We start from the raw sequence: 55,792 nt of genomic DNA on the forward strand, positions 1-55,792 counted from the left end.
GCCACCGCCGACCTGCGCCTGGCGATCCTGCAGCTGCTCATGGTGGAGGACACCGTCGCCGCCCGACGCGTCGCCGCCGGCCTGTGGCCGGGACTGCTCGACGCCGACACGGCGTGCGTCTACGTCGTGGAGTCCGCGCCCTGCGCGCGCGACCGGATCGCCCGGGAATGCCTGGACCGCACCCGGGACGACGCCCTCGTCGTGCGCTGCCCCGCCATGTCCGGCCACGTCATCGTCGTCAGCCCGAGGGACGCCACCGCCGGCGCGTTGCGGTCCCTGGTCGCCGGGCACCGGGACCTCTTCCTCGGCTCCAGCGTCCGCCAGAGCCTGGCCCGGACCGCCACCGCCTACGGCCAGGCCGTCAGCGCCCTGGCCGTGGCGCACTTCCGGCCGGACAGGACGGCCGTCTACGCCGAGCGCACCCATCCCGAACGCCTGATGGACCCCGCACTGCTGCGCGGCTGGACGGCCCGGGCGTTGCGCCCGCTGGACACCCTGCCGCACCACACCCGAGCCGAGCTGCTGGCCACCACCCGGCTGGGCCTGGAGTTCACCGCCGTCAACGCGGCCAAGGTCCTCGGCGTCAGCCGCAACACGGTCCGCGCCCGCATGGAACGGGTCGAGACCCTGCTCGGCGCGGACCTCACCGGCCTCGTGGCCCGGGCAGTCGTCCACCTGGCGGTCAACACGCAGATCGGCCTGCCCGGCAGCCGCCCGGCCGGCGGCACCCGGGACGGCGGAACGCTGCTCGCCGAGCTGCTGGCCGGTTCGGCCCTGCGCACCTGGGCGCAGGACCTGCTCGGACGCCTGGACGCCGACGCCCGCAACCCGCGCCGCACGCTGCGCACCTGGATCGCCGCGGGCGGCAACGCCGAGCGGGCCGCCCAGGCGCTCGGCATGCACGCGCAGACCGTGCGCGAGCACGTCCGCAGCGCGGAACCGGTCCTGGAGCGCCGGCTGCTCGCGGCGGGCACCGATCTGTACGAGGTGGTCCTCGCCCACCTGGCCGTGGGCGATCTGGACCTGCCTGTCTTCGGGGCGCCCGCCTGAGCGGCTTGCCGGCCGGACGGCGAACGTGCCGGGGCGGTGCGGGACGAACCCGGGTGAACCGGGCGCCGCTGTGCACAGGTGAGTCCGACGGAGCGCGCAATGAGCACCGGCACGATTCACAAGGCCGTCGTCCGGCACGTAGGTTCGGGACACCGCGGGGGCACGACCGGAACGGGGGACCGGTCGCGCTCCCGCGAGGCGCGCACGCGCTCGGGCCGAGGCGGGGACCTCGGTCCGCCGGCCGCACCGGTATCTCCTGCCGGCCGAAGGCGATGAACGACGGCACCCGCCGCGGTTCCCCGGCGCCCCGGCGAGCCGCAGGCCGGGAAGCGGCCGGACGGAGCGGGCGGCGCGGACCCTGCCTCCATCCGGGGCCGGCGGGGCGCCGGTGCAGCGATGCACCCGATCCCGAACGGCACGTGGCCGTCGGCGGCCCGCGTGGCGTCGAAGACACGGGTGTTCCACCTCGGTGGTGAAGGTCCCCGCGGTGCCGTGCGGTTGGGCGCGCAACGCGGGCGTTGTCGCGCGCAGTGCGGCCGGTTGCCGCCGGGAGCGCAACGCCCCGTCGCCCAAGGCGAACGCGCGCAGCGTGCCGGGGGCGGGGCCGCCCACGGCCGGGTCCGGGTGTGCCGATCATGAAGTCGAGTCCAGGGAAGCCGGGCGGGGCGGAGGCGGCGATGCGCGGGCGGTGATGCGTGGATCAGCCGTCCGCCGCGCAGTACCCAACGTCATCGACCGGTCTCACACGGTGGGGTCCCGGTTTCGTTCCGGAAGCGATCGACGAGTGGACGCTTCCGTGACCGACGTCGCAAGCGCCGTGCGGAGAACGGGGGTTGATGTTCCGTGCCGGTCCGGCCCGGGTCGCGGCGGTCCGGCGGGGGAGATGACCGAAACATCACCCGAAGTCATGGCCGCGGGCTGTGTGCACCCCCGGCGGCCGGGTACCCGTCCGGCCTCGAAGAGTCCGCTCCAAGGAGAAGGAGGTCCGCATGACCAGCGAGTCGGAGACCGGCGGTGCGACCGGTACGCAGGACAAGGACTACAACCTGATCTGGTACGTCGAGGCGTGCCTGAGCAACGCCCTGCGGCTGGAGAGCTACATCCAGGACGCGGAGCGCGCCAAGGACACCGAGGTCGCGGATCTGTTCCGCAAGGCGCAGGCGGACAGCCGCAAGGGTGCCGAACTGGGCAAGCAGCTCCTGCGCAGCCGCCTGGCCGAAGGCTGAGCCGCGGCGCACGCGCAAGGCCCGGACCCCCCGACGGGTCCGGGCCTTCCCGCGCGCGGACGCGCCTAGTCCGCGTACACCCGGCCGTCCTTCACGACGTAGTGCGCGGGCTCGGAGCAGCCGAGGGACGGGGTGAGCAGCAGGCTGACCGACAGCGGCGCAGGCTCCGTGCCGGCGGTGGAGAACGCGCACACCGCGCCCTTGCCCGTCAGCGGGTACCAGAACCAGCCGTCGGCCTCGCCGACGGTCACGCGGTCCGACTCCTTCCAGGCGCCCCCGGACTGCCGGTAGACCTGCAGCCGCACGGACGCGGCGTACTCGTCCTGCGCCGAACGCAGTGCCGTCAGTGTGATCTTGTAGTCGGATCCGATGACGGACGAGGCGATCTGCTTCTGCTGTGCCTGTGCCTGCGCCTGTGCCTGTGCTTGTGGGGCGGCGGCGCCGGCGGTGGAGGCACCGGCACCGGCTGCGCCGAGAGCGGCGGCCATCAGGACGGTGAGGCCGACGGCGGTGCCGCGGCGTGGACGAATGCGGTCCGAGCTCATGTGTTCCCCCGTTGGAACGATTCCGGGCGGATGGGTCGTTCGGTGAGGAAGACACCGCCCACCGGCCGAAGGTTGTACGGGCTCAGAGTCCGAACACCCGGCTCACCCGCCCGGTGAGTTCGTCCTCCGTGGCCGTGAGGCCGACGGTGATCGCGGGCAGCCCCAGACGTGCGGTCTCCTTCCGCAGCCGGTCGGTGAACAGCGCGTCCCGCACGGCGAGGTTGTGTCTCGCCCGCTCCGGATCCCCGGTCCGCCCCGCGAAGTCACCGGCGGCGGCCCGCCTGCGGAACACCGCCCGGCGGAACTCCGGCGTCGGCAGCAGCCAGACGGCGTGCCCGGGCCCGGGGAGCAGCGGCTGCACCAGGTGCGGCAGCAGCCGGAAGCCCTCGACCAGGACGCCCCTGCCCGGAGGCAGGCGCAGCAGGTCCTCGACGATCAGGCCGAACGCCTCCCCCCGGAACCAGTGGAATGTCTCCAGCATGGTCTCCGGCGAGCGGTTCACCCACCGTTCGTCCATGTCCATGGCCATGAACCGGTGCAGCTCGGGTGCTTGTCCGGGAGCGCTGCGACGGGCGTGGTCCGTCATCACGTCGTCGGTGGCGTACAGGTGCCAGCCGTGGCGGGCGGCGAGCCGGCGGGCGATCGTGGACTTGCCCGCGCCGCTGCCGCCGCCGATCCAGTACACGTTCCGCATGCCGGGACCTCTCTCCCGTGGCCGCCGTCGGTCGTCCGCAGCCGGTGCCACGGCGGGCGCCGGCAGCCCACCCTCGCATCCACGGGTGCGGAACCACCGGGGCCACCGGGCTCCGATCCCGGTGCCCGCCCCGCCGACGGAGGCCCGCGAGCTGATCGATTCACTCGAAAAGAGGACGTGAGTGACCCGGGAGGTGCGGGTACCCGGCCCGTCCCGCCATGACCGGAGCCGGCGGCCGCCCCCGAGCGCGACCCGGCCGCCCCCGGTCACCAGCCGAAGGAGCCCACGCACATGACGGACGTATCCGGGACCGGCCCCGCACCGGGCGACGACCGCAAGGTACTGACCAACCGGCAGGGCCATCCGGTCTACGACAACCAGAACCAGCGCACCGTCGGCGCCCGCGGCCCGGCCACGCTGGAGAACTACCAGTTCCTCGAGAAGATCAGCCACTTCGACCGCGAGCGCATCCCCGAGCGGGTCGTCCACGCGCGTGGTGTCACCGCCTACGGCTACTTCGAGGCCTACGGCACGTGGGGCGACGAGCCGATCTCCCGCTACACCCGTGCCAAGCTCTTCCAGGAGCAGGGCAAGCGCACCGACCTCGCCGTCCGCTTCTCCACCGTCATCGGCGGACGCGACTCCTCCGAGGCCGCCCGCGACCCGCGTGGATTCGCGGTGAAGTTCTACACCGAGGACGGCAACTGGGACCTGGTCGGCAACAACCTCGGCGTCTTCTTCATCCGCGACGCCATCAAGTTCCCGGACGTCATCCACGCCCTCAAGCCCGACCCGGTGACCTTCGAGCAGCAGCCCCGGCGCATCTTCGATTTCATGTCGCAGACGCCCGAGTCCATGCACATGCTGGTCAACCTGTTCAGCCCGCGGGGCATCCCGGCCGACTACCGGCACATGCAGGGCTTCGGCGTCAACACCTACAAGTGGGTCAACGCCGAGGGCGAGACCAAGCTCGTCAAGTACCACTGGATGCCCAAGCAGGGTGTGCGCAGCATGACCGAGGAGGACGCGGCCAACGTCCAGGCGGAGTCCCTCGGCCACGCCACCAAGGACCTGTACGAGGCCGTCGAGCGCGGTGAGTACCCCGAGTGGGAACTGCTCGTCCAGATGATGGACGACCACGACCACCCCGAGCTCGACTTCGACCCGCTGGACGACACCAAGACCTGGCCCGAGCAGGAGTTCCCGCCCAAGGCGGTGGGCCGGATGGTGCTCGACCGCATGCCGAAGGACTTCTTCGCCGAGAACGAGCAGATCTCCTTCGGCACCGGAGTCCTCGTCGACGGGCTGGACTTCTCCGACGACAAGATGCTCGTCGGCCGGACCTTCTCCTACAGCGACACCCAGCGCTACCGGGTCGGCCCGAACTACCTCCAGCTGCCCGTCAACCAGGCCAAGAACGCCGAGGTGCGCACCAACCAGCGCGACGGGCAGATGGCCTACCACCAGGACGGCGGCGGTGAGAACCCGCACGTCAACTACGAGCCGTCGATCACCGGCGGCCTGCGCGAGGCGCAGTACCCGACCCACGACGAGCAGGGCCCCGAGATCGTCGGCCGGCTCACCCGCAAGCGCATCCCGCGCACCAACGACTACATGCAGGCCGGCCAGCGCTACCTGCTCATGGAGGACTGGGAGCGCGACGACCTGGTGAAGAACTTCGTCAACCTGCTGTCCCAGTGCGACCGCCCGGTGCAGGAGCGCATGGTCTGGCACTTCCTGCTGGTCGAGAACGACCTGGGCCTGCGGGTCGGCGAGGGACTGGGCATCGGCCCGGAGGACGTGGCGAACCTGGAGCCGCTGGCGAGCCAGGACCTCACCGACGAGGACCGCGAGCGCCTGTCCAACCTCGGCAAGAACCGGCCGCGTGACGTCGAGGGGCTGACGATGACCCACTGCGTGCCCGACGAGCGGCATGTCGTGACGCGCTGACCGGTCAGCCCGACAGGGCCGCACGGGCCGCGGACACGGCCCGCTCCGCGTAGCCCCGGCCGAACAGCACGGCGTGCACCAGCAGCGGGAACAGCTGGTGCACGCCGACGCGTCCGGCCCAGCCGTCGGCGAGCGGCGCCGCCTGCTGGTAGCCGGCCAGCACCGCTTCCCGATACGGGCAGCCGAACAGCCGCAGCATCGCCAGGTCGGTCTCACGGTGCCCGCCGTGCGCGGCCGGGTCGATCAGCCGGACGTGCCCGTCGGCCCCCCACAGCACGTTGCCGTTCCACAGGTCGCCGTGCAGCCGCGCGGGCGGCTCGGCGGGGCCCGCCAGCCCGGGCAGCCGCTCACACACCCGCTCCACGACGGCCGCCTCCCCGGGCCGGAGCGTGCCCTCGTCGACCGCCCGGCGCAGATAGGGCAGCACACGCCGCTCGGCGTACCAGCGGGGCCAGTCGGCGCCCGGCTCGTTGCGCATCGGGGCGAGCCCGATGAACGCCTCCGCGGGACCGCCCGGGGGCGGCGCGCCGAACGCCGGTGCCCCGGCGGCGTGCAGTGCGGCCAGCTCGCGTCCGAAGCGCACCGCCGCCTCCCGGGTCGGCGGCCCCTGTGCGACCAGGTCGACGACCAGCCACTCCGCCTCGTGCCCGTGCACCACCGGCACGCGCACGCCGCCCGCGTCGGCGAGCCAACGCAGCCCCGCCGCTTCGGCCCGGGCCGCGCGGGGGCTCGGCGCACGCTTCACGACGACCACGCGCCCGTCGTCGAGGGTGACCTCGGTGAGGTCCCCGGAAAGGGGCCGCTGCGCGCCGACGGCCCGGCCGGTGAGCCGGGCCACGACATCCGTCGGGGTGGTCATCCGTCTCCTCACCTGCTCTCTCGCGCTGCGTCCGGTGCGGCCCGAGGGCGCAACCCGGCGTACGGTCCCGCTTGCACCGCCGCAGACGGCCGCCGCAGCATCCGACTCGGCGGTCGTCGCGCAGCGCGGGACATTCGCCACGCACCGTCACGCGGGACGGTGAAAAGGCGCCCGGTGCCGACAGAGCCGGCCGCCGCCGGGGGAGCAGTGGCGTCATGACGAGTTCACCGTTCCAGCGCACCATCGCCCTGCCCGCCCCCGTGTGCGAACAGGCCGCCCAGTACCTGGAGCAGGCCGCTCAGCGGACCATCGACGGGGCCGCGGTCCCGCTGAAGGCGTTCCGCTCGGCGGCCGACAGCGACTTCATCCTGCCGCTGTCCGTGGTCGAGCAGGCGGCCGCCTGCCTGCTGGTCCTGGCGACCGAGACCGCCCAGAACGTCCCGTCCTCCGCGCTGCGCGCCACCATCAGCGTCGCCCTGCGGTTGCGCGACGCCGTCGAGCTGGCCCATCAGCCCGCGCTGAGCAGCCGCTACTGGTGATCCGGACACCGCCCGGGGTGTTCACGGGGCCGCTGCCGCCGCCCTCCCGCCGTCCGCCACGGCCACCCGCGTGGTGACCCGCACGAGGCAGGGACCCCGCGGCGTCGACCCCGGGCCGAACCGTACGGGCGGCTCCACGGGGGCGAGCGGGCCGAGGCTCGCCCCGTCGTAGACGGCGGTCGCCGAGGTGACCCGGTGCAGGTCCCGGGCGCCGTACCACTGGTGCCGCCCGGGCCGGACGCTGCCGTGGGTGCCGGCCCCCAGGAGCAGCCGGGCCGGCCGGTCCCACAGGGCGATCCACCCCGGGTGCGTGGCGAGCCCGGCGGGCACCGCGCGCAGCGCGAGGCCGGGCAGGCCCCGGCGGCCGGTGCTGAACCGCAGGTCGAGCGGCGGGGCGGTCACGCGCCAGTGCCGGTGACCGGTGATCCGTACGTCGACCGGCACCACCCGCACCTCGTCGAAGACGTACAGCCCGGCGATGAAGTCCGCCGTCTCCCGCGTGGGCGCCAGCAGCAGCCGCCGGCCGTCGGCCCGCTCGAACATCACGTCGCTGAACGGCCCGAACGGCGATCTCGCCCAGTGGCCGAGCACCGCCCGCGCCCCCGACGCCGTACCGATCCCCGCGATCCAGCCGTCGAAGCGCAGCATGCGCGGCGACGGCCGGTCGCGGCCCGCGGTTCCTCGACTGGACACGGCGGCCGGGTGCCCGCGCTCCGCCGCGCCGAAACGGGCCGCCCACCCGGTCGGCGGGGCGCCCGCACGGAGCGGGTTCCGTACGGCCCCCCCGGCTGTGGCCGAGGCCACACCCCCGACGAGGTCCGCGTCACGTCACGACGGGCGAGGCGGCCGCTACGGTCTACGACCAGTTCCCGCCCCCCTCGTTCGGACGGCCCGGCAGTGCACGCAGATCTCTCCCCCGTCATAGCGGCGACCACGCAGTGGCTGAGCCGCGCCTTCCCCGCCTGCGGCGGGGCTCTGGCCTCCGCGCTGTGCGAGGTGCAGGCCCGCCAGGCCGTCACGGTCGCGGCCTGGCTGAGGTACCCGACCGATACGGACGTCGCCCTGGTCGGCATCGCCGGCCCCGGCGGCTCCGCGCGGCTGGACTGGATCACCGGTGTCCACGCGGTCCCGGACGCCGAGGAGGACGCGCACGCCTGGCGGACCTGGGTGGACGAGGTCGTCGCCAGCTGGGCGGCCTGCCTGCTCGCCGACCCGGAGCTGGCGGGCCGGGCGGTCGCCGCGCTCGCCGACGGCATCCACACCGACGGCTCACCGGCGGAGTTCCGGCGGCTCGTCGCCCCCGACGCCGGCGACCGCGACGCCGCCGCGCTGCTGCGCCACCCGGACCTGGTCGCACCCGTGGCCGAACTGCACCGGGCGCAGCTGACCGACCGTCTCGCCCCGGGCCGCACCCTGATCGGCTGAGCCGTGCGCCGCCCGGCGCCGGCCGTGCCCCCGCCCGCCGCGTCCGCGAGGACATCGGCCCGCGGCGTGCCGAACCGGTGCTCCCGACTGGACCGCCACTCGCACCCGGCCACCCTGCGCCACCTGCGCCGACAGGGGAACCGCACCCCTGCTCACTCCGCGTGATTCACCGGTTTGCCGTAAGCGACCGTGCCGGACACGGACCGCCGACGGACGCTGGTCGCAGGCTCGACGGCCCGGGACCCCGCGGTTCCGGACGAGCGTCGCGCCGGGCAGTGCCGCCGCCGACGGAGGGAACCGACCCATGACGACCGCCTTCTCACGGAGCTGGAAGCACGCCGTCGTGACCGGCGGCGCCGGGTTCGTCGGCTCCCACCTGTGCACCGCCCTGCTGGACGCGGGTGCGGAGGTCACCTGCGTGGACGACTTCAGCACCGGCCGCCCCGAGAACATCACGCCGCTGCTCGAACGACCGGGCTTCACGCTCGTGCAGGCGAACGTCGCCGAGGGCCTGCGCATCAAGCGCCCGCCGGACCTCGTGCTGCACTTCGCCTCCCCGGCGTCCCCGGCGGACTACCTGCGGCTGCCGCTGCACACCATGGAGACCGGCAGCCTCGGCACCCGCAACGCCCTGGAGCTCGCGCACTCCTGCGAAGCCCGCTTCGTCCTCGCCTCGACCTCCGAGGTGTACGGCGACCCCCAGCAGAACCCGCAGGACGAGCGCTACTGGGGCAACGTCAACCCCGTGGGCCCGCGCAGCGTCTACGACGAGGCCAAGCGCTTCGGCGAGGCGCTGACCACCGCCCACGCCGAGACCCACGGCACCGACACCTGCATCGTGCGGCTGTTCAACACCTACGGCCCCCGGATGCGCGGTCACGACGGACGCGCCGTGCCGACGTTCGTGCGGCAGGCCCTGGCCGGCGAGCCCCTCACCGTGACCGGCGACGGCCGGCAGACCCGGTCGCTGTGCTTCGTCGACGACACCGTGCGCGGCATCCTCGCCGCGGCCGCCCACGGCATGCGGGGCCCGGTCAACATCGGCAACCCCGGCGAGATCACCATGCTCGACCTGGCGCGGCTGGTCGTCGAACTCGCCGGGTCCTCCTCGGAGATCCGTTACATCGAACGCCCGGTGGACGACCCGGCCGTGCGCTGCCCGGACATCACCCTGGCCCGCGACAAGCTGGGCTGGGAGCCGAAGGTACGCGCCGAGGAAGGACTGCGGCGCACCATCGCCTGGTTCCGCGAGCACGAAGCGGACGCCTGAGCCCGCCCGGGCGGCCCCTGCGGGCCCGCAGCCTCCGAGCCCGGGCAGCGCGCCGCCCCGCCGCCTCCGGATCCGTCCCGACCGCCGAAAGGCCGCCTGTCATGCGCATCCTCGGAATCAACGCCCTCTTCCACGACCCCGCCGCCGCCCTGGTGATCGACGGGCGGACCGTCGCCGCCGCGGAGGAGGAGCGGTTCTCCCGCCGCAAGCACGGCAAGCGACCCCTGCCGTTCTCCGCGTGGGAACTGCCCGAGAAGGCCGCCGCCTGGTGTCTGAAACGGGCCGGGCTGCGCCCGCAGGACCTCGACGCGGTCGCCTACTCCTTCGACCCCGAACTCGCCCGGCCGGCCGGAGAGATGGGCCTGGACGACCCCTGGGACCACCTGCGGCTGACCTACGCCCGCGAAGCCCCCGGCTTCCTGAGCACCGCGCTGCCCGGCCTCGACGCCGGCCGGGTCCGCTTCGTGCCGCACCACATGGCCCACGCCGCCTCCGGCGCCTTCGCCGCCCCCGACGCCGGCGACTCCTCCGTGCTGGTCCTCGACGGCCGCGGCGAGCGCGCCTCCCACCTGGCCGCACGCCGTGTGGGCGACCGGCTCGAAGCCCTGTACGCGCAGGACCTGCCGCACTCGCTCGGCCTGGTCTACGAGGAACTGACCGAACACCTCGGCTTCCTGCGCTCCTCCGACGAGTTCAAGGTGATGGCCCTGGCCTCGCACGGCAGGCCCCGCATGCTCGCCGAACTGCGCCGCCACGTCCATCCGACCGGAGACGGCGGCTTCCGCGCCACCGGCGTGCCCTGGCACGAGCTGTGCGCGCCCCGCGGCGCCGACGAGCCGTGGACTCAGGACCACGCCGACGTCGCCGCCAGCGCCCAGGCCGTCCTGGAGGAGACCCTGCTCGACCTGGTGCGCTGGCTGCACGGCCGGACCCACGACCGGGTGCTCACCCTGGCCGGCGGAGTCGCCCTGAACTGCGTCGCCAACTCCCGCATCGCCCGCGAGGGCCCCTTCTCCCGCGTGTGGGTGCAGCCCGCCGCCGGTGACGCCGGCACCGCCCTGGGCGGCGCCCTGCTGCTGTCCGCGCGCGAGGGGGACATGCCGGAGGCCATGACCGGCGCCGACCTCGGCCGGGACTGGTCCGACGCGGAACTCGGCGCCTGGCTGAAGACCGCGGCCGTCCCCTTCGAGCGCCCGGCGGACATCGCCGCCACCGTCGCCCGGGCCCTCGCCGACAACGGGATCGTCGCCTGGTTCCAGGGCCGCTCCGAGTACGGCCCGCGCGCCCTCGGCCACCGATCCCTGCTGGCCCACCCGGGGCACGCCGGGAACCTGGAACGGCTCAACGACGTGAAGGGACGCGAGCAGTTCCGGCCCGTCGCCCCGATGGTGCTGGCCGAGCGTGCCGCCGACATCTTCGACGGACCGCTGCCCAGCCCGTACATGCTGTTCGTGCACGACGTGGACCCGGCGTGGCGCGAGCGCATCCCGGCCGTCGTCCACGTCGACGGAACCGCCCGGATCCAGACCGTCGACCGGGAGCGCGAACCGCTCGTCGCCCGCATGCTCGAGGAGTTCGAGCGGCTCACCGGGCTGCCGGTCGTCGTCAACACCAGCCTGAACACGGCGGGCCGGCCCATGGTGGACGACCCGCGCGACGCGCTGGAGTGCTTCGGCTCCTCGCCCGTCGACCTGCTGGCGATCGGCCCGTACGCGATCCGCCGCGGCGACCTGTTCCGCACCGACTCCCGCAGTGACGACGCCGGAGGCCCGCGATGACCGACTCCGGCGCGCCGGCCCACGACGCCGCCTACGCCGTCGTGATCCCGACCCTGGGCAGGCCCAGCCTGGGCACGTGCCTGCACGCCCTCGCCGAGGCGACCGGGCCGGGGCCGGTACGGGTCGTCCTCGTCGACGACCGGCCCGACGCCTCCCGGGTGCCCCTCACCGCCGACGTCCCGCCGGCTCTGCGCTCGCGCACGATCGTCGTGCCCGGCGGGGCGCGCGGACCCGCCGCCGCACGCAACCTCGGCTGGCGCGCGGCGGGCGACGTGCCCTGGATCGTGTTCCTCGACGACGACGTCGTCCCGGGCCCCACCTGGGGCGACGACCTCACCCTCGACCTGGCCGCCGCCACCGGGCGGACCGCCGCGATCACCGCCCGCATCGAGGTGCCCCTGCCCCGCGACCGCCGTCCCACCGACTGGGAGCGCAACACCGCCGGCCTCGCCGGGGCCCGCTGGATCACCGCCGACATGGCCTACCGCCGGGAGGCCCTGGTCGCCGTCGGCGGCTTCGACGAGCGCTTCCGGCGCGCCTTCCGCGAGGACGCCGACCTGGCCCTGCGGGTGCTGGACGCGGGCTGGACCCTCACCACGGGCCGGCGCACCACCACCCATCCGGTGCGGCCCGCCGGGCGCTGGGTCTCCGTCCGCCTCCAGGCCGGCAACGCCGACGACGTGCTGATGACCCGGCTGCACGGCCGCCACTGGTGGCGCCGGGCCGGAGCGCCCCGCGGACGGCTGCCGCTGCACCTGGCCGTGACGGGGGCCGCCGTGACCGCACTCGGCTGCGCCCTGCTGGGCAGACACCGCGCGGCCGCGGTGTGCGCCGGGGCATGGCTGGCGGGCACCGCCGAGTTCACCCTCGCCCGCGTCCTGCCCGGCCCGGGCACCCGCGACGAGGTCCTCACCATGGCCGCGACCAGCGCGCTCGTGCCGCCCGCCGCGACCTGGCACTGGCTGCGCGGCCGGATCGAGCACCGCGACGCCGGTCCGCTCGTCCCGCCCGGCACCGGGGAGCCCGCGCCCGCGTCCCGCCCCGCGGCCAGGGAACGGCAGCGGTCGTGACCCGCACCGCCCGCCCCTGGCTGCTCACCTCCCCGCACGAGCCCCCCGTGCGGCGGCCCCGGCACGGCCCGGGCCTCCTCCCGGCGGCCGTCCTCTTCGACCGGGACGGCACGCTCGTCGCCGACGTCCCCTACAACGGCGACCCGGCCCGCGTCGCGCCGCTGCCGGGGGCACGGGAGGCCGTGGACGCCGTGCGGGCCGCCGGAGTGCCCGTCGGCGTCGTCACCAACCAGTCGGGAGTGGCCCGGGGGCTGCTGACCCGGCGTCAGGTGGAGGACGTGCGACGGCGCGTGGAGCAGGTGCTGGGGCCGTTCGCCGTCTGGGCCGTGTGCCCGCACGGCCCGGGGGAGGGCTGCGGCTGCCGCAAACCGGCCCCGGGCCTGATCCTGGCCGCGTGCCGCCACCTGGGCGTCCCCCCGGAACACACCGTCGTCGTCGGTGACATCGGCGCCGACGTGCGGGCCGCGCGGGCGGCGGGCGCCCGCGGGGTCCTGGTCCCCACGCCGGTCACCCTGGCCGAGGAGGTCGAGCAGGCCGCACACACGGCCCCGGACCTGCCGACCGCGGTGCGCCTCGTGCTGGACCCGGACGGCCCGCTCCACCGAGCGGCCGGTCACCTCGCGGGCCCGCCGGCCGAGGAGGCGCGATGACCCCCCTGTTCCCGCGCGACCGCCGGCCCCGCACCCTCGTGGTGCGCCTGGACAGTGCCGGGGACGTCCTGCTGGCGGGCCCCGCCGTGCGGGCCGTCGCCGCCGGATCGTCGTACACCGCGCTGCTGTGCGGGCCCCAGGGCGCGGCGGCCGGGCGGATGCTGCCGGGCGTCGACGACGTGCTGGTGCACGACGCCCCCTGGGTCGGGCTGGAACCGCCTGCGGTGAGCCGGACGGCGACCCGCGAGCTGATGCGGGCGCTCACCGCCGGCCGCTTCGACCGGGCCCTGGTGCTGGTGTCCTACCACCAGAGCCCCCTGCCGGTCGCCCTGCTGCTGAAGCTGGCCGGCGTCGGCTGGACCGGCGCGGACAGCGAGGACTACCCCGGGGCCCTGCTCGACCTCAGGCACCGCAGGCTGCCGCACCGTCACGAGGTGCTCGCCGCCCTGGACCTGGCGCACGCCGCCGGTTTCGCGCTGCCCGAGGGCGACGACGGCGCCCTCGCGGTGACGCCGCCGCCGCGCACGACCCACCTCACCGGGACGGAGCCGTACGTCGTCGTCCACCCGGGCGCCGCCGTGCCCGCCCGCGCCTGGACGCCCGGCCGGGCCGCGCAGGCCGTCGCCGCGCTGTCCGCCGCCGGGCACCGGGTGGTCGTCACCGGCGGACGCGCCGAACGCGAGCTGACCGCGCGGGTCGCGGGCCGGCACGCCCGGGACCTGGGCGGCGTCACCGACCTGCCGGAACTCGCCGGGGTGCTGGCCGGCGCGCTGGCGGTCGTGGCCGGCAACACCGGCCCGGCCCACCTCGCCGCGGCCGTGGGCACGCCCGTGGTCAGCCTCTTCGCGCCGGTCGTGCCGGCCGAACGGTGGGCTCCCTACGGCGTGCCGCACATCCTGCTCGGGGACCGGCGGGCCCCGTGCGCGGACACCCGGGCGCGGCACTGCCCCGTGCCCGGACACCCCTGTCTGGACGCGATCGGCGACGCCGAGGTGCTCGCGGCCGTCGCGGCCCTCACGGACCACCCCGCCGGCCAGGGAGAACAGACGGAGCGAGGAGCGACCGTATGAACATCCTGCTGTGGCACGTGCACGGTTCCTGGACGACCGCCTTCGTCCAGGGACCGCACACCTACCTCGTCCCCGTCACCCCGGGCCGCGACCCGGACGGGCTCGGACGGGCCCGGACCTTCTCCTGGCCCGCCTCCGTCCGCGAGGTCACCCCCGAGCAGCTCCGGGACACACCGGTCGATCTCGTGCTGCTGCAGCGCCCGCACGAGAGCGGGCTGGCCGAACGGTGGCTGGGCGGGCGGCGCCCCGGCCGGGACGTGCCCGCGGTGTACCTGGAGCACAACGCGCCCGACGGCGACGTGCCGGACACCCGCCACCCGTGCGCCGACCGCGCCGACCTGACCCTCGTGCACGTCACCCACTTCAACCGGCTGTTCTGGGACTGCGGCACCACCCGCACCGAGGTGATCGAGCACGGCATCGTCGACCCCGGCCACCGCTACACCGGCCGGCTCGCCCGCGCCGCCGTCGTCGTCAACGAACCCGTGCGGCGCGGCCGGTACACCGGCACCGACCTGCTGCCGGGACTGGCGCAGGCGGTGCCGATCGACGTGTTCGGCATGGGCACCGCGGACCTGGCGGCCCACCTCGGCCTGCCGCCCGAGCGGTGCAGCACCGCCGACCTGCCCCAGAGCGAACTGCACGCGGCCATCGCCGAACGCCGCATGTACCTGCACCCGGTGCGCTGGACCTCCCTCGGGCTGTCGCTGCTGGAGGCCATGCACCTCGGGATGCCCGTCCTGGCGCTCGCCACCACCGAGGCGGTCGAGGCCGTCCCGCCCGGTGCGGGCGCCCTGTCCACCCGTCCTGAGGTCCTGGCCCGCGCCGCCCGCCACTACCTGCACGAACCCGAGGCCGCGGCGGCGGACGGGGCCCGGGCCCGGCAGGCGGCCCTCGAACGCTACGGGCTCAAGCGCTTCCTGGCCGACTGGGAGCGACTGATCACGGAGGTGTGCTCATGACCCCGTCCCTCAGCCCCTTCCCCGCCGGGCCCCTCGGCGGTGACGGCCTCGATCCGGGCGCCCTCGCGATCGCCCTGGTCTCCGAGCACGCCAGCCCCCTCGCCGCGCTCGGCGGGGTCGACGCCGGAGGCCAGAACGTCCACGTGGCCAGCCTCGCGGGCGCCCTCGCCGACCGCGGCCACCTCGTCACCGTCTACACCCGCCGCGACGCGCCCGACCTGCCCGCCCGGGTGCGGCTGCGCGACGGCGTGGAGGTGCACCACGTGCCCGCCGGACCGGCGGAGGCCCTCCCGAAGGACGAACTGCTCCCGCACATGGACGCGTTCGGCCGCCACCTCGCCCGCAGCTGGCGCACCCGCGCCCCCGACCTGGTGCACTCCCACTACTGGATGTCGGGCCTCGCCGCGATGCACGCCGCCCGCGAGCACGGGCTGCCGCTGCTGCACACGTACCACGCCCTCGGCACGGTCAAGCGGCGGCACCAGCGGCTCGCCGACACCAGTCCGCCCGAGCGCATCCCGGGTGAGATCGAGATCGGGCTGGGCTGCGACCGGGTCGTCGCCACCTGCCGCGACGAGGTGCACGAACTGGCCCGCATGGGGGTGCCCCCGCACAAGGTCACCGTCGTGCCGTGCGGCGTCGACACCGAACGGTTCACCCCCAAGGGCCCGGCCGTGCCCCGCGGACCGTACCCGTACCGGCTGCTGCAACTGGGCCGGCTCGTGCCGCGCAAGGGCGCCGCGGTGACCGTCGCCGCACTCGCCCGGCTCCCGGAGACCGAGCTGGTCGTCATCGGCGGCCCGCCGGCGGACCGTCTCGACGACGACCCGGAGGTGCGGCGGCTGCGCGGCATCGCCCGGGACGCCGGGGTCGCCGACCGGGTCCGCTTCGTCGGCGCCGTCTCCAGCCAGGACGTCCCGGCACTGCTGCGCTCGGCCGACGTGGTGGTGTGCCCCGCCGACTACGAGCCGTTCGGCATCGTCCCGCTGGAGGCCATGGCCTGCGGCGTACCCGTCGTGGCCAGCGCGGTCGGCGGCCAGCTGGACACCGTCGCCGACCCGGCGACGGGCCGGCTGGTGCCGCCCCGCGACCCCGAGGCCCTGGCCCGCGCCGTCGCCGGGCTGCTGGCCGACCCGGCGGGCCGTGCCGCCTGCGGGGCGGCCGGCCGCCGCCGGGTCCTCAGCCGCTTCAGCTGGGGCCAGGTCGCCGCGGCGACCGAGGCCGCCTACTGCGCGGTCCTCGACACCGAGTCCGCCGCCACCGGCGCCGGCTGACCCCCGCCCGACCCGCCTACCGCCCGAAGGAGGTGTGGGTCCTCCGCCGTCACCGCACGGCGGTGCGCCCGATCCGCATGAGCGAATCCCCCGCACAGTCCGGCCTCGACGCCGCCCGCCTGCACTGCCGGTCGCTGGAGGAGGCCCTCGGCCGGTTCCGCCGGGACGGCCTGGACCGCGTCGCCGACTGGGGCGCCCGGCTCGCCGACGTCCTCGGCGGCGGCGGCCGGCTGCTCGCCGCGGGCAACGGCGGCAGCGCCGCCCAGGCCCAGCACCTCACCGCCGAGCTCGTCGGCCGTTACCGCCGCGAACGCCGCGCCTACTCGGCCATCTCCCTGCACGCCGAGACCTCCAGCATGACCGCCATCGGCAACGACTACGGCTTCGACCAGGTCTACGCCCGCCAGGTCGCCGCGCACGGCCGTCCCGGCGACGTCCTGATGCTGCTGTCCACCTCCGGCCGCAGCGCCAACCTCCTCGCCGCCGCCGTGACCGCCCGCCAGGCCGGTCTGCGCGTGTGGGCCCTCACCGGCCCGGGCCCCAACCCGCTGGCGGAGGCCGCCGACGAGGCGCTGTGCGTCGACGCCGCCAGCAGCGCCAACGTCCAGGAGACGCACCTGGTCGCCGTCCACCTGCTGTGCGAGTGCTTCGACACGGCCGTGTCGGCGCCCCTGGCCCGGCGCACCGTCCTCACCCGCGGGAGCACCTCATGACCGGCCCGAAACCCCTCGCCGTCGTCGGTGACGTCCTCCTCGACGAGGACATCGAGGGCGTCGCGACCCGCCTCGCCCCGGACGCCCCCGCCCCCGTCGTCGACGTCACCGGCGACCGTCGCCACCCCGGCGGCGCGGGACTGGCCGCGGCGCTGGCCGCGCGCGGCGGCCGGGACGTGGTTCTGGTGACCGCCCTCGGCGACGACGAGGCCAGCGAGGCGGTACGGCGCGACCTGCGCGACCGGGTCCGGCTGCTGGAGATCCCGCTGAACGGCACCCTGCCGGTCAAGACCCGCGTCCTCGCGGACGGCCGCCCCGTCGTCCGCATCGACCGCGGCGGCGGCATCCCCGGCGAACCCGGCGACGCGGTCCGCGAGGCGCTCGCGAACGCCCGCGCCGTCCTGGTCGCCGACTACGGCCGCCGCACCGCGGGCGCCCTGCGCCCGCTCCTGGAGGACGTCGCGCGCCGCACGCCCCTGGTGTGGGACCCGCACCCCAAGGGCGACCCGCCGGTGCCCGGAGCACGGCTGGTCACCCCCAACGCGGCGGAGGCACGGGCCCTGCACCCCGGCTCCGGTGAGACGTCCCTGGGCGCCTACGCCGAGCGCGGGGCCCACCTGGCCGAGTTGTGGCGCGCCGCCGGTGTCGCCGTCACCCTCGGCGAACGCGGTGTCCTGCTCACCCGGCCCGGCTCGGCCACGCCGATGCTCGTCCCCGTGCCCTACCGGGCCGACGGCGACCCGTGCGGGGCGGGCGACTGCTTCGCGGCGACGACGGCGGCGGCCCTCGCCGACGGACTGCTTCCGGAGGAGGCCCTGCAACGGGCCGTCGCCGAGGCGGCCGCGTTCGTCGCCGCGGGCGGGGCGGGCAACCCCGACCTGTGGCGCACCGAGCCGGTGCCCGGTCCCGCCGGCGACCCGGCGTCGGACGCGTTCGCCCTCGCGGAGAGCGTCCGCGCCCGCGGCGGCACCGTCGTCGCCACCGGCGGCTGCTTCGACCTGGTGCACGCCGGTCACGTGGGGCTGCTGGAGAGCGCCCGGCGCATCGGCGACTGCCTCATCGTGTGCCTGAACTCCGACGCGTCCGTCGCCCGCCGCAAGGGCCCGGGCCGTCCGCTCAACCCGGCGGCCGACCGGGCCCGGGTCCTGGCGGCGCTCGGCAGCGTGGACGCCGTCGCGGTGTTCGAGGAGGACACCCCCGAGGCCGTCCTGGCCCGGCTGCGGCCCGACGTCTGGGTCAAGGGCGGCGACTACTCCGTCCAGGACCTCCCCGAGGCGGAGGTCCTGCGCACCTGGGGCGGCCAGGCGGTGGTCCTGCCCTACCTGGACGGCCGCTCCACGACCCTCCTGGCCCGCAGGGCGGCCAAGGCCGCCAAGGCCGCCCTGCGCCCGTCCGGGTCCTAACCGGCACGGCTGCCGTGCGGACGCGCCCGGAACGGCGCGCCGCCCCGCGGGCCCGGCGTGCCGGCCCGGGCGGGGTCAGCGGGCGCGCCGGCGGACGAGCCGGGGGAGGAGGGCTCACGAGCCCGGCTGGACTCGCTCAGCCGCACCCTCGCCCTGCCCGCCCGGGCCGATCGAGCCGGCCCGGGGCACGGCAGGCCGGTGCCGGGCCGGGACGTCCGCGCTCACCTCGGCCGGCATCGTGGGACTCCCGGGCGCTCGACGGCACACCGGCCCGGTCCGGCTGGGCGGATTCCGCGGGGTCCGGCGGGTCGCTCCTCTCAGGCCGCCGTGCTCAGGGCCGGGCGGCCCGGGACGTCGTCCTGTTCCCGGCGCAGCGGCACCGGCGTCAGGGCCCGGCACCGCCGCAGGACGTATCCGGCGCCGATCGAGCCGGCGCGGGGCACGGCAGGCCGGTGCCGGGCCGGGACGTCCGCGCTCACCTCGGCCGGCATCGCGGGACTCCCGGGCGCTCGACGGCACACCGGCCCGGTCCGGGGCGGGCGGCCGGCTCGGCCCGGCCGGGCGGATTCCGCGGGGTCCGGCGGGCCGCTCCTCTCAGGCCGCCGTGCTCAGGGCCGGGCGGCCCGGGACGTCGTCCTGTTCCCGGCGCAGCGGCACCGGCGTCAGGGCTCGGCGCCGCCGCAGCACGTATCCGGCACCGATCGAGCCGGCGATGATCAGCCCACCGGTGACGAGGGCGCCGCGCGCCCCGGCCAGCTCCATCAGCAGACCCAGCGCGGGCGGGCCGCCGAGGCCCCACACCGTGCCGATGCTGCCCCACACCCCCAGCACGCGTCCGCGCAGACGGGCGGGCGGGTCGGTCTGGAGCACGGACGTGCCGGCGGTGTCGGAGACGGACTCCACGACGGCCATCGGCAGCACCAGCACGAGCAGCACCGCCACCGACGGCGACAGACCCGCCACCACCTGCAGCAGCGCGCCCGCCGCAGCGAGGGCCCCCACCAGCCGGACCGACGGACGCCGCAGCCGGGCGCCGAGCACCGCACCGAGGATGCCGCCGAGGGCGAGCACGGTCGACACCGTGCCGAACGCGGCGGCACTCCCCGCGAGCGGCCCGGTCACCAGCACTGCCAGGGTGAGCCCGTAGTTGCGGCCGAACACCGCGCTGATCCCGGTCACCCCGGCGAGCGCGACCAGCCGCGGGCGGCGCGCGAAGAACGCCAGGCCCTCCCGCGCGGTGAGGCCGGCGCAGGGCCCGTCCCCGGCAGCCGGACCCCGGGTGACCTGCCGCTCCGCGCCGGGCGCCGGGCGCAGGAACGGGATGACCGAGGCAACGAACAGGAACGACAGGCCGTTGGCGAAGTACGCGGCCGAGGTGCCGAGGAATCCGACCGCCACCCCGGCCAGGGCCGCGCCGACGAGTCTGCCCGCCTGATGCACCAGTGCCCCGACCCCGATGGCCGAGGGGACGTCCTCCGGCGGGACGAGGTCGTTGCCGAGCAGCGCGCACGCCGGGTTGTCGACGGTGGCGACGACACCCGTGAGCGCGGCCAGCACCATCAGCGAGGTCATGTCGATCCGGTCCAGCGCCACGAGGACGGCCGTGGTGAACGCGATCGTCCCGAGCAGCGCCTGGCTCACGGCGGCCGTCGGTTTCCGGGGCCACCGGTCGACGACCGCGCCGCCGAACACACTGATCAGCAGTGCGGGCGCGGCCTGCACCGACATGGAGAGCCCGGTCGCGGCCGCCGAACCGGTGATCTGCAGGACCAGCAGGTTCTGCACGGTCAGCTGCATCCACGTGCCGGCGTTCGACACGAAGTTCGCGGCGGACCACCAGCGCATGCTGCGGTACCTCAGCGACCGCCAGGGAGACCGGGAGGGGGGCCGGGCAGGGGAGGGCGACGAAGACACAGGACGGTACTCGCAGGAGGAGTCGGGGACTCGGCAGAAAGGAGGGCGGGGAACGAGAACACCGGCGGCGCTGCGCGGTGGCTCCCCTCGCCGGATCACGGCGCGGACCATCGTGACAGAGGGCGACCCCCGGTCCGTTCCCGGGCGCCGCGCCGGCCGCCCGCTGCGGCCCCAACCCCCCCGTGTCCGAGAGCCGCTTGCGGCCTCGCGTGGGGTTGATCACAGTCGATGGTCACGCGGCGCGCGGAGGTCACTCCACGTGACGGCGGCCACAGGCACGGCGAAGGGCCCGTCGCCGGGCGACGGGCCCTTCGGATGGGGGATGCGGATGCGCTACCCGAACGTGCCCCGGCCGGACAGGGCGTCCCGCAGCCGGTCGACCATGCCGGCTCCCGGGTTCAGGAGCTTGTTCGCCGGAGGCTTGTCGGGGGCGGCCGGGTGGGGACGGGTCGGGGCGGCCTTCTTGGCCTTGCGGACCTTCTCACCCAGCTCGTCCAGCGCGTCCGGCGGGCACACCGCGCGCAGCGCCGGGAAGAGGTTGCCCTCCTCGTCGGCGATGTGCGAGCGGATCTCGCTCATCAGCATGCCGACGAGCCGGTCGAACTCGGCGTCGCCCGCGTCACAGCCCTCCAGGTCCTTCATGATCTGCTCGGCCGTGGCGTGGTCCTGCAGTTCCCGGTCGGCGAGGGCGTCCCCGCCGGCCACGTGCTCGCGCACGGCCGGGTAGAGGTAGGCCTCCTCGGCCACCGAGTGCCGCACGAGCTCCATGGTGACCTGGTCCGCGTAGACCTTGCGGTCCTCGTGGCCGGGCGGCAGGGCCTCGATCCTGCCGAACATCTCCTCGACCTCGCGGTGGTCGGTCACCAGCTCGTCGATGACGTTTCCTCCGTGTCCCATGTCCTTCACCTCCTGCCCCCGGGTCCCCCTGGGCCCTCAGGGGCTAACGCGCGGGCCGCCCGCGAGGGGCGGCTCAGACGGGCAGCCTGGCCCGGACCCGGCCGGCCGTGGCGGCCGGGCGGGCGGTGGCGCGCACCGAGCGCCGCACCAGGCCCGCGTCCCGCCGCGCCCCGCGAGCGGCGTGGCTGCCGCGCCACAGCAGCGAGGGGCGTGAACCGGTGTCGTCGGCCGCGATGAGCAGGCCGCCCAGCATGGACAGGTTCTTCAGGAAGTGGATGCGCTGCTGGGCCCGCTCGGCGGGGTCCTCCGTCTCCCAGAAGCGGTGCCCGGCCAGCGTCGTGGGCACCAGTGTGGCCGCGATGGCCAGCGCGGCCGGCCGCGGCATGCGCCCGGTGGCCAGCATCAGACCGGCCACCACCTGCACCGCGCCGTTGAGCCGCACCGCCTGTTCGGTGCGGTCCGGCAGCACGGACACCCGGTCGGCGACGGGTTTGACGACCGGCTCGGCGGCTTCGGCGACCTGTTTCGGATCGCGGACGGAGTTCATCCCGCCCGCCAGGAACATCGAGGCCAGCATGGGGCGGCCGAGCACGCGCAACAGACTCATGGCCCTCTCCAGGGTGTCGGTGGACTCAGTGACACGCCGGGTTCCCCGGCCGGGGTGGACCACTCACGCCGTACGGTGCCCGGCCCACGCCCGCGTGCGCAGCTCTTCGGACAGCAGCACGTCGGCGGCGGTGCAGGCGAGCGCCCGCGTCACGGCGAGGAGCACGTCCCGGGCGCGGGGGGAGGCGGCGGCCTCGGCGAACCGAGGAGTGTGGTCGGCGCCGTCCTCGCCCATGATCGCGACGAACGGGTGGATGGCGGGCACGCGGGCACTGACGTTGCCGATGTCGGACGACCCCAGGTACACGCCGGGCACCGGCGGCGACAGCGGGATCCCGGCCCCGGCCAGGTGCGCGGCGAACCGCTCGGACAGCGCGAAGCTGTCCCGGAAGTGCTCGTAGCGCACGGTGGCCCGTTCCACCTCGGCGGTGGTGCCCGTGGCCCGGGCGACGCCGTCGGCGCACATCCGCAGCCGCTCCGTCAGCTCGTCCAGCGCCCCGGTGGTGGCCGCCCGCAGCCCGAACAGCCCCTGCGCGAAGTCCGGGACGATGTTGGTGGCGGTGCCGCCGTGGGTGACGATGCCCTGGACGTGCGAGCCCTCCGGCAGCCGCCGCCCCAGCACGGCCAGCACGTTGAACAGCTCCACGAGGGCCGCCAGCGCGTCGATTCCCTCCGTCGGGTTGCCGGTGGGGTGGGCGGCGCGGCCGTGGAAGGCCACCCGGTACTGCACCTGCGCGGTCAGCGGCGCCCGGACCCAGCTGTACACCCCCGGGTGGAACATCAGCGCCGCGTCGACGTCGTCGAAGACCCCGGCCTCCACCTCCAGGGCCTTGCCGCCGCCGCCTTCCTCCGCCGGCGTGCCCACGGCCAGCACCGCGCCCGCGGACGCGGGCACGGCCGCGGCCACCGCCAGGGCCGCTCCCAGGCCCGCCGCCGCGATGAGGTTGTGGCCGCAGGCGTGCCCCAGACCGGGCAGGGCGTCGTACTCCATCAGGAGTGCCACGGCAGGCCGGCCCAGACCCGAGCGCCCGGTGAACGCGGTGGGCATCCCCGCCACGCCCCGCTCCACGGCGAACCCGGCGCGCTCCAGCTCACCGGAGAGCAGGGCCGCCGCGCGGTGCTCGGCGAAGGCGCACTCGGGATCCGCGTGCAGCCGCAGGGCCACGTCCCACAGGGCGTCGGCCCGGGCCGCCACCTGCGCGCGGACGGACTCGTGCACGTCGTCACGTATGTCGGTCACGTACTCCTCCTCGGCCTCGGCACCCCGGAGCGGGTTTCACGGTCCGGCGCGTCGACACCGTGCGTGTTTCGTCCGGTGGCGCAGTGCAACACGGTCGGTGTGCCCGCCCGGTCCCGGCCGCGCGGCCGGCGTGCGGCGGCCGGGCGGGCCGTACTCGGGAGGTACGACCATGGACCACTCGCGCGTGCCCGTGCTGGAGGCGCTGCAGGAGTTCCGGCGCCGGGGCGACATCGCCTACGGCCCGCCCGGCCACAAGCAGGGCAGGGGAGTGGACCCCCGGGTCGCCGAGATCGTCGGGATGGACGTGTTCCGCTCCGACGTGCTCTCCCTCAACGGCCTCGACGACCGGCGCCAGTCGCAGGACGTGATCGGTCAGGCGCAGGAGCTGATGGCCGACGCCGTCGGTGCCGAGCACGCCTTCTTCTCCACCTGCGGCAGCTCCCTGTCCGTGAAGACGGCCATGCTGTCGGTGGCCGGGCCCGGGGAGAAGCTGCTGCTGTCGCGCAACGCCCACAAGTCGGTGATCGCGGCCGTCGTCGTCAACGGCGTCGAACCGATCTGGGTGCACCCGAAGTTCGACACCGAACGGCACGTGGCCCATCCGCCCGAGCCCGACGACGTGCGCCGGCGGCTGCGGGAGCACCCCGACGCCAAGGGCATGCTGCTCATCACGCCCACCGACTGGGGATCCTGCGCGGACGTCCGGGGCGTGGCCCGGGTCTGCCACGAGTTCGACGTGCCCCTCATCGTCGACGAGGCGTGGGGCGCCCATCTGCCCTTCCACCCCGAGCTGCCCGCGTGGGGCATGGACGCCGAGGCCGACCTGGTGGTGACCAGCGTGCACAAGATGGGCGGGGCGGTGGAGCAGAGCTCCGTCTTCCACCTCCAGTACGACCGGGTCTCGCCCGAGGTGCTCAAGCAGCGGGAGGACCTGCTGGGGACCACCAGCGCCTCGTCCCTGGTGTTCGCCACGCTCGACGGCTGGCGCCGCCAGATGGTCGAGCAGGGGCACGGGCTGCTGGAGACGGCGCTGCGCCGGGTCGACCGGATCCGGGCGGCGGTGGCCGACCTCCCGGGGTTGCGGCCGATGGGCGGGGAGATCGTGGAGGAGGGGCTCGCCGCCTCCTTCGATCCGCTCAAGCTCGTGATCGACGTGCGCAAGCTCGGCGTGAGCGGGATGCAGGCCGCCGAGTGGCTGCGCACCCACCGGCACGTGGACGTCGGCGGTTCGGACACCTGCCGGATCAGCGCCTCGATCACCTACGCCGACGACGACGAGACCGAGCAGGTCCTGGTGGACGCCCTGCGCGGGCTGGTGGAGCACGCCGACTCGATGGAGCGGCGACCGTCGGTCCGGCTGCCGGAACCGGCCACGCTGGAGCTGGAGCAGGCGATGCTGCCCCGCGCGGCGTTCTTCGCCCCGGTCGAGCACGTGCCCGCCGAGCGGGCCGCGGGGCGGATCTCCGCCGAGCTGGTCAGCCCCTACCCGCCCGGTGTGCCCGCGATCGCGCCGGGCGAGGTCATCACCGACGAGGTGGTGGACTACCTGCGCAGCGGCGTCGAGCACGGCGTGCTCATCCCGGACGCGGCCGACCCCGCCGTGCGGACCCTGCGGGTCGTGGCGCGCGAGGCGGTTCCTCGCGGATGAGATGTTGAAGATGTTACTGAAGTGAATTCTGAGAAATTTGGCATGCTTTGTCCGATTCCGGAGATCCGAATGGTGAAGGTACTCGCTTCAGCTCAAGGAGATGGTGCTATGCCTTCCACGGAAAAGGTCACCAAGGAACTGACCGGTGTCCCGAGCGTCGACATCGAGGCGGCACTCGACCCGGCAGAACTCGACGGCGTCTACCGCGACAGCCGTCAGTGCGCAGCGCTCGCGCTGCAGTCGGGCGCGACGAAGCTCCTTCTGTCGCCGCCCACCCCGCGCCCTAAGAAGGGCTAACGGAGACAGGAGTAGTCAATGGAGCAGTCTGGCACCTCGACCCTCCTGCAGGGCGCGGTGCGGGACCTCGCTTCCGGTGTGGTCTCCGCTCTTCGGAGCGGGGACCACACCCCGTCGGCCGCCTTCGCGGCGGCCGGCGGGGAAGCCGAGGGTCTGGCCGTCGCGGCCGTGCGCGTGCTGGGATCCGACGCGCTGCTGCCGAGCGTCCTCCTGCACGCCGCGCCCCTGCCCGACCAACTGGCCGTGTTCCGCAAGGCGGTGGAGGCCTACCCGCCCCGCGCGGACGCCGCACCCACCGTCCTGTGGAGTCACTGGGCGATGCGGCGCACGATGCGCCGGCTCGACCCCTCCTACGTCGACGCCACCCCCCACGCCACGCAGACGGAACCCGACGCGGACGCCCTCGCCGACGCGAGCTGGCAGTCCCTCACCCACCAACTCGCCGTCCTGGCCCCGCTCGCCCTGCCCGGCGAGGACTGCGCGGTCGCCCGCGTGGCCCGGCGCCGGTCCCTCGACGTGGCGCGCGGGTTCGTCCGTGCCGTGCGCCGCCGGGACTGGCGGCAGGCGGCCGGCGCCGGACGCTGGCTGACCCTGCTCGACGGCGTCCCGGACACGCTGGGCCTGGACACCGGCCTCGACTTCACGGAGCTGATGGGCGGTGAGGACCCGCTCGTGGCTCTGCAGATCCAGGCGGCACGGTCGCTGACGCGCGCGGGAGCCCCCGCGTGACCCGCGTGACGGCGGCGCTCGACCCCGGCGTGATCCGCCGGCCCGCCGAGGCCGCGCTGGCCTGGATCTGCGACCGGCGTGGCGGTTTCACGCTCGGCGAGGACGCACTGGCCGCCGACGGCGAGGTCAACCGGAGCTGGAAACCGATCGGCGAACTCGCCCTGATGTGCGCGGCCGTGTCCCGGAACACGGACGCCTCCGACCCGCTGCACGCACGCGCCGCCGGCCTGCTGGAGCACGCCTGGCAGGAGACCGGCCGGGGCGAACTCCTGGTGCGTCTGCAGCGCCTGGAGCCCTTCGCCACCTACCCGCTGGAGGTGTACGCCGCCTTCGCCTCCGCGGGGCTGCGCCACCCCGGCTACGAGGCGGCCGCCGCCCTGGTGGCCCGCACCCGCGGCTGGCAGCTCACCGAACAGCCCGCCACCCGCCGGCTCGGCGTCCTCAACGCCGAGGAACGCACCGGTGTGCGCCGCTCGGGCGGCATGCCGCAGGCACTGCGCGCCACCTGGCTGGGCGGGCTGCCGGAACCGTGGACGTTCGAGCGCGACTCCGGATACGCCCTGACGCACGTGGTGTTCCACCTCACCGACTGGGGGCGCCTCGGGCCCGCGGGACTGCCCCCGGACCTGGCCGCCTATCTGGCCGACTGGCTTCCGCCCTGGCTCGACACCTGTCTGGACGCGCAGATGTGGGACCTCGGCTGCGAGCTGCTGGCCGTGGCGGCGAGCCTGCCCGAACTGCCCGAGCCCGCGCTGCTCGAGGACGCCTGGGAGCGGATCGCGGCCGCGCAGCACCCCTCGGGCGCGCTGCGCGAGGCCGGGCTCAGCGACGGCGAACCGGACTTCACCGTGCACTACCACTCGACTCTCATGACCGTCTTCGCGGCGGCCCTCACCACCGGGCGGCTGGACGACGCGGCCCGGCCCGGCCGCCGCGACCGGCCCGGCGCACAAGGAGTGCTGGGATGACCGACACCCGCCTGATCCACAACGTCGGGGTCCGCGCCCTGGAATGGCTGTGGGCCCACCGCGACGGTTTCCGGCTGGAGCCCGACGTCGACCCGGAGACGGGCTTCCTCGAGCGGTTCAAGCCCATCGGCGAACTCGCGCTCATCTGCCGCGTGCTCTTCCGCGAGGGCGTCGCGGGCTCACGCCAGGCCCAGCTGGCCCGCCGACTCCTCGACCACACCTGGCGCGACACCCTCGACGGCGGCCGGATGCTGGTGCGCGGACAGCGCACCGAGCCCGCCTCGCCCATCCCCTTCGAGGTGTACCTGCCGTTCAAGGAACTGGGGTACAGCCAGCCCGAGGTCGAGCGGGCCACCGAACTGAACCACCGGCTGGAGAGCTGGGTGGCCTTCGAGACCACCCCCACGCGCCGGCTGGGCCTGTCCGCCTTCCAGCGCCGCTTCGGGCTGGCACCCCGCCCCCCGGAGGCCGAGCTGGTGGGCGCGACCTGGCTGGCCCGTACCCCCGAGCCCTGGACGGTGGAGGGCCACACCGCCTACGACGTCACGCACACGGTGTTCCACCTGACGGACTGGGGCGAGAACCCGGACGGGCTGCCGCCCGGCATCGCCGACTACCTCGCCACCTGGCTGCCGGTGTGGATCGACGACTGGCTGGACCTGCAGCGCTGGGACCTGCTCGGCGAGCTGCTGGTGGTCGACGCCTGCCTGCCCCGGCCCACGCTGGACGCCCCGGCCTGGGAGGCGTTCGCGGCCGCCCAGCAGCCCGACGGCGCGATGCCCGCGATCCGCACGATGCCCGAGGGCGAGCCCGACGAGGTGTTCGACATCGTCTACCACCCCACGCTGGTGGCCGCGTTCGCCTCGTTCCTCGCCACGTCCCGGTCCCTGTCCGAGCTGTCCCGCGCCTCATGACCGGGCGGTCCACGCTCGAGCCCCGGCCGGCCCCCGTGCACTGGCCGGGCGAGCCCTCCGACGACGAAGCGGCCCGCCCCCCGGCCCCCGCTCTCGTGGAGGACGCTCCCGGCGTGCACGGACGGGTGGCGCGGTCCCTCGCCCGGCGGCTCGCCGAAGCCGTCGAGGGGTCGGACGCCCCCGACGTCGTCTTCGCCGTCTCCCGCCACGGCCGGCGCACCGTCATGAGCGGCGGCACCGCCGGCCGCCGCCCGCTGCCCCGCGAGGCACTGCGCTACGAGGTCGGCTCGGCCGGCAAGACCTTCACCGGTCTGCTCCTGGCCCGGCTCATCCACAGCGGCGCCCTGACCGGAGGCGAACCGGCCGCCGTCCTCCTCGACGCCGCCCGTCCCGCCGGCGCCCACCCGGTCACCCTCGCCCACCTGATCACGCACACCTCCGGCCTCCCGGCCCTGCCGCCCGGCTTCCTGCGGCGCGCGCTGCCCGCCTGGCACACCAACCCCTACGCCCGCTTCCCGGCCGAGCAGGTCGTCCGGGCCTTCCTGCGCCACCGGCCCCGTCACCGCCCCGGCACCCGGTGGTGCTACTCGAACTACGGCGTCGCCGTGCTCGGACACGCCCTGGCGGCCGCCACCGGCACCCCGTGGGAGAGGCTGCTCACCGAGCAGGTCCTGAGCCCGCTCGGCCTGACCGGCACCACCCTGCACGCCCACGGCCCGGAAACGGACGCCCCGGGGCACGCCAAGGACGGCCGGACCCCCGTCCCCGCTTTCGACGCGGGTGGATTCCAGGCGGCGGGCGCGGTCCGGGCCACCCCGGGAGACCTGCTCGCGTTCCTCGAAGCCCACCTGGACCCCGCCGGTGCCGAGGGGGCGTCACCCTCGCTCGCGGCCGCGCTGCGCGCGGTGCGCCGCCCGGTGCTCCGCCGCGGGCTGACGCACCGGCACGTGCACACCATCGCCTGGTTCCGTCACCCCACCGACGGCGGACCGATGTACTTCCACAGTGGCGCCACCCTCGGCCAGCAGGCGTTCCTGGGCTTCCGCCCCGACACCGGCACGGCACTGGCCGCCGTGTGCACCCGGCGCTTCCGGGCCCACGACCCGTTCGTGGCCGGGGCGTACCGGCTGCTCGCCGAGGCGTAGCGGAACGCGCCCGGCGCCGGTGCCTGCCGCACCGGCGCCGGGCAGGCCCGACCCTGTGTCACACCCGCTGCCACAGCGCCGGCGTGCCCACGGGGGACCAGGGCCCCTGCGCCTGGTGGGTCTGCAGGCACTGGTAGCGCACACCCGCGTGGGTCACCGTCGCACCCGCCTCGTACACCCGCCCCGCCGCCCAGGTCTGCACGGCGTTGTCCTGGGGCGCGGGCTCCTCCTCCTCGGCCTCGGCGGTCGTCAGGGTGAGGGCGAACGCCTCGAGCAGGGCGTTGATCGGCTGGTAGAACGTCGTGCCGCCGGAGGTGCAGTCGCCGGAGCCGCCGGAGGTGACGCCCTGTGCCTGGACGCCCGAGACGTACGGTCCGCCGGAGTCGCCCGGCTCGGCGCACACGGTCGTCTGGGTCAGCCCGTCGACCTGGCCCTCGGCGTAACTGACGCTCGTGTCGTGCTGCTCGACCTTGCCGCAGTGCCAGCCGGTGGTGGAGCCGGAGCGGCAGACCGCCGCCCCCACCAGCGCCTGCACCGAGCCGGTGACCTGCAGGGCCTGCCCGCCCTCGCCCTTGACGTTCGGCGTGGCCGTCCACTGGTCGTTGACGGCCACGTACGACATGTCCTTGCCGGGGAAGGTGGAGGCCTGGAAGGTGCCCTGCTCCGCCTGGTTGTGCCCGGTGGTCTTGGAACCCGGTTTGCCGCAGTGGCCCGCCGAGGCGAAGCCCTGCTGTTCGCCCTTGGTGACGGAGAAGCCGACCGAGCACCGGGCCGTGCCGTCGATGTAGTACGCGTCGCCGCCCGTGATGTCCTCCAGCAGCCGCGGCCGGTTCGCGCTGACCTTGACGCCCACCTTCCCGGCGTCCACACCCGCGGCCTCGAGGAAGCCGGCGGCGTCGCTCCTGCTCGCGGCCTGCACCACGACCCGGTTGGCCGGCACGTCGACGTACCACAGGGGCGTCTTCGCGGTGGCCACCCGGGCCGCCGCCGCGTCCAGCTTCTCCTTCGCGGCGCGCAGGTCGCGCAGCGGCTGCTTCACGACGGTGGCCTTGGCGCCCTGCGCCTCGATGGCGGACACGTCCGCGGCGTCCGTGGTGGCCACCACGAGCTCCTGCGAGGTGGCGCCCCGCAGCCACGCCCCGGCGAAACGCTCGCCGAGGGCGTTGCGCAGCAGCCCGGCGCGGGTTCCGGCCTCCGCCTCGTTGACCAGCCGCCGGGACGCCTGGGCCGGGGTCAGCCCGAGGTCGCGCTCCATGGCGCGCAGCAGTCCGGGCGACGGCCGGTCGGCGCCGAGGGTCTGGGCGGCCGAGGGCGGGGGGCCGGGTGCCGGGGCCGGCTCGGCCGCCGCGGCGGGGATGCCGGTGGCGACGAGGGCGCCGAGCGCGGCCAGGGCAGCCCGGCGGCCGGTCACGGCATGTCTGTGGGCCATGCGATGTGTCTCCTTCGGTCACGGTGTGCGCTGCGGGTGTGCGCCGCAGGGTCTCGCTGGGGGGTCGGTCGCGGTGAGGCCTCCGCACAGGCCTTGCCGCGGGGGGAGGGCCTGATGTCCGGGGCCGTCCCGGTTCGCGCTTTGGTGCCGCGAAGGGCGCCATGTGCAGTACGGGGAGCGCGGCTCGGGCGGGCTCGGGCGGAGTCCGATCGGACTCCACATGAACGTCAGGCGGACTTCAGTCCGGGCGAGCCCACCTCCGTGACGAAGGACGCCGTCGTCGAGATCGACGCGCCGGGCGTCGTGATCTCGGGGACGATCCGGAAGTCGACCTGCGCCTCGTCCCGGCCCAGTTCCACCCGGACGTAGCCGCGCCGGCCGTCGTAGTACTTCATGTGCGGGTTGGCCGCCATGTACGTGTCCCAGTCGGCGGGTTTCTCGGTGCCGTCGCCGCCGCTGGCGATGGAGGTGCAGGTGAACTCCGTGCCGACCGCCTTGGAGGACGGGTCGTCGAAGTCCTCCTTGATGTCGAAGGCGTACCCGACGTGGACGTCGCCGGTGAGGACCATCCAGTTCTCGATCCCCGCGGCCTTGGCGCCCGCCATGACGCGCTCACGCGAGGCGCGGTAGCCGTCCCAGGCGTCCATGGAGACCCGGGCGGGGGCGGTCAGGTCGAACTTGCGCTGTGAGAAGCAGACCTGCTGGGGCATCACGTGCCACAGCGCCTCCGAGTTCCGCCAGCCGTCCAGCAGCCAGCGCTCCTGCGCGTCACCGGTGAGCGTGCGGGCCGGGTCGTCCGACTCGGGGCCCGGCGGGTGCGGCCGGTCGCCGTAGGCCTGGTCGGACCGGTACTGGCGGGTGTCGAGGATGTCGAACTGCGCCAGCGATCCCCACGTGAGCCTGCGGTAGAGCCGGGCGTCGGGCCCCTGCGGCAGCTGGTCCGCGCGCAGCGGCTGGTTCTCCCAGTACGCCCGGTAGGCGGCGGCCCGGCGCACCAGGAACTGGTCCGGGGGGCTGCCCTTCTCGTCGTAGGGCCCGGCGTAGTTGTTCTCGGTCTCGTGGTCGTCCCAGGTCACCACGAACGGGTGCTGGGCGTGCGCGGCCTGCAGGTCCGGGTCGTTCTTGTACAGCGCGTAGCGCAGCCGGTAGTCCGCGAGCGTGGTCGCCTCGTGGTTGAAGACGTCGGGGAGCTTGCGGTCGGTGTAGCGGCGGGCACCGCCCGCGGAGTTCACGCCGTACTCGTACAGGTAGTCGCCGAGGTGGAACACCACGTCGACGTCCTCCTGCGCCAGGTGCCGGTGGGCCGTGTAGTAGCCGTCCTGGTAGGCCTGGCAGGCGACCGCGGCCAGCCGCAGGCTGTCGGCGTCGCCACCCGGGGCGGGGGCCGTGCGGGTGCGGCCGACGGGGCTGATCCAGGCGCCCACCCGGAACCGGTAGTAGTAGGTGCTGTCCGGCGACAGGCCCCTGACGTCGACGTGCACGCTGTGGGCGTACTCCGGGTGGGCCGTGGCGGCTCCCTGCTGTTCCACGAGGGCGAACCACTCGTCCATCGCCACCTCCCAGTAGACGACGACCCGTTCCTGGCCCAGACCTCCGTCCTCCGCGAAGGGCACGGGTGCCAGCCGGGTCCACAGCAGCACCGAGTCGGGGAGCGGGTCGCCCGAGGCCACGCCGAGGGTGAACGGGTCGTCGGTGATCCGGGCGGCGTCGCGTTCCGGGGCGGCGGTGGCGCCGCGGGCCGGCCGGTTGGTGGAGAAGGCGAGCATCGCGGCCGCCGCGGCGACGGTCAGGAAGCGGCGGCGGGCGAGGTGCGGCGCCGCCGTGCGCAGTACGGCGTCGTGCGGGGAGAAGGCATGCTCGGACGGTGGAGTGTGACGGCCCGTCAGCGCCATCCTGGGGTCCTCTCGTACGGGGCAGGGGCGCCCCGGGCGAACGCGTGGGGACATCGCCGACGTGCGGAGCGCGGAGCTCGCATGCTAAGCAGACAAAATGCCTGAAACGGGCACGACGTGCGGGGCGTTCACACCACAGGAGGTACGCGGGCGGCACGGCTGGGCCGGACGGCGGGCAACGCGAACCGCCGCCGGCAGGACGCCGGCGGCGGTTCGGGGAACGGGCGGGATCAGTGCGCGTGTTGAGCGGCGGCGCCGGTCGCGGCGCGCTCCCTCACCGGCAGGTGGTAGACGTGGAAGGCACGCCCGATGACCGGCTGGGCGACGTTGCGCACCCGGACGCCGCCGGAGGTCATGCCGTGCTCGGTGCCCGCGTGCGCGTGGCCGTGCACGGCGAGGTCCGCGCCCGCGGTGTCGATCGCCTCGGCCAGCAGGTAGCTGCCCAGGAAGGGGTGGATCTCCAGGGGCTCGCCCGCCAGCGTGTCGGCGACGGGGGAGTAGTGGGTCAGGGCGATCCGCGCGTCGCAGCCCTCCTCGGCCAGGCGCTCCAGGGCCGTTCGCAGGCCGTCCGCGCTCCGGCGCGAGTACCGCACGAACTCCTTCATCACCGGCTCGCCGAACTCCCCGGCGCAGCGGCCGACGAAGCCGCCGCCGAACCCCTTGGTGCCGGCCACGCCGATACGCGCCCCGCCGCTCTCCACGACCGTCCCCTGTCCCTCCAGGACATGGGCGCCGGCGTCCCGCAGGATCTGCGAGACCTCCTCCGGGCGGTCGTCGTGGTGGTCGTGGTTGCCCAGCACGGCGACCACCGGGACGCCGAGACCGTGGATCTCCCGGGCCACCACCCCCATCTCCTCGGGGGTGCCGTGCCGGGTGAGGTCCCCGGCGAGCAGCAGGATGTCGGCGCACTCGGGCAGGGTCTCGAACGCCGGGCGCAGCACGCCCTGGCTGTCGGGCCCCATGTGGATGTCCCCGACGGCTGCGATGCGGATCATGACAGCTCCTCCGCGTGGTCGGGGGAGGACGCCTCGGTGACCACGAGGTCGCTGTGGACCGGGAAGCCGGCCAGCTCCTCCTGGACGGTGCGCAGGATCTCCTCGCGGCAGGGCGCCGAGGGCACGGTGCCGGTCAGCAGCACCGCGTGGCCGCGGGCCTCGACCCGGACACCCAGTTCACCGAGCTCGCCCGAGGCGAGGCGGTCCTGGAGGTGGGCGATGCGGTAGTCCAGGTTGTCGGGCGGCGCCGCGCCGCCGGTGTCCTGGGAACCGTGGGTGCTCATGGGGGTGCTCCTTCAGATGACGTTCAGGCGCTCCAGGAGGAAGAAGAAGGCCGCGGGCATGGGTTCGTCCCCGCACTCGCCGCGCACCCGCTCCCAGTCGACCTTCTCGCGCAGCGCCCGCGCGATGGGCAGGACCGCGCCGAAGTCGCAGTGGTGCTCGGAGAACGCGGCGAGCAGGCTCCACAGCAGGTCGGTCGGGGCCAGCACGGGCATGCGCACCGAGTCGACCGACAGTTCCTCGGCCCGCTCCAGCATGTCGGCACCGACCGGGCGGTGCGCCAGCTCGAAGATGACGTCGACCGGCTGGCCGAAACACGTGGCCTTGATCAGCCAGTCCTCCGGCGGGGTGTACACGGTCAGGCCGGCCTCGCGCAGGGTGGCCGCGACCGCCTCCGCGTCCTCGGGGCGGATCGCGAAGTCGACGTCGTGCTGCAGGTTCTTCTCACCGCCATGGGCGTACGCGGCCACACTGCCGGCCAGCGCGAACAGGTGCCCCTTGCGCTTCAGCAGCGCGCCGACCTGCTTGGCCGCCTCCAGGATCGCCTGGTTGCGGTCCAGGGGCAGCTCGTGAGGGGGCTCGTCCGCGACCGGGTCGGGTGGTGGCGGGGAGTCGGTTCCACCCGGTGCCGTCCGGAGATCCGGGACCCCCGGCCCCCGGACGAGCGTCGCGTCATCCCCGTTGTGCGTCATGACCACTCCTTCGCGCCGAAGCCGGACACCGCTCCTGTGCGGCGTCCGGACCCGAGACGGCCTGCGTGTGTCCGCATCGAGTACCCGGCGCGCCCGCCCCGACACGGAAGGCTTCCGGCCGCCGGCGGCCTCCGCGCCCCACCGGCGTGCCCGTTCGGACGGCCTCCGGTGTCCGGCGGTCCGGCGGCCCCGGCGCTCCGCCCGGCCGCCGTCGTGCCCCGGCCGCGGCCCCCCCTCCGGTGGCGGTCCGCGTCGCTCCTGGTGAGGCTGGTATCGGCCCGGAGCGCCCGGGTCCGTACCGCCGACGAGGAGCACCCATGCGCACGCTGCCGCACGCCGTGATCGCCGCCCTGGCCCTGTCCGCGCTCGCCCTGCCCGCCCGCGCCGCCGCCCTTCCCGCGGACGTCACCCCCAGCCAGTGCATCGCCGGTGGCGGCATGATCATCATCTCCGCCGTGGGGCAGGGCAGCGACGGGTACACCAAGCGCTGCGAGGGCGGCATCCACGACGGCCAGACCGTGACCTGAGTCCCCCGGCCGCACAGGACAAGCGCGCACACCCCCGAAAGCGGAGTATGGGGGCAAAAGACCGGGAAGGCGGATGAAAGCCACCGGACACGCGTCTGTGGAGGTCGACATGAACCACCAAGCACCAGCGGCCGCTCTCCCGCAGCCCCTGCGAGCCGTCGCCTCCGGCCTGAAGCACCTGCCGGGCGCGGACCAGGTCGGCAAGGTCGCGACCGAGGCCCTGGACAGGATCGGCGCCGTGTCGCCCCGCGGACGCCGGATGGCCGTCTACGCCGGTGCCGGTGTGCTCGGCGTCGCCGGCGTCGTGGAATGGCCGGTCGCGCTGACCGGCGCGGCCGTCGCCTGGCTCACCCAGCCCCGGCCCGGACCGCGGCCCGACGGCACCGCCTCCGACGGCGCCGCCACGACCGGCACGACGGGTGAGGCGACCTCCGCCCGCGAGGAGCCCGACACCTCCGCCTCCGGCCCCGGCGACCGGCTCGCCGCCTCCCACTACCGGCGGGAACGGCCCGAGCAGCACGTCCACGAGCAGCCCGCCAAGGTCGGCGACACCGCCACCGCCTCCGCCCTGAAGCAGGTCCACGAAGCCGCCGCCCACGGCGAGGGCAGCGGCCACCGACAGGAACACGACACCGGCCGCTCCACCGGCTGACCCGAAAGACGGCAGCAGATGCTCACTCGCTTCGACGCCGCCCCGCTCGTCGGGGCCCTGGCCGGCGCTGCCGCCGGTGCCGCACGCGGCACCGCCCGGACAGCCGCCTCCGCCTACGGCACCACGCGCCGCGTGCGCAACGTCGCCCGCAACGCCCTCGGCGGCGGGCAGCACTGGACGGCGGGGCGGCGCGTCCACCTCGCCCTGCGGCACCCGCAGGGCGGGACCGCTGCACTCGCCCACCGGGCGGCGGTGGAACTCCTCGACCACCCCGAGGTGCTCGCGGCCTACTGGGACGAGGGCCTGGCCCGCCTGGTGATCACCGTCGCCGAGGACGCCGCCACCGACCGGGTCACCGAGCACGCCACCGCCCTGGCCGCCCGGCTCGGCCTGCACGAGGGCGCCGACCCGGTCGCCCGGGAGACCACCCACCCCGGCGACCCCCGCGAGGTGCGGGTGACGGCCGCCACCGTCCTGATGAACGCCGCCGGGGCCGCCGGGGCCCTGGCCGGGCGCTCCCTGCGCCTGCCGCCCACCTCGCGCGTCGTCACCGCCACCGTCACGCTCCTCCGGGAGAACCCGCGCTTCCGGGCCGTGCTGCGGCAGCGCTTCGGCACCTCCGGCATGGAACTCGTCCTCGCCGCCGCCAACGCGGCCGCCCACGGCGTCGGCCAGACCCCCCTGGCCCTCGTCCTCGACGGTGTCCTGCGCACCGGCCAGCTCACCGAGGCCGTGGCCCGCGCCGCCGCCTTCGAGGCCCTGCACGACGACATCTGCCACGACCGCCGCACCAGCCTGCCGGCCCCGCCGGACGCCCGCCCGCCGCTCAAGGTGACACCGGCCCAGGAGTACGCCTCCCACGCGAGCACCGGAAGCCTCGTCGGCGCCGCCGCCACCCTCCTCGTCACGCACGACGCGGGCGAAGCGGCCGAGGCGGTCCTGGCCGGATCGCCCAAGGCCGCCCGCTACGGCCCGGTCGCCTTCGGCTCGCTCCTCGGCACCCACCTCGCCCGGGCCGGCATCCTCATCCGCAGCGGCGAGCGGCTGCGGCAACTGGAGATCGCCGACGCCCTGGTCCTGCACGCCGGCGCGCTGCGCAGCCGCCGCGCGGAGACCGGCGACGACGCCGACGGCTTCCCCGACGACCCCGTGCACCCCTTCGCCGAGGCCGTGCTGGACGCCGCCCGCCGCGCCGGACTGCACGTCGTGATCACCGGCGGCTCCGACCTGAAGGACATCACCCGGCTCGCCGACGAGGTCGCCCCGGGCACCAAGCCCTTCGGCGACGTCGTACGGGCCCTGCAGGAGGACGGGCGCGTCGTGGTCGCCGTCGCCCGCCTGGACGGCTCCCAAGGCGGCGGGGACCTCGCGGCCGGGCTGGCGGCCGCCGACGTGGCCGTCGCCCTCACCGACGGCCGGGCCGCCGTCCCCTGGGGCGCCGACGCCCTCGCGCCCGGCGGCCTCGCCGACGTGTGGCGGCTGCTCACCGCCATCCCCGCGGCCCGCCGCGTCGGACGCCGCTCGCAGACCCTGGCCCGCGCCGGAGCCGCCCTGTCCGGGCTGCTGGTGGCGCGCGGCGGGCGGCCCCCGGGAGGGCGGTTCCTGTGGCCCCTGACCCGGCACGCCCCCGTCAACATCGCCGCGGCCAACGCCCTGGTGACCGGCTGGCTGGAGGCGACCCGGGTCGCCAGGGCCACCCCGCCCCCGCCGCGGCTGCACATCCCGTGGCACGCGCTGGAGCCCGACGAGGCCCGCGACCGGATCGGCCGCACCCGCCGCGACGACGAACCCCAGGGCCTCGCCCTGCTCACCGACCGCTCGCGGCGGCAGGCGGCGCGCGTGGGCCGCCACCCCGCCCTCGCCCCGGCCCGCTGGACGTGGCAGGCCGCCGGAGCGGTCCGCCGGGAACTCGACGATCCGCTCACGCCCGTCCTGGCCACCGGTGCCGTCGCCTCCGCGCTGCTCGGCTCGGTCGTCGACGCGCTGCTCGTGGTGGGCGCGATGGACCTCAACGCCGTCACGGGCGGACTGCAGCGGCTGCGCGCCGAGCAGGCCCTCGCCCGGCTCGCGGCCCGCCAGCAGCCCAAGGCCCGCAGGCACGAGGGCCGCCGGCGCACCGTCACCGTCGACGCCACCCGGTTGCGGCCCGGCGACGAGATCAGCCTCGGCGCCGGGGACGTCGTCCCGGCCGACGCGCGGCTGCTGGACGTCGACGGCCTGGAGGTCGACGAGTCCGCCCTCACCGGCGAGTCGCTGCCGGTGACCAAGTCCCCCGAGGCCACCCCCGGACTGCCGGTGGCCCAGCGCACCTGCATGGTGTTCGAGGGCACCACCGTCGTGGCCGGACACGCCACCGCCCTCGTCGTCGACACCGGCGACCGGACGGAGGCCGGCCGGGCCGTCAGTCTCGCCGCCCGCACGCCCCCACCCGCCGGCGTCCAGGCCCGGCTGCAGGAACTGACCCGCAAGGCCCTGCCGGTGACCTTCACCGGCGGCGCCGCCGTGACCGGGCTCTCCCTGCTGCGCGGCAGCCCCGTCCGGCGGGCCGTCAGCGGCGGTGTCGCCGTCGCCGTCGCGGCCGTGCCGGAGGGACTGCCGCTGGTCGCGACGGTCGCCCAGATGGCCGCCGCCCGACGGCTGTCCCGCCGGGGCGTCCTGGTGCGCACCCCGCGCACCCTGGAGGCGCTCGGGCGGGTCGACACCGTCTGCTTCGACAAGACCGGCACCCTCACCGAGAACAAGCTGCGCCTGGTCAAGGTGGCCACCGCCGACGGCACCGTCCTGGACGCCGGCGGCGAACGGGCCGCCCCCGTCGTACGCCTGGCCGCCCGTGCCTGCCCGCAGGAGGAGACCGGACAGGGCCGCCGCATCGCCCACGCCACCGACGAGGCCGTCCTCGACGTCGCGCCGCCCGACCCCGGCTGGACCCCGGCCGGTGAGCTGCCCTTCGAGACCCGCCGGGGCTACGCGGCGGCCGTCGGCCGCAACGGCGACCCCGACTTCGGTGAACTCCTGGTCGTCAAGGGTGCCCCCGAGACGATCCTGCCCGCCTGCCGCGACCTGCCCGCCCACGCCACCGACACCGCCCACGACCTGGCCGGGCAGGGCCTGCGGCTGCTCGCCGTGGCCCGGCGCCCCTGCCGGGCCGACGACGCCCAGGCCGAACTCGACGCGCCCCTGGCCGACCTGGAGTTCAGCGGCTTCGTCGCCCTGGCCGACGTGCCGCGCGACACCTCGCACGCCCTGCTGGTGGAGCTGCGCCGCTCCGGGATCCTGCCCGTCATGCTCACCGGCGACCACCCGGAGACCGCCCGCGCCATCGCCCGGCAACTGGGCTGGCCGGAGGAGACCGAGGTCGTCACCGGCGACGAACTGGTCGCCATGGAACGCCGCGAGCGCGTGCGGGCCCTGCGCGGCGCGGGTGTCGTCGCCCGGGTCGCCCCCGAGCAGAAGCTGCACGTCGTCGAGGCCCTGCAACAGGCCGGCCGGGTCGTGGCCATGGCCGGCGACGGAGCCAACGACGCCGCCGCCATCCGCGCCGCCGACGTCGGGGTCGGCGTCGAGTCCCGCGGCTCGGCCGCCGCCCGCAACGCCGCCGACCTCGTCCTGACCACCGGCGACCTGTCCGTCCTGGTCGACGCAGTCGTCGAAGGCCGCGCCCTGTGGCGCAGCGTCGCCGACGCGGTCAGCATCCTCATCGGCGGCAACGCGGGCGAGGTCGGCTTCAGCGTGCTCGGCACCCTGCTGGCCGGCGCCTCGCCCCTGTCGACCCGTCAGCTGCTGCTGGTGAACCTGCTCACCGACATGTTCCCGGCCATGGCCGTCGCGGTCACCCCCAGCGACGACCCCTCGACCGCCGAGCACGCGGCAGCCGGCCCCATGGGTCTCGACGTCCTCGGCGCGCCGCTGCTGCGCTCGATCCGCCGCCGCGGCATCACCACCTGCCTCGGCGCGGTCACGGCGTACCTGATCGGCCGTCTCACCCCGGGCACGGAACGCCGGTCCACCACGATGGCCCTGTGCGGAGTGGTCGGTGCGCAGTTGGTGCAGACCCTGTCGGGGCGGCGGCACAGCCCGCTGGTGTGGGCCACCGCCCTCGGCTCGGCCGCCGTGCTCGCCGCCCTCGTCCAGACACCGGGCGTCAGCCACTTCTTCGGCTGCACGCCCCTCGGACCCGTCGCGTGGGCCGGTGTCGCCGCCGCGATCGCCCTCTCCGCCCTGGCCCCCCGCCTGGAGCGCCTCCCGGCCGTCCACGCCCTCTACGGCGCCGCCGCGCACCTCGCCCTGCGGCTCAACGACCTGATCCGGCGCTCACGGCAGGTCATGCAGAGCGGCGTCGCCGCCCCCGCACCGGCGTGAGAACGCCGAAGCGGCCGCCACCCGTCGTGGGGCGGCGGCCGCTTCGGCGTCGGCGTCCTCGGATCAGACCTCGCCGCGCCAGGCGCCGGTCTCCGTCCCGCGGGACTCCATGAACTCCTTGAAGCGGCGCAGGTCGCCCGAGACCTGCCGCTTCACGAAGCCGAGCTTGTCCCCGACCGTCTCGGCCAGGCCGTCGGGGTCGAAGTCCATCTGCAGCATGACCTTGGTCGTGTCGTCCTGGATCCGGTGGAAGGTCACCACACCGGCCTGCTTGGCCTCACCGTCGACGGTGGTCCAGGCGACCCGCTCGTCCGGGATCTGCTCCGTGATCTCCGCGTCGAACTCCCGCTCCTGGCCGCCGATCTTCGTCACCCAGTGCGTCAGTGTGTCGCTGCGCTGCTCGATGCGCTCGACCCCGTCCATGAACTGGGGGAACGACTCGAACTGGGTCCACTGGTTGTACGCGGTGCGGACCGGAACACGGACCTCGACGGATTCCTCTACCTGCGACAAGGCGAAAACCTCCCTTTCTCGTACGGCCGGGCCACGGCCGGGTACCGGAAATCGCGCGGGTCACTCATGCACATGACGACTTTGTGCTCGCGGTGTCCGTTCCGGCCCAGCCGGGGTACCCGGGCCGGAAACCACAGACCGGGAGGTGAAAGCCATGGCGGACACGGACCACAGGGCCGCTGCCGCACCCCGCGCATCGAGCGCCCCCACGGCCGCCGACGAGCCCGTCGGCGAGCTGGTGCAGCGTGCCACGCAGCAGCTGACGGAACTGGTGCGCGCAGAGATGCGCCTGGCCCGGGCGGAGATGACCGAGAAGGGCAAGCGCTTCGGCAAGGGCGGCGGCCTGTTCGGCGGAGCCGGCGTGCTCGGCTTCGTCACGCTGCAGGCCCTGGTCGCCACGGCGATCGCCGCCCTGGCGGTACCGCTGCCGGTGTGGGCGGCCGCGCTCATCGTCACCGCCGTCCTGGCCGTCGCCACGGGCCTGATGGCCCTGGCCGGACGCAAGCAGGTGCAGAAGGCCGGTCCGGCCACCCCGCAGCAGACCATCGACAGCGTCAAGGCCGATGTGGCCGAGATCAAGGAGAGTGCACAGCGATGACCCAGCCTCCGCACGACGAGCCCACCGCCCAGAGCCCGGAGGAACTGCGCGAGCAGGTCGAGCGCACCCGGCACGAACTGGGGGACACGGTCCAGGCGCTGGCGGACCGGACCGACGTGAAGGCCCGCGCACGCGAGAAGGCCGTGGCGGTCAAGGAGCAGGCCGGGACCAAGGCGCAGGAATGGCGCGGGCAGGCGATGGCCAAGGCACAGCAGGTCGCCCACACGGTGGAGGAGAAGCTGCCCGAACCGGTGAAGCAGAAGGGTGCCGCGGCCGCCCAGGGCGCGAAGGAGAAGGCCGCCCAGGCCGAGCAGGTCTGGCAGGACAAGGCCCCGCAGCAGCTGCGTGACCGCAAGGCCGCCCTGCTGGCCGGTGCCGGCGCCGTGCTCGTCGCCTGCCTGCTGCTCCGCCGCCGCAGCCACCGCTGACCGGCGATCCGGCCGGGCGGGGCGCCCGGCCGGCGCGCCCGACACGGGACCCCGTCTCCGCTTGCGGTGGCGGGGTCCCGGACGGCAGGGTCACATGCCGTGGCCACACTGCTGATCGTCCATCACACGCCGTCCCCCAACTGCCAGGCGCTGTTCGAGGCGGTCCTCTCCGGCGCGACGGACCCCGATATCGACGACGTCCGGGTGGTGCGCGTCCCCGCGCTGTCCGCCACCGCCTCCGACGTGCTCGCCGCCGACGGCTATCTGCTGGGGACCCCCGCGAACCTGGGGTACATGTCCGGCGCCCTCAAGCACTTCTTCGACCAGGTGTACTACCCGTGCCTGGACGCCACCCGAGGCCGCCCCTTCGGCTACTGGGTGCACGGCGGCAACGACGTCACCGGCGCGGTCCGCGGGATCGAGTCCCTCACGACCGGCCTCGGCTGGCGCCGTGCCGCCGAGGCCGTGACGGCGACCGGGGAACCGGACCGGGACGACGTGGAGAAGTGCCGGGAACTGGGTGCGGCCGTGGCCGCCGGGCTCATGGGCTGAGTCCGGTCACGTCCCGCCCAGCCGCCGCCGGTCCTGCTCGTCCCAGGTCCGGGTGTCGCGCGGCTGCGTGTACGGCTCGGCCTCCGGCGGATGCCCGCCGGCGATGGCCCGCTGCCGCACCGCCTCCGCGTCGAACTCCAGCCCCAGCAGGATCGCCAGGTTGGTGATCCACAGCCAGACCAGGAAGACGATGACACCGGCCATCGTGCCGTAGGTCTTGTTGTAGGACGCGAAGTTGGACACGTAGAGGGCGAACCCGGCCGACGCGACCAGCCAGATGAACAGGGCGATCAGGCTGCCCGGCGTGATCCAGCGGAACCCCTTGACCTTGGCGTTCGGCGTCGCCCAGTACAGGATCGCGATCATGGCGCTCACCAGCAGCACCAGCACCGGCCACTTCGCGATGGACCACACCGTCAGCGCGGTGTCGCCGACGCCCAGCGCCGTCCCGGCCTGCCGCGCCACCCCGCCCGTGAACACCACGATCAGCGCACTGATCACCGCCATCACCATGAGCACGACCGTCACGGCCACCCGCACCGGCAGCAGTTTCCACACCGGCCGGCCCTCGGGCATGTCGTAGACGGCGTTGGCCGAGCGGATGAAGGCGGCCACGTAGCCGGACGCCGACCACACGGCCAGCACGACACCGACGACGGCCATCACGGAGCCGATGCCGGCGTTGCCCTGCAACTGCTCGACGGCGCGGGTGATGATGTCGCGGGCCGAGCCGGGGGCGAGCTGCTGGACGTTGTCCATCACCTTGTCGGTCGTCGACTTCCCCGTGAGGCCCAGGATCGACACGAGCACCAGCAGCGCCGGGAACAACGCCAGCACGCCGTAGTACGTCAGCGCCGCCGCGCGGTCCGTCAGCTCGTCGTCCTTGAACTCGCGCAGGCTGCCCTTCAGCACCGCGACCCACGACGTGCGGGGCAGCTCGCTCGGCGAGTCCGGTGCGGCGCGTTCGACCTCGGGTCCGGGGCCGGGCTCGTCCCGCGCCCCGGCGGACTCGTCCCGCCGCTCGGCGCCGGGTTCCGCCGCGGCAGCTTCCCCCTGCTCGCTCCCGAAGGCCCGACGTGCGTCCTCCCGGGTCCCGGCACGGGCGTCCCGGTGCTCGGACCCGGGCTGCGGACGCGGCTGCGCACCGCTCTGGGCGGGTGACCGGTCCTGCTCCGCCGCGGACCCCGGGCGCGGGTCCTCGGGCGGCGGGGCCTGGCTGGTCCGGTGCTCTTTCCGGCCCGGTATGTGCAGTTTCACCATGTGGCCCGGGTAACCCCGGGCCGCATGCTTAAGCCGGGTCCGGCACGCCGTCCACCGGACGGATCGCTCCCGCGATCCGAGGCCCCGCTCCCGCAGCGCCTCCGCGAGAACGCGTACGGCCTCGGGCCCGATGCCGTGGAGGGCGAGCAACTCGGCCGCGGAGTGCCCGGCCACCTGCTCCAGGGTGGTCGGACCGGCGCCGGCCGGCGCACGGGTGGCGGGCCTGCCGATCCCGGCGGCGAGGTCACCTCCCGGAGCGCCGGGCGCCGCCCCGGTCGCGGCCGGGGCGGCGGCGAGGCGTGCGGGGGCGCGGCCGGACCGGGCCGCCCCACCCAGCGCGTCGCCCGCCTCGCCGTCGAGGTCCGCCACCGGCGCCGCGCACCCGATCGTCGCCCCGCCGCGCATGACAGGCGTACCCCCCGACGCGCGGCCGGGACCGCATCGGCCCCTCCGGCCGGCAGGCGCAGGCGCGGCAGGCCCTCCTGCGTCACCCGGGCGAAGTCCTCACCGCGCGCCAGGCGGGTCACGGTTCCCGCCCGCTCCTCGTCTGCGGCAGGGTGAGCGCGGCCCGTCACGGGAGAAGGTTGAGGGAGCGCTCCCATAGCGGGCACGATGCCGTCATGACCGCGTCCCCCGCCATCCGTCCCTACCGCCCCGAGGACCGGGCGGCCCTCGACGACATCTGCGTGCGCACCGCCCACAACGGCGAGGACAGCCGCCCGCACTGCGCGGACCCCGGCATCTTCCCGGCGACGTTCGCCGCCCCCTACGTGCATCTGGAGCCCGAACTCGCCTTCGTGCTGGACGACGGCCGCGGGGAGGCGGTCGGCTACGTCCTCGGCACCGCCGACACCCCGCGCTTCGCCGAGGCGTTCCGCACCGTGTGGCTGCCCCTGGTCGCCGGCCGTCACCCGCGGCCACCGCATCCGCCCCGCACCCCGGACGAGGTGATCGCGGGGCTGCTGCACCACCCCGAGCGGATGGTCCTGCCCGAACTCGCCGGCCACCCCGCCCACTTGCACATCGACCTGCTGCCCGAGTGGCAGGGCCGCGGACACGGCCGCCGCCTGATGCGCACCTTCCTCGCCGCCCTGGCGGACGCAGGAGTGCCGGCCGTCCATCTGGCCATGGCGACCGCCAACGTCCGGGCCCGGGCCTTCTACGACCGCATGGGCTTCCACCGACTCGACGTGGCCGACCCCGGTTCGGCCACCTTCCTCGGCCGCACGACCGGGGAACTCGACCGGCTCTGACGAACGCCGGCGCGCCCCGCCCCGAGCCCGGCCGACCCGCGCCTCCGCCGTCGGACGACGTGTCGGGCGGGGCCCGACTGCCCCGCGCTTCCTGAGAGTTCCGCGAAAAAACCGGAGGCGGGTGAACACATCCGCGCTCCCGTACGTATGGGGCGAGGGGATTTTCATGCCCGGCAGCCACAAGCGCAGGAGAGCACCCTTGGGACGCAACACGCGAAGACGCCCTACCGGCCCACGACGCGCGACCTTCGCCGCATTCGCACTGATCCTGGGCGGAGGCGGCCTGATGGCCGCGAACGTCTACGCCTCCGCCACGGACGGCTTCTCGGGCGATGACCCCGCCCGGACGCGGTCCGCAGCAGGGATCACCGGGGGCGCCACCATCGACTGCCCGGACGTCGGCACCAAGCTGACCTCGGTGCCCGAGCAGGCCCGCGAGGAGGTGGACAAGGAACTGGCGGCGCTGGACCAGCAGATCGCCAAGGCCTACCAGCAGTTGAGCGAATCGGCCCAGCAGGTGCAGCAGGACGCCGCCTTCGCCGACAACGCGATCATGAACCCGCTCAAGGAGAAGCGGGGCGCCACCCTGGAGCGCATCGCCATCGCCATCGACCGTGCCGGGGACCGTCCCGAAGGGCTCGCGGACCTGGCCGCCTGCACCGTGCGCGAGTCGGGCAACCAGGCCCCGGCACCGGACGGGGGCCAGGACGGCGGCGACCGGCAGGACGGCCAGGAGCAGGACAAGGGCGGCCAGGAGCAGGGCAACGGGCAGGGTGCCAACGGCGGCCAGGCCGGCAACGGCCCCGTCGCGGCCGACTTCGCCGACATCAGGAACGTCCAGCCCAACGTGAACGAACCGCGCCCGGAGGGCAACGCCTCCCGCGGCTCCTTCGCCACCAGCTGCGGCGTGAACGAGAACGGCCTGTTCAACTCGGACAACGTCATCGTCGCGCCCGGCGTCACCAACGGTGCCCACCACTTCCACGACTACGTGGGCAACCAGGCCAACGACGCCTTCGCCAGCGACCAGGACCTGGCGAACGCCGGGACGAGCTGCGACGACCAGCGCGACAAGTCCTCCTACTACTGGCCCGTGCTGCGCCTGCAGAACGGCACCCAGGAGCAGGACGCGCAGAAGCCGGGCGGCGGCATCGAGGGCAACACCGGCGAGATCGTGACGCCGAAGCAGGTCACGCTGAACTTCGTGGGCAACCCGCGCGAGAAGGTCACGGCCATGCCGCGGCTGCTGCGCATCATCACCGGCGACGCCAAGTCGTTCGTCAACGGCCCCGCCAACGCCAACGCGTCCTGGAGCTGCACGGGCTTCGAGGACCGGCAGCTGAAGGACAAGTACCCCCTGTGCCCGCAGGGCAGTGACGTGGTGCGCACGTTCAGGTTCCAGAGCTGCTGGGACGGCCGCAACATCGACAGCGCCAACCACCGCACCCACGTGGCGTTCGCGGACGCCGCGGGCAACTGCCCGTCCGGCTTCCGCCCGATCCCGCAGCTGGTCCAGCGCATCGTGTACGACGTCGACGCGCCCAGCCTGCAGGACGGCGGCCGGACGACCCCGCTGTTCGCGGTGGACTCCTTCCCCGAGCAACTGCACAAGCCGGTCACCGACCACGGCGACTTCATCAACGTCTTCGACGAGGAGCTGATGGGGGAGATGGTCGACTGCATCAACGAGGGCCGCACGTGCGGCGCCGGAGCGGGCGGCGGGCAGGAACCCGCGCCGGGCGAGGAGCCGACGCAGGAGCCGAGCGAGTCGCCGGAGGCCCCGCAGGAGCCGACGAAGACGCCCGAGGCCCCGCAGGAGCAGCCCACGAAGACCCCGGACGCCCCGCAGGGCGGTGACGGCGGCAAGCCCGCCGACGAGCCGGGCAAGGGCGACGATGCCGGCAAGGGCGATGACGCGGGCAAGGGCGACGACGCCGGCAAGGGCGATGACGCCGGCAAGGGTGACGCCACCGAGCCTCCGGCGGACGAGCCGGCTCCCGGTAAGGAGCCAGGTGACGCCTCCACGGCGCCCGGCAGGGCCGAGCCCGAGGTGAAGGCGACCGAGGCCGGCGAGCAGGGCGGCGGCGCCAAGGGCAACGACGAGGACACGGACGGCCTCGGTGACGCCCAGGCCGTCGGCACGGCCACCAGTGCCCCGCCGACGCCGACGGCCCCGCCGCAGACCGAGCCGCAGGCGGTCGGCGGCGGCGGCCTGGCCGACACCGGCGCCCAGTTGTGGCCGGCCGCGGCGGGTGCCGTCCTGGTGATCGCCGGCTTCGTCGTCCTGCGCCGGGTGCGGCGCACCTAGCGGCCGGACGGCAGTCGAGCGCCCGTGAGGCGAACGGCGGTGGGCTCTCCGGCAAGCCGGATCCCACCGCCGTTCGCGTGCACGGGGAGCGGGTGCGGCGGGCACCCTTCGGCGGCCGCCGAAGTGCCCGCCGTCTAGCGTGGCCTCATGAACCTCACCCGGATCGGCCCGTGCGGCGGAGCGGCGGCGTGAGCCCGTGGGAGATGGCGGCCGTGTTCGCCGCCGGGACGGGCGCCGGCGCCGTCAACGCCGTCGTCGGGTCGGGCACGCTGATCACCTTCCCGGTCCTGCTCGCGGTGGGACTTCCGCCGGTCACCGCCACGGTCTCCAACGGCCTGGGTCTGGTCCCCGGCTCCCTCGCCGCGGTGATCGGCTATCGCGAGGAACTGCGCGGCCAGGGTCGCCGCGCCGCGCTGCTCGCCGTCGGCGCCGCGCTGGGCGGGCTCACCGGAGCGGTGCTGCTGCTGACCCTGCCGGCGTCGGCGTTCGAGCGGATCGTCCCGGTCCTGGTGGGCCTCGCCCTGGTGCTGGTCGCCTGCCAGCCGTGGATCGCCGAACGGGTCCGCCGCCGTCGCCGGGCGGGAGGCCCGGCCCGCCGGGACGGCGGACCGCTGCTGTTCGGCGGTCTGACGCTCGCCAGCGTCTACGGCGGCTACTTCTCCGCCGCGCAGGGCATCGTCTACGTCGCGCTGATGGGCATCCTGCTCGACGACACGCTGCAGCGCCTCAACGCGGTCAAGAACGTCCTGGCGGCCGTCGTCAGCACCGTCGCCGCCCTGTTGTTCCTGTTCTTCGCCGACTTCGACTGGACGGCCGTGTTCCTCATCGCCACCGGCTCGGCCCTGGGCGGCCTGCTCGGCGCCAGGACGGGCCGCCACTTCAGCCCCGCGGTGCTGCGCGCCCTCATCGTCTCGGTCGGCACGCTGGCCCTGGCCCATCTGGTGCTGCACTGACCACGGCCGGGACCATCAGCAGGCGCACGCCCCCGCGCACCACCCGCCCAGCCTTCGCAGCGCACCGCGCCCCGCGGTCTTCCCGTCCTCGTCAGCCGTGAGCGTGTGCGGCGTGGACGTCGTCTCCCGTGTCGGCCGGACGTGGACGCCGACCACTACGGGGGCGGGGACTCAGTCCGTCGCTTCAGGCACGCGGACCACGGACGACCGAGGGGTGCGGTCCCCCGAAAGGCCCGGCCCGGTGGGCGTCCGGGGCGCGCCGGGCCGCCGCAACGCCCCCGAGCCGAGTGCGACACCGAGCCCCACCAGCGCGCTGCCGGCCGCCTGCGCGGGCCCGTAGGCGCCCGTGCCGACGAGCGGGGCGGTGCAGGCGGCGGCGACGGGGATGAGGCCGGAGAAGAGGGTGGCCCGTTCCGCACCGATCCGCTGCATGCCCATGTACCAGCACACGAAGCCGACGACGGTCACCACCACCGCCTGCCACAGCAGCGCGGCGGTCTCCGTGCCGTCCGGGCGCCGCAGCCACGAGCCACCGTCGAGCAGCAGCCCGAGCGCCGCCGACTGCAGCGCCCCGATGCCGCACACCGTGGCGGACAGCAGCCGGGGACCGAGGGGCCGGAGCACGGGCACGGCGAGCACGGCGAACCCGACCTCACCGGCCAGGGCACACACGGAGAAGGCGATGCCGGTGCCGTCCGACCGCCCCCAGCCCTGGACGGCGAAGGCCCCGGCGGCCACCAGCAACGCCCCGAGCAGCACCGCCCGCCGGGGCCGGCGCCCGTCCGAGAGCGGCACGAGCACGGCGACGATCACCGGCGCGCAGCCCACGAAGACGCCGGGCACGGCCGGTTCGGCGGTGCGTTCCGCCGCGAGGACCGCCAGGTTGAAGCCGACCATGCCGACCGCCGCGAGCAGGGCGAGACGCAGCCACTGCCGCGGTGCCAGAGCCGCCAGCCGGCCGGCCCGGCCGCGTCCGGCCAGGGGGAGGAGCAGCGCGCAGGCCAAGGCGTAGCGCAGGAACTGGCCGCCCGCGTACGGGTAGTCGCCCAGCAGGCTGTTGGCGGTGAAGGACCCGCCGACGAGGACGCAGGCGAGCGCGGCGAGGAGCGCTCCCCGCGTGGTGGTGGCGTTCATGGGGGCGACGCTAGGCAGCGGCGCGGTCCGGGAGGAGGTCCACTTCGGTGCGCGTTGCGTGGACCAATCCGTCCCGGGCCGCGGTGACCGGAGCGCCGTGTACGCGTCAGCCGGCGCGGTAGCGGTCGCCGTGGGCCTTGCCGTCCGGTGGGGCGCCCGCCGCCGGGCCGCCGGCGGGTGCCCGGCGCGGACCGGGAACCATCCGTCCCTCCCGTACGTCAACTCTGTGCCCGGAGAGGGCCGATCGCGGGAGAGGGGAATCGCCGTGGACGAGGCGACGTCGCAGCAGGGGAGCGAGGCGGAGACCGCCGCCCGGAAGGCCCGGTTCGGGACCCTGCCGGAGCCGGTGCGCGTGGAGGACATGGTCGAGGAGCGCGCGGCGTCCGCGCCGGACCCGGCCCGCACCGCGTACAACCAGGACGAATGGCTCGTGCGCTACTGCCTGTGAGGTGACCCGGCGGACGGCCGGAGGACGGTGGGGCCGGCGATCCCGCCCCGCCCCGCCCCGCCGGGCCAGCCCGGGGGGACGGCCCGTCCGGGCCGGGCACCCTGCCTTCTCCTCGCCGAGGACGTGCTCACGAGCCCTGTGAGGCGTAGCGTCCGGGTAGGAGCGGGAGGTCACCATGCCCGGGAGCAACGAGCCGCCCAGAGGTGCCGGGTCGCTGGACGACGCCCTCGGGGCGGCCCTGGCCGACACCGTGCGCGGCACCGGCGCGTCGATCGGCGGCCTGTACCTGATCGAGGACGGTGAACCCGTCCTGCGCCTGGTGGCGCTGTGCGGCCTCCCGCTGGATTTCAGCGCCCCCTGGCAGCGGCTGCCGCTGTCCGCGCCCGTACCGGTCGCCGACGCCATCCACGACGACCGCCTCGTCTGGATCGAGAGCCAGGCCGAGATGGCCCGCCGCTACCCCCGGGCCGCCGCCGCGCTGCCCTACCCGTTCTCCCTGGCCGCGGCACCGCTGTCCGGCGTACGGCGACGCTGGGGCGGCATCGTGCTGATGTGGCCCGCAGGGCGCCCGCGCCGGATCACCCCCCGCGAGCACGGCCACATCGTCTCCAGCGCCCGCCGGGCGGCCCGCCTGCTGGACGACGCCACCGAGCCGCCCGGCCTGCCCGACCGGCCGCGCGTCGTGCCGGTCGACGCCGCCCACCATCCCGTCCAGACCGGCCTGGCCGCCGCCGACTACCTCGAACGACTCCCCGAGGGCGCTCTCTCCCTGGACCTGGAGGGCCGCATCACCTTCGCCACCGGCACCGCGGCCCGCCTGCTCGGCCGCCCCGTCGACCGGCTCCTGGGCACCCGGCCCTGGCACTCACTGCCCTGGCTGGACGAGCCCGCCCACGAGGACCACTACCGCACGGCGGTCGTCAGCCGCATGCCCGTCACGTTCACCGCGCTGCGCCCGCCCGACCAGCCGCTGACCTTCCAGCTCTACCCGGACAACAGCGGCATCAGCGTCCGCCTCGTCCCGGGCGGGGAACCGGCCGACGCTGTGCCGCCGCCCGCGGCCCGGCCCACGACGCCGGCCCCTCCGGGACGCCTGCACCAACTGGTGCACCTGGCAGCGGCACTCACCGAGGCCGTCACCGTGCGCGACCTGGTCGCGATGATCAAGCACCAGATCCTGCCCGCCTTCGGTGCCCAGGGCCTGGTCCTGTCCGCCGCCGACGCCGGCCGGCTGAAGATCACCGGCTACCACGGCTACCCGGCGGAGGTCATGGAGCGGCTGGACGCCCTGGCGCTGGACACCGACCTCACCCCCGCCGGACAGGTCCTCGCCAGCGGCACCCCCGCCTTCTTCGCCCATCCGTCCGAGATGGCGGCCAGCTACCCCAAGGCGCCCCAGATCAGCGGCAAACAGGCCTGGGCGTTCCTCCCGCTGGTCATCTCCGGCCGCCCGGTCGGCTGCTGCATCCTGTCCTACGAGCAACCGCACCCCTTCACCGCCGAGGAACGGGCCGTCCTCACCTCCCTGTCCGGCCTCATCGCCCAGGCCCTCGACCGGGCCCGCCTCTACGACGCCAAACACCGGCTCGTCGGCGAACTCCAGCGCGCCCTGCTGCCCCGTGCGCTGCCCCGGCTGCGGCACCTGGAGGTCGCCGCCCGCTACCTGCCCGCCGGGCACGGCATCGAGGTCGGCGGCGACTTCTTCGACGTGCTGCGCCTGAACGAGACGACCGCGGCCGCCGTCATCGGCGACGTCGAGGGCCACAGCATGGCCGCCGCCGCCCTGATGGGCCAGGTCCGCACCGCCGTGCACGCCCACGCCACGGCCGGCGCCGCCCCCGACGAGGTCCTCGCCCGCACCAACCGGCTCCTGGCCGACCTCGACTCCGAACTGCTCGTCTCCTGCCTCTACGCCCATCTCGACCTGGCCCGCCACCAGGTGTCCTTCGCCAGCGCCGGTCACGTGCCCCCGCTGCTGCGCCACGCCGACGGCCCCGCCGGCGTCCTCCAGGTCGACCCGGGGCCCCTCCTCGGCATCGACACCGGCGTGCGCTACCCGGTCACCAGGGCGCCCCTGCACCCGGGCACGACCCTCGTCCTGTACACCGACGGCCTGGTCGAACTGCCCGGCTCCGACACCACCCGGGCCACCGCCGACCTGGCCGGCCGCCTGGACGCCGTTGGCGGTCACGACCTGGAGGACACGGCGGACCGGCTCGTCCACCGCACCGCTTCCGCCGGGCAGCACACCGACGACGTCACCGTGCTCCTGCTGCGCGCCACGCACGCCGGCGACGTCCGAAGCCGGCCCGCCGGGTCCTTCGCACCCGCGCACCCGCCCGGTCAGCGCTGACCCGCCGGGCCCCCGCGCACCCGTCCGGCCACCTGGTGCAGGTCGACGTCGTGCTGCCGGGACAGGCGCCGCAGCACGTCGAACGCCTGCTCCCGGCCGAGGCGGTGGCGCTCCATGAGGATGCCGACGGCCTCCCCGACGGCGTGCCGGGTCTCCAGCGGGTTCTCCGGCCGGTCCGCGGTACGCGCGGTGGACAGCGCCACAGCGGCGTGGGAGGCCAGCAGCCAGCCGGCGGCCTCGATGTCCTCGCCGAACGCGCCCGGGCGACGGGAGTACAGGTTCAGCGCGCCGAAGTCCTCCTGGTCCGTGTACAGCAGCACGCCGGTCATGCTGCCGATCCCCAGGCCGCGGGCCGCCGCGGAGAACGCCGGCCAGGCCGGCTGCGGCCGCGTCATGTCGGCGATGCGGAACAGCCGCTCCCCGTCCGTCCGCCGCGCCGCGTCGAAGCAGGGCCCCTCGCGCAACTCGCCCTGCAGCCGGTCGGACTCCTCGACCAGGTCACCGGTCACGGCGAGCGTCACGGCCCTGCCCCCGGACACCGCGAGGATGCCGGCCGCGTCGCAGCCCTCGATCAGCTTCACCGCCGAGGCGGCGATCTCGTCCAGGGTCGCCTGCACCGTGTCCTGCGCCGGCAGGTCCCGCGCCGGCTCCGCCATCTGCTCGGCGTACCGCTCCCGGTTCACGCCGTCACCGCCTCGCCCGCCCGGCCGCCCACGGTGTGACCGCCCTGCCGCCCACGCTGCTCCGTACCGGCGTACGGAAGGGGTCGGGCGTCGTCAGCGGTACGCCGTCAGCAGCAGCGCCACGTCGTCGGGCCGCTCGCGGGCGAGCCGGGCCGTGCTCATCAGCCGGTCGGCGAGGTGCTCCACCGAGTCCGCCGGGGTGTCGGACAGGCAGCGGCGGACCGTGTCGATGCCCGTCTCGATGTCGCTGCCGGGGCGCTCCACCAGCCCGTCGGTGTACAGCGCCAGCACGCTGCCCGGGGCGAGGGTCACCTCGGTGACCGGGTACACCGCGTCGGGCTGCACACCGAGCATGACACCCCCCTCCAGGTGCAGCGTCCGGCTCCGGCCGTCGGGGTGGCGCAGCAACGGCGGCGGGTGGCCGGCCCGGACCGCCAGAGCGCGTCCGGTGCGGGGGTCGAGTTCGACGTAGCAGCAGGTGGCGAAGGCGTCCGCCTCCAGCTCGGCCAGCAGCCGGTTGGTGTGGGTGATGACCTCCTGCGGGGGCCGCCCGCTGGCCGCGAAGGCGTGCACCGCGCTGCGCAGCTGCCCCATCACGGCGGCGGCCCCGACGCTGTGCCCCTCGACGTCCCCGATGACCAGGGCCACCCCGCGTCCGGTGGTGATCACGTCGTACCAGTCGCCGCCGATGGCCATGCCCTGGGTGCCCGGCAGGTAGCGGCCCGCGGTGCGCAGCCCCTCCACGGCGGGCAGCCGGTGCGGCAGCAGCCCCTCCTGGAGGCCGCGGGCGACGGCCGACTCGGCGTCGTAGAGCCGCGCCCGCTCCATGGCCTGGGCGGTGAGACCGCTGAGGGCGGTGAGCGCGGACCGTTCGTCCGGAGTGAAGCGGTGCGGGGCGTCCCAGCCGAGGATGCAGGAACCGACGGGGTGCCCGGAGGCGATCAGCGGCAGGAACGACCAGGCGTGCATCCGGTCCAGGGCGATGCCCGGGTAGGCGAGCGACAGGGCCTGCGGCGACTCGAAGAACAGGGGAAGCCTGGTGGTCAGGGCGTGCACGCCGGGGAGCTGCGTGTCGAGGGTGACGCCCTCGAACTGGGTGAGGAAGCCCTCCGGGTAGCCGGACTCCCACAGCAGGTACATGCGGCCCTCGCGCATCGTGTACAGGGCCAGTTCGCGCGCCCCGAAGGCGGGCAGAAGCTGTTCGGCCACGGCCCGGCACACGTCCCGCACGGTCACCGCCTCGGTGAGGACGCTGGCCATCTGCACCACGTGGTAGAGCGCTCCGGCCCGGGCCCCGACGGCGGGCTCCGGCGGCGGCGCCGCGCCGGCCTCGCGGTCCGCCGCGGCCGGCGCCCCGGACGGGCCGCCCCCGGCCGGGGCGTCCGTGGGGTGGATCCGGCCGGTGAGGCCGTGCACGTCCGGGTACAGCACGAAACTCAGCCAGGCGCCGTCGGGCGGACGCACCAGGAAGGACACCTGCTCCTGGGAGAACATCGCCGCCCGGTAGCGGTCCTCGTAGGCCGGGTCCCGCAGCCAGGTGATGACCTCCCACGGGTGGCGGCCCAGCAGCTCCTCCCGGCCGCAGCCGAGCAGTTCCTCGCAGCGGTGGTTGGCGTAGGTGAGCCGGCCCTCCTGGTCCAGGGAGAACAGCCCGTCGGGCAGCCGCTCGGCGGCCTCCGCGGCGGTCAGCCCGCCCACGGCGTCGACGAGGGCCCCCACCAGCATCCCGGCGGAACCGCCTTCGACGACATGGCCCCACAGCTCGACGGGCCGGTAGCCGGTCGTCTTCCCGCCGGGCGAGGCGTCCCGCACCCGGAAGCGCCGGTTCCTGACCCGTCCCGACGTCAGCGCGTCCTTCCGGCTCGCCCGCAGCTCGTGCAGGTCGTCCGGGCTGATCCGGGTCTCGACCTCCGCGATGGTCTCGCCGAAGCCCGCCCGGGGGATGCCGAGCAGGGCCAGCGCCTCGTCGTCCGCCGTGCACCGGCCGCTGTCCAGGTACCAGTCCAGCAGCCCGACGCGGACGGGGTGGACGGAGGAGGTCGGCAGCCGCACCCCGACCGGCTCGCCGTCGTACTCGACCGGGAACGCGGCCGGTGCGGGCCGGGCGGTCGCGAGGCGGCCGAGGTTGTCCTCCACGGCCCGGCGGGCGGGTTCCAGCGCCGCGGCCACCGCCTGCGGGTCCAGGGGCGCGCGGGCCGCCGACCGCAGCACGACCAGCACGCCCACCGTCTCGCCCCCGGCGTGGACCGGTCGGTAGGCGGAACCGAACGAATAGGGCAGACCCGCGGTGAAGTGCGGGAAGCGCACCATGGTGGCCCGCTCGTCGGGCAGCCACAGGACCTCGTCGCGCCGGTAGGCCTCCGCCATGGGCAGCGCGCCGCCCACCGGCACCCGCCACCAGGTCCTCAGCAGCGAGCGGGGCACCCCGGCGACCACCGCCAGCACCAGCGAGCGCCGGTCCCGTGAGCGCAGGTAGACCAGCCCGCCGTACCCCCCGAGGTTCCGTACCGCCTCGGTCAGCGGGCCCGTCAGGGCGTCCTCGAGCGAGCCCGAACCCCCGGGCCGGACCGGGCCGCCGGCCTCGCCGGGACTGCGGCCACCGGGAGACCACGACCCGTCCGCAGCGGCTGCCTCATCCATGTCGCGTCCTCCCGGTACGGACGCACGGGACATTCATCGCTCCCCCCAGGATGTGCCAATCTCTTCGCTCCGGCGCGGCAAGTACAACCTTTCGGCGCGGTGGGCCGTCTCATCGGTATCACCAGCACGCAAGCCCGGGGGGCGGCAATGGTACGTATCAGAACAGCATGTGCGACTCTCGCGATCGTGGGGGCCACGGTGGCCGTGGCGGCGGTGCCCGCCGCTGCCGCACCGGCGGCGGCCCGGAGCGCCACGACCGCGTCCTGCCCGACCGGCTGGGGCAGCCTCGCCAAGTCCGCGACCACCACCGCGGTCGCGCCCGTGCGGGACATCCGCACCGGCCGGCACGACTGCTACGACCGGATGGTCGTCGACGTGCCCGGCGCGGGCACCGGCGCCGGCTACTCGGTCCGGTACGTCGACGCGCTCCACCAGGACGGATCCGGCCGCCACATCCCCGTGGCCGGCGGTGCGGTCCTCGAGGTGCGCGTCGGCGCGCCCGCCTACGACCCGGAGACGGGTGCCGCCACGTATCCCGGCCGGGTGGCGCGTCCGCTGCCGGGCGTGGACCTCACCGGCTACCGCACCTTCCGTGACACGCGGTACGCCGGCAGCTTCGAGGGGGAGACCCAGATCGGCCTCGGCGTGCGCGCCCGGCTGCCGTTCCGGGTGCTGCAGCTGGACGGCCGCATCGTCGTGGACGTCGCCCACAGTTGGACCGCCACGCGCTGAGAACGGGGCGGGCGCCCGGACCCGCCGGGTCCGGGCGCCCGCCCTCACCGGTCGCGCAGCCGGCCCAGTTCCTCCAGCGTCCGGGCGGCCGCACCGGCCAGCCGCGGCCGGTTGCGCACGAAGCGGCGGGCCGCCCGGGCCGGTTCCCGGCCCAGCCAGTGCACGGCCCCGCCCGGCACCGGACGGACCACCGCTCCCTCGTACACCCGCAGGTCGCGGGTCTTGAGCGACTCCTTGTACCGGGCCGGGCCGCTGCCCAGGTCGACCGTCTCC

The 55,792-nt window shown here is 75.2% G+C and carries 52 protein-coding genes (2 of these 52 cut by a window edge); 32 read left to right on the top strand and 20 right to left on the bottom strand.

Going from position 1 to position 55,792, the window contains the following annotated elements; all coding sequences use genetic code 11:
* Together Q5694_RS02425 and Q5694_RS02430 are read left to right on the top strand one after the other, a co-directional pair.
* A protein-coding gene (locus tag Q5694_RS02425) for a helix-turn-helix domain-containing protein (RefSeq protein WP_333930268.1) crosses the window boundary here: on the top strand, positions 1-1,050 show its 3' portion. The gene continues 438 nt to the left of window position 1, outside the view; only the last 1,050 of its 1,488 coding nucleotides appear in the window; its start codon lies off the left edge, out of view; its stop codon occupies positions 1,048-1,050.
* Positions 1,051-2,039: 989 nt separating this feature from the next.
* The gene (locus Q5694_RS02430) at positions 2,040-2,276 is read left to right on the top strand and encodes a hypothetical protein (RefSeq protein ID WP_333930269.1); all 237 of its coding nucleotides are present in this window, start codon (positions 2,040-2,042) and stop codon (positions 2,274-2,276) included.
* Between the two features lie 65 nt (positions 2,277-2,341).
* On the opposite strand, the gene Q5694_RS02435 is transcribed toward Q5694_RS02430, so the two are convergent.
* On the bottom strand, positions 2,342-2,821 hold the full coding sequence (locus Q5694_RS02435; protein WP_333930270.1) for a hypothetical protein: 480 nt from the start codon (positions 2,819-2,821) through the stop codon (positions 2,342-2,344).
* Positions 2,822-2,903: 82 nt separating this feature from the next.
* Positions 2,904-3,515, bottom strand: coding sequence for a hypothetical protein (locus tag Q5694_RS02440; protein WP_333930271.1), 612 nt, complete (start codon positions 3,513-3,515; stop codon positions 2,904-2,906).
* Between the two features lie 291 nt (positions 3,516-3,806).
* On the opposite strand from Q5694_RS02440, the gene Q5694_RS02445 reads away from it, so the two are divergent.
* Positions 3,807-5,465, top strand: coding sequence for a catalase (locus Q5694_RS02445; protein WP_333930272.1), 1,659 nt, complete (start codon positions 3,807-3,809; stop codon positions 5,463-5,465).
* Between the two features lie 4 nt (positions 5,466-5,469).
* On the opposite strand, the gene Q5694_RS02450 is transcribed toward Q5694_RS02445, so the two are convergent.
* The gene (locus tag Q5694_RS02450; protein ID WP_333930273.1) at positions 5,470-6,324 is read right to left on the bottom strand and encodes a fructosamine kinase family protein; all 855 of its coding nucleotides are present in this window, start codon (positions 6,322-6,324) and stop codon (positions 5,470-5,472) included.
* Positions 6,325-6,539: 215 nt separating this feature from the next.
* Here Q5694_RS02450 and Q5694_RS02455 point away from each other — a divergent pair, with 215 nt between their 5' ends.
* Positions 6,540-6,863: a hypothetical protein gene (locus tag Q5694_RS02455; protein ID WP_333930274.1), complete on the top strand. Its 324-nt coding sequence runs from the start codon at positions 6,540-6,542 to the stop codon at positions 6,861-6,863.
* Between the two features lie 21 nt (positions 6,864-6,884).
* Here Q5694_RS02455 and Q5694_RS02460 read toward each other — a convergent pair whose 3' ends face one another.
* On the bottom strand, positions 6,885-7,511 hold the full coding sequence (locus Q5694_RS02460; RefSeq protein WP_333930565.1) for a hypothetical protein: 627 nt from the start codon (positions 7,509-7,511) through the stop codon (positions 6,885-6,887).
* A 249-nt stretch (positions 7,512-7,760) separates the two neighbouring features.
* On the opposite strand from Q5694_RS02460, the gene Q5694_RS02465 reads away from it, so the two are divergent.
* From Q5694_RS02465 to rfaE2, 10 genes are all read left to right on the top strand, one after another.
* Positions 7,761-8,288, top strand: a complete 528-nt coding sequence (locus Q5694_RS02465) for a hypothetical protein (protein WP_333930275.1) — start codon at positions 7,761-7,763, stop codon at positions 8,286-8,288.
* Between the two features lie 304 nt (positions 8,289-8,592).
* Positions 8,593-9,558 carry an NAD-dependent epimerase/dehydratase family protein gene (locus tag Q5694_RS02470; protein WP_333930276.1) on the top strand — a complete coding sequence of 322 codons (966 nt, stop codon included), beginning with the start codon at positions 8,593-8,595 and terminating at the stop codon, positions 9,556-9,558.
* Positions 9,559-9,659: 101 nt separating this feature from the next.
* Positions 9,660-11,336: a carbamoyltransferase family protein gene (locus Q5694_RS02475; protein WP_333930277.1), complete on the top strand. Its 1,677-nt coding sequence runs from the start codon at positions 9,660-9,662 to the stop codon at positions 11,334-11,336.
* Positions 11,333-12,406 (top strand): glycosyltransferase family 2 protein, encoded by a 1,074-nt coding sequence (locus Q5694_RS02480; protein ID WP_333930278.1) that lies wholly within the window; start codon positions 11,333-11,335, stop codon positions 12,404-12,406. Before Q5694_RS02475 ends, Q5694_RS02480 begins: the two co-directional genes overlap by 4 nt.
* Positions 12,403-13,056, top strand: coding sequence for a D-glycero-alpha-D-manno-heptose-1,7-bisphosphate 7-phosphatase (locus Q5694_RS02485; protein WP_443040795.1), 654 nt, complete (start codon positions 12,403-12,405; stop codon positions 13,054-13,056). Before Q5694_RS02480 ends, Q5694_RS02485 begins: the two co-directional genes overlap by 4 nt.
* Positions 13,053-14,126: a glycosyltransferase family 9 protein gene (locus tag Q5694_RS02490; RefSeq protein ID WP_333930279.1), complete on the top strand. Its 1,074-nt coding sequence runs from the start codon at positions 13,053-13,055 to the stop codon at positions 14,124-14,126. The genes Q5694_RS02485 and Q5694_RS02490 overlap by 4 nt, the downstream gene beginning before the upstream one ends.
* Entirely contained in the window at positions 14,123-15,088 is a 966-nt protein-coding gene (locus tag Q5694_RS02495; protein ID WP_333930280.1) for a glycosyltransferase, read from the top strand. The genes Q5694_RS02490 and Q5694_RS02495 overlap by 4 nt, the downstream gene beginning before the upstream one ends.
* Positions 15,085-16,362, top strand: a complete 1,278-nt coding sequence (locus Q5694_RS02500) for a glycosyltransferase (RefSeq protein ID WP_333930281.1) — start codon at positions 15,085-15,087, stop codon at positions 16,360-16,362. Before Q5694_RS02495 ends, Q5694_RS02500 begins: the two co-directional genes overlap by 4 nt.
* Before the next feature lie 77 nt (positions 16,363-16,439).
* The gene (locus tag Q5694_RS02505) at positions 16,440-17,075 is read left to right on the top strand and encodes a D-sedoheptulose-7-phosphate isomerase (protein ID WP_333930282.1); all 636 of its coding nucleotides are present in this window, start codon (positions 16,440-16,442) and stop codon (positions 17,073-17,075) included.
* Positions 17,072-18,478 (top strand): D-glycero-beta-D-manno-heptose 1-phosphate adenylyltransferase, encoded by a 1,407-nt coding sequence (gene rfaE2, locus Q5694_RS02510; RefSeq protein WP_333930283.1) that lies wholly within the window; start codon positions 17,072-17,074, stop codon positions 18,476-18,478. The genes Q5694_RS02505 and rfaE2 overlap by 4 nt, the downstream gene beginning before the upstream one ends.
* A 317-nt stretch (positions 18,479-18,795) precedes the next feature.
* Here the strand turns inward: rfaE2 and Q5694_RS02515 are convergent, their stop codons facing one another.
* The 5 genes from Q5694_RS02515 to Q5694_RS02535 all read right to left on the bottom strand — a co-directional run bounded on the left by Q5694_RS02515 (position 18,796) and on the right by Q5694_RS02535 (position 23,135).
* Entirely contained in the window at positions 18,796-18,969 is a 174-nt protein-coding gene (locus tag Q5694_RS02515; protein WP_333930284.1) for a hypothetical protein, read from the bottom strand.
* Positions 18,970-19,072: 103 nt separating this feature from the next.
* A complete protein-coding gene (locus tag Q5694_RS02520) occupies positions 19,073-20,392 on the bottom strand; it encodes an MFS transporter (protein ID WP_333930285.1) in 1,320 nt (439 codons plus the stop codon).
* A gap of 333 nt (positions 20,393-20,725) precedes the next feature.
* Positions 20,726-21,289 (bottom strand): hemerythrin domain-containing protein, encoded by a 564-nt coding sequence (locus Q5694_RS02525; protein WP_333930286.1) that lies wholly within the window; start codon positions 21,287-21,289, stop codon positions 20,726-20,728.
* Between the two features lie 73 nt (positions 21,290-21,362).
* The gene (locus tag Q5694_RS02530) at positions 21,363-21,896 is read right to left on the bottom strand and encodes a DoxX family protein (protein ID WP_333930287.1); all 534 of its coding nucleotides are present in this window, start codon (positions 21,894-21,896) and stop codon (positions 21,363-21,365) included.
* Between the two features lie 63 nt (positions 21,897-21,959).
* Positions 21,960-23,135: an amidohydrolase gene (locus Q5694_RS02535; RefSeq protein ID WP_333930288.1), complete on the bottom strand. Its 1,176-nt coding sequence runs from the start codon at positions 23,133-23,135 to the stop codon at positions 21,960-21,962.
* 169 nt (positions 23,136-23,304) lie between these two features.
* Here Q5694_RS02535 and Q5694_RS02540 point away from each other — a divergent pair, with 169 nt between their 5' ends.
* The 6 genes from Q5694_RS02540 to Q5694_RS02565 all read left to right on the top strand — a co-directional run bounded on the left by Q5694_RS02540 (position 23,305) and on the right by Q5694_RS02565 (position 28,836).
* Positions 23,305-24,783: an aminotransferase class I/II-fold pyridoxal phosphate-dependent enzyme gene (locus Q5694_RS02540; RefSeq protein ID WP_333930289.1), complete on the top strand. Its 1,479-nt coding sequence runs from the start codon at positions 23,305-23,307 to the stop codon at positions 24,781-24,783.
* A 108-nt stretch (positions 24,784-24,891) separates the two neighbouring features.
* Positions 24,892-25,080, top strand: coding sequence for a hypothetical protein (locus tag Q5694_RS02545; RefSeq protein WP_333930290.1), 189 nt, complete (start codon positions 24,892-24,894; stop codon positions 25,078-25,080).
* 18 nt (positions 25,081-25,098) lie between these two features.
* Entirely contained in the window at positions 25,099-25,809 is a 711-nt protein-coding gene (locus Q5694_RS02550; protein WP_333930291.1) for a hypothetical protein, read from the top strand.
* A 5-nt stretch (positions 25,810-25,814) separates the two neighbouring features.
* Positions 25,815-26,777 (top strand): DUF6895 family protein, encoded by a 963-nt coding sequence (locus Q5694_RS02555; RefSeq protein WP_333930567.1) that lies wholly within the window; start codon positions 25,815-25,817, stop codon positions 26,775-26,777.
* Positions 26,774-27,691 (top strand): DUF6895 family protein, encoded by a 918-nt coding sequence (locus Q5694_RS02560; protein ID WP_333930292.1) that lies wholly within the window; start codon positions 26,774-26,776, stop codon positions 27,689-27,691. The genes Q5694_RS02555 and Q5694_RS02560 overlap by 4 nt, the downstream gene beginning before the upstream one ends.
* Positions 27,688-28,836, top strand: a complete 1,149-nt coding sequence (locus Q5694_RS02565; RefSeq protein ID WP_333930293.1) for a serine hydrolase domain-containing protein — start codon at positions 27,688-27,690, stop codon at positions 28,834-28,836. Before Q5694_RS02560 ends, Q5694_RS02565 begins: the two co-directional genes overlap by 4 nt.
* 58 nt (positions 28,837-28,894) lie before the next feature.
* Here the strand turns inward: Q5694_RS02565 and Q5694_RS02570 are convergent, their stop codons facing one another.
* The 5 genes from Q5694_RS02570 to Q5694_RS02590 all read right to left on the bottom strand — a co-directional run bounded on the left by Q5694_RS02570 (position 28,895) and on the right by Q5694_RS02590 (position 34,126).
* Positions 28,895-30,265, bottom strand: a complete 1,371-nt coding sequence (locus Q5694_RS02570; protein ID WP_333930294.1) for an alpha-lytic protease prodomain-containing protein — start codon at positions 30,263-30,265, stop codon at positions 28,895-28,897.
* A gap of 227 nt (positions 30,266-30,492) precedes the next feature.
* A complete protein-coding gene (locus Q5694_RS02575) occupies positions 30,493-32,157 on the bottom strand; it encodes an alkaline phosphatase D family protein (protein WP_333930295.1) in 1,665 nt (554 codons plus the stop codon).
* A gap of 230 nt (positions 32,158-32,387) precedes the next feature.
* Entirely contained in the window at positions 32,388-33,152 is a 765-nt protein-coding gene (locus tag Q5694_RS02580) for a metallophosphoesterase family protein (protein ID WP_333930296.1), read from the bottom strand.
* Positions 33,149-33,436 (bottom strand): BON domain-containing protein, encoded by a 288-nt coding sequence (locus tag Q5694_RS02585; RefSeq protein ID WP_333930297.1) that lies wholly within the window; start codon positions 33,434-33,436, stop codon positions 33,149-33,151. The genes Q5694_RS02580 and Q5694_RS02585 overlap by 4 nt, the downstream gene beginning before the upstream one ends.
* Before the next feature lie 12 nt (positions 33,437-33,448).
* Positions 33,449-34,126 carry a nucleotidyltransferase family protein gene (locus Q5694_RS02590; RefSeq protein WP_333930298.1) on the bottom strand — a complete coding sequence of 226 codons (678 nt, stop codon included), beginning with the start codon at positions 34,124-34,126 and terminating at the stop codon, positions 33,449-33,451.
* A 317-nt stretch (positions 34,127-34,443) separates the two neighbouring features.
* Here Q5694_RS02590 and Q5694_RS02595 point away from each other — a divergent pair, with 317 nt between their 5' ends.
* The 3 genes from Q5694_RS02595 (at position 34,444) to Q5694_RS02605 (ending at position 39,664) form a co-directional block, all read left to right on the top strand.
* Positions 34,444-34,653 carry a hypothetical protein gene (locus Q5694_RS02595; RefSeq protein ID WP_333930299.1) on the top strand — a complete coding sequence of 70 codons (210 nt, stop codon included), beginning with the start codon at positions 34,444-34,446 and terminating at the stop codon, positions 34,651-34,653.
* 109 nt (positions 34,654-34,762) lie between these two features.
* Positions 34,763-35,305, top strand: a complete 543-nt coding sequence (locus tag Q5694_RS02600; protein ID WP_333930300.1) for a hypothetical protein — start codon at positions 34,763-34,765, stop codon at positions 35,303-35,305.
* Positions 35,306-35,323: 18 nt separating this feature from the next.
* Positions 35,324-39,664, top strand: coding sequence for a cation-translocating P-type ATPase (locus tag Q5694_RS02605; RefSeq protein ID WP_333930301.1), 4,341 nt, complete (start codon positions 35,324-35,326; stop codon positions 39,662-39,664).
* A 63-nt stretch (positions 39,665-39,727) separates the two neighbouring features.
* Here Q5694_RS02605 and Q5694_RS02610 read toward each other — a convergent pair whose 3' ends face one another.
* Positions 39,728-40,177: an SRPBCC family protein gene (locus Q5694_RS02610; protein ID WP_333930302.1), complete on the bottom strand. Its 450-nt coding sequence runs from the start codon at positions 40,175-40,177 to the stop codon at positions 39,728-39,730.
* 154 nt (positions 40,178-40,331) lie between these two features.
* Here Q5694_RS02610 and Q5694_RS02615 point away from each other — a divergent pair, with 154 nt between their 5' ends.
* From Q5694_RS02615 to Q5694_RS02625, 3 genes are all read left to right on the top strand, one after another.
* The gene (locus Q5694_RS02615; RefSeq protein ID WP_333930303.1) at positions 40,332-40,775 is read left to right on the top strand and encodes a phage holin family protein; all 444 of its coding nucleotides are present in this window, start codon (positions 40,332-40,334) and stop codon (positions 40,773-40,775) included.
* Positions 40,772-41,203, top strand: coding sequence for a DUF3618 domain-containing protein (locus tag Q5694_RS02620; RefSeq protein ID WP_333930304.1), 432 nt, complete (start codon positions 40,772-40,774; stop codon positions 41,201-41,203). The genes Q5694_RS02615 and Q5694_RS02620 overlap by 4 nt, the downstream gene beginning before the upstream one ends.
* A 99-nt stretch (positions 41,204-41,302) precedes the next feature.
* Complete coding sequence (locus tag Q5694_RS02625) at positions 41,303-41,755, top strand: flavodoxin family protein (protein WP_333930305.1); 453 nt, start codon at positions 41,303-41,305, stop codon at positions 41,753-41,755.
* A gap of 6 nt (positions 41,756-41,761) precedes the next feature.
* On the opposite strand, the gene Q5694_RS02630 is transcribed toward Q5694_RS02625, so the two are convergent.
* On the bottom strand, positions 41,762-43,015 hold the full coding sequence (locus Q5694_RS02630) for a YhjD/YihY/BrkB family envelope integrity protein (protein ID WP_443040809.1): 1,254 nt from the start codon (positions 43,013-43,015) through the stop codon (positions 41,762-41,764).
* 620 nt (positions 43,016-43,635) lie between these two features.
* Between Q5694_RS02630 and Q5694_RS02635 the strand changes: the two genes are divergently transcribed.
* The 3 genes from Q5694_RS02635 (at position 43,636) to Q5694_RS02645 (ending at position 47,529) form a co-directional block, all read left to right on the top strand.
* Positions 43,636-44,268 carry a GNAT family N-acetyltransferase gene (locus Q5694_RS02635; protein ID WP_333930306.1) on the top strand — a complete coding sequence of 211 codons (633 nt, stop codon included), beginning with the start codon at positions 43,636-43,638 and terminating at the stop codon, positions 44,266-44,268.
* 286 nt (positions 44,269-44,554) lie between these two features.
* The gene (locus Q5694_RS02640; RefSeq protein ID WP_333930307.1) at positions 44,555-46,576 is read left to right on the top strand and encodes a DUF1996 domain-containing protein; all 2,022 of its coding nucleotides are present in this window, start codon (positions 44,555-44,557) and stop codon (positions 46,574-46,576) included.
* Positions 46,577-46,764: 188 nt separating this feature from the next.
* Positions 46,765-47,529, top strand: coding sequence for a sulfite exporter TauE/SafE family protein (locus Q5694_RS02645; RefSeq protein WP_333930308.1), 765 nt, complete (start codon positions 46,765-46,767; stop codon positions 47,527-47,529).
* A 171-nt stretch (positions 47,530-47,700) separates the two neighbouring features.
* Here Q5694_RS02645 and Q5694_RS02650 read toward each other — a convergent pair whose 3' ends face one another.
* Positions 47,701-48,663, bottom strand: a complete 963-nt coding sequence (locus Q5694_RS02650) for a DMT family transporter (RefSeq protein WP_333930309.1) — start codon at positions 48,661-48,663, stop codon at positions 47,701-47,703.
* Between the two features lie 265 nt (positions 48,664-48,928).
* Here Q5694_RS02650 and Q5694_RS02655 point away from each other — a divergent pair, with 265 nt between their 5' ends.
* Positions 48,929-49,111 carry a hypothetical protein gene (locus Q5694_RS02655; RefSeq protein ID WP_333930310.1) on the top strand — a complete coding sequence of 61 codons (183 nt, stop codon included), beginning with the start codon at positions 48,929-48,931 and terminating at the stop codon, positions 49,109-49,111.
* A 175-nt stretch (positions 49,112-49,286) separates the two neighbouring features.
* Entirely contained in the window at positions 49,287-51,464 is a 2,178-nt protein-coding gene (locus Q5694_RS02660) for a SpoIIE family protein phosphatase (protein WP_333930311.1), read from the top strand.
* On the opposite strand, the gene Q5694_RS02665 is transcribed toward Q5694_RS02660, so the two are convergent.
* Positions 51,455-52,147, bottom strand: a complete 693-nt coding sequence (locus Q5694_RS02665; protein WP_333930312.1) for a GAF and ANTAR domain-containing protein — start codon at positions 52,145-52,147, stop codon at positions 51,455-51,457. The genes Q5694_RS02660 and Q5694_RS02665 overlap by 10 nt on opposite strands.
* A 93-nt stretch (positions 52,148-52,240) precedes the next feature.
* Positions 52,241-54,787: a SpoIIE family protein phosphatase gene (locus Q5694_RS02670; RefSeq protein ID WP_333930313.1), complete on the bottom strand. Its 2,547-nt coding sequence runs from the start codon at positions 54,785-54,787 to the stop codon at positions 52,241-52,243.
* 147 nt (positions 54,788-54,934) lie between these two features.
* On the opposite strand from Q5694_RS02670, the gene Q5694_RS02675 reads away from it, so the two are divergent.
* Positions 54,935-55,519 (top strand): AMIN-like domain-containing (lipo)protein, encoded by a 585-nt coding sequence (locus Q5694_RS02675; protein ID WP_333930314.1) that lies wholly within the window; start codon positions 54,935-54,937, stop codon positions 55,517-55,519.
* Between the two features lie 44 nt (positions 55,520-55,563).
* On the opposite strand, the gene Q5694_RS02680 is transcribed toward Q5694_RS02675, so the two are convergent.
* Positions 55,564-55,792, bottom strand: the end of a protein-coding gene (locus tag Q5694_RS02680; RefSeq protein ID WP_333930315.1) for a GNAT family N-acetyltransferase. Its footprint extends 857 nt past the window's final position; 229 of the gene's 1,086 nt are visible here — the last part of the coding sequence; its start codon lies beyond the right edge, outside the window — the gene reads right to left on this strand; the stop codon is at positions 55,564-55,566.

Source organism: Streptomyces sp. AHA2 (assembly GCF_036857595.1).
GTDB lineage: Bacteria > Actinomycetota > Actinomycetes > Streptomycetales > Streptomycetaceae > Streptomyces.

What these genes read in the sequence shown, in the direction of transcription:
- Q5694_RS02440 (WP_333930271.1), bottom strand. Translation starts at nt 3,515, where the DNA reads ATGCGGAACGTGTACTGGATCGGCGGCGGCAGCGGCGCGGGCAAGTCC.
- Q5694_RS02495 (WP_333930280.1), top strand. Translation starts at nt 14,123, where the DNA reads ATGAACATCCTGCTGTGGCACGTGCACGGTTCCTGGACGACCGCCTTC.
- Q5694_RS02475 (WP_333930277.1), top strand. Translation starts at nt 9,660, where the DNA reads ATGCGCATCCTCGGAATCAACGCCCTCTTCCACGACCCCGCCGCCGCC.
- Q5694_RS02565 (WP_333930293.1), top strand. Translation starts at nt 27,688, where the DNA reads ATGACCGGGCGGTCCACGCTCGAGCCCCGGCCGGCCCCCGTGCACTGG.
- Q5694_RS02470 (WP_333930276.1), top strand. Translation starts at nt 8,593, where the DNA reads ATGACGACCGCCTTCTCACGGAGCTGGAAGCACGCCGTCGTGACCGGC.
- Q5694_RS02675 (WP_333930314.1), top strand. Translation starts at nt 54,935, where the DNA reads ATGGTACGTATCAGAACAGCATGTGCGACTCTCGCGATCGTGGGGGCC.
- Q5694_RS02620 (WP_333930304.1), top strand. Translation starts at nt 40,772, where the DNA reads ATGACCCAGCCTCCGCACGACGAGCCCACCGCCCAGAGCCCGGAGGAA.
- Q5694_RS02550 (WP_333930291.1), top strand. Translation starts at nt 25,099, where the DNA reads ATGGAGCAGTCTGGCACCTCGACCCTCCTGCAGGGCGCGGTGCGGGAC.
- Q5694_RS02540 (WP_333930289.1), top strand. Translation starts at nt 23,305, where the DNA reads ATGGACCACTCGCGCGTGCCCGTGCTGGAGGCGCTGCAGGAGTTCCGG.
- Q5694_RS02585 (WP_333930297.1), bottom strand. Translation starts at nt 33,436, where the DNA reads ATGAGCACCCACGGTTCCCAGGACACCGGCGGCGCGGCGCCGCCCGAC.
- Q5694_RS02580 (WP_333930296.1), bottom strand. Translation starts at nt 33,152, where the DNA reads ATGATCCGCATCGCAGCCGTCGGGGACATCCACATGGGGCCCGACAGC.
- Q5694_RS02560 (WP_333930292.1), top strand. Translation starts at nt 26,774, where the DNA reads ATGACCGACACCCGCCTGATCCACAACGTCGGGGTCCGCGCCCTGGAA.
- Q5694_RS02490 (WP_333930279.1), top strand. Translation starts at nt 13,053, where the DNA reads ATGACCCCCCTGTTCCCGCGCGACCGCCGGCCCCGCACCCTCGTGGTG.
- Q5694_RS02545 (WP_333930290.1), top strand. Translation starts at nt 24,892, where the DNA reads ATGCCTTCCACGGAAAAGGTCACCAAGGAACTGACCGGTGTCCCGAGC.
- Q5694_RS02480 (WP_333930278.1), top strand. Translation starts at nt 11,333, where the DNA reads ATGACCGACTCCGGCGCGCCGGCCCACGACGCCGCCTACGCCGTCGTG.
- Q5694_RS02445 (WP_333930272.1), top strand. Translation starts at nt 3,807, where the DNA reads ATGACGGACGTATCCGGGACCGGCCCCGCACCGGGCGACGACCGCAAG.
- Q5694_RS02500 (WP_333930281.1), top strand. Translation starts at nt 15,085, where the DNA reads ATGACCCCGTCCCTCAGCCCCTTCCCCGCCGGGCCCCTCGGCGGTGAC.
- Q5694_RS02670 (WP_333930313.1), bottom strand. Translation starts at nt 54,787, where the DNA reads ATGGATGAGGCAGCCGCTGCGGACGGGTCGTGGTCTCCCGGTGGCCGC.
- Q5694_RS02430 (WP_333930269.1), top strand. Translation starts at nt 2,040, where the DNA reads ATGACCAGCGAGTCGGAGACCGGCGGTGCGACCGGTACGCAGGACAAG.
- Q5694_RS02570 (WP_333930294.1), bottom strand. Translation starts at nt 30,265, where the DNA reads ATGGCCCACAGACATGCCGTGACCGGCCGCCGGGCTGCCCTGGCCGCG.
- Q5694_RS02595 (WP_333930299.1), top strand. Translation starts at nt 34,444, where the DNA reads ATGCGCACGCTGCCGCACGCCGTGATCGCCGCCCTGGCCCTGTCCGCG.
- Q5694_RS02505 (WP_333930282.1), top strand. Translation starts at nt 16,440, where the DNA reads ATGAGCGAATCCCCCGCACAGTCCGGCCTCGACGCCGCCCGCCTGCAC.
- Q5694_RS02515 (WP_333930284.1), bottom strand. Translation starts at nt 18,969, where the DNA reads ATGCCGGCCGAGGTGAGCGCGGACGTCCCGGCCCGGCACCGGCCTGCC.
- Q5694_RS02605 (WP_333930301.1), top strand. Translation starts at nt 35,324, where the DNA reads ATGCTCACTCGCTTCGACGCCGCCCCGCTCGTCGGGGCCCTGGCCGGC.
- Q5694_RS02435 (WP_333930270.1), bottom strand. Translation starts at nt 2,821, where the DNA reads ATGAGCTCGGACCGCATTCGTCCACGCCGCGGCACCGCCGTCGGCCTC.
- Q5694_RS02530 (WP_333930287.1), bottom strand. Translation starts at nt 21,896, where the DNA reads ATGAGTCTGTTGCGCGTGCTCGGCCGCCCCATGCTGGCCTCGATGTTC.
- Q5694_RS02590 (WP_333930298.1), bottom strand. Translation starts at nt 34,126, where the DNA reads ATGACGCACAACGGGGATGACGCGACGCTCGTCCGGGGGCCGGGGGTC.
- rfaE2 (WP_333930283.1), top strand. Translation starts at nt 17,072, where the DNA reads ATGACCGGCCCGAAACCCCTCGCCGTCGTCGGTGACGTCCTCCTCGAC.
- Q5694_RS02450 (WP_333930273.1), bottom strand. Translation starts at nt 6,324, where the DNA reads ATGACCACCCCGACGGATGTCGTGGCCCGGCTCACCGGCCGGGCCGTC.
- Q5694_RS02525 (WP_333930286.1), bottom strand. Translation starts at nt 21,289, where the DNA reads ATGGGACACGGAGGAAACGTCATCGACGAGCTGGTGACCGACCACCGC.
- Q5694_RS02600 (WP_333930300.1), top strand. Translation starts at nt 34,763, where the DNA reads ATGAACCACCAAGCACCAGCGGCCGCTCTCCCGCAGCCCCTGCGAGCC.
- Q5694_RS02650 (WP_333930309.1), bottom strand. Translation starts at nt 48,663, where the DNA reads ATGAACGCCACCACCACGCGGGGAGCGCTCCTCGCCGCGCTCGCCTGC.
- Q5694_RS02575 (WP_333930295.1), bottom strand. Translation starts at nt 32,157, where the DNA reads ATGGCGCTGACGGGCCGTCACACTCCACCGTCCGAGCATGCCTTCTCC.
- Q5694_RS02460 (WP_333930565.1), bottom strand. Translation starts at nt 7,511, where the DNA reads ATGCTGCGCTTCGACGGCTGGATCGCGGGGATCGGTACGGCGTCGGGG.
- Q5694_RS02615 (WP_333930303.1), top strand. Translation starts at nt 40,332, where the DNA reads ATGGCGGACACGGACCACAGGGCCGCTGCCGCACCCCGCGCATCGAGC.
- Q5694_RS02660 (WP_333930311.1), top strand. Translation starts at nt 49,287, where the DNA reads ATGCCCGGGAGCAACGAGCCGCCCAGAGGTGCCGGGTCGCTGGACGAC.
- Q5694_RS02455 (WP_333930274.1), top strand. Translation starts at nt 6,540, where the DNA reads ATGACGAGTTCACCGTTCCAGCGCACCATCGCCCTGCCCGCCCCCGTG.
- Q5694_RS02630 (WP_443040809.1), bottom strand. Translation starts at nt 43,015, where the DNA reads ATGGTGAAACTGCACATACCGGGCCGGAAAGAGCACCGGACCAGCCAG.
- Q5694_RS02640 (WP_333930307.1), top strand. Translation starts at nt 44,555, where the DNA reads ATGGCCGCGAACGTCTACGCCTCCGCCACGGACGGCTTCTCGGGCGAT.
- Q5694_RS02635 (WP_333930306.1), top strand. Translation starts at nt 43,636, where the DNA reads ATGACCGCGTCCCCCGCCATCCGTCCCTACCGCCCCGAGGACCGGGCG.